A 55,365-nucleotide genomic window follows, 5' to 3' on the forward strand; every position below is an offset into this window, starting at 1 on the left:
CCCGGCCGCGATGGCCACTCGCAAGATCGGTCCGGCTCTGGCCGCCGGGTGCACCGTCGTGCTCAAGCCGGCCAGCGACACCCCGCTCACGGCGCTGGCGATGGCCGCGATCCTTGAGGAGGCCGGGGTGCCGGCGGGGGTGGTCAACGTGCTGCCCTCCCGCCGTTCGTCCGCGGTGGTGTCCGCCATGCTCCATGACCCCCGGGTGCGCAAGCTGTCCTTCACCGGCAGCACCGAGGTCGGGCGGGTTCTCCTCAAGGAGGCCGCCGACCAGGTGGTGAACTGCTCGATGGAGCTGGGTGGCAACGCGCCCTTCCTGGTGTTCGCCGACGCCGACCTCGACGCCGCGGTCGACGGCGCGATGCTGGCGAAGATGCGCAACGGCGGCGAGGCGTGCACCGCGGCCAACCGCTTCTACGTCGAGGCCTCCGTCGCCGAGGAATTCGGCCGCCGGCTGGCACAGCGGATGAGCGCGGTACGGATCGGGCCCGGCATCGACCCGCAGACCGAGGTCGGACCGCTGGTCAACGAGGACACCGTGGCGAAGGTGGACTCCCTGGTCCGTTCGGCAGTGGCAACCGGGGCCCGGGCGGTGGTCGGTGGCCGGCGCCCCGACCGCGAGGGCTTCTACTACGAGCCGACCGTGCTGCTGGACGTCCCGCCCGACGCCCCGATCCTCCGCGAGGAGATCTTCGGCCCGGTCGCCCCCCTCGTCACGTTCGAGGACGAGGACGAGGCGGTCCGGCTGGCCAACGACACCGAGTACGGGCTGGTTTCCTACGTGTACACCGGCGATCTGGCGCGCGGTCTGCGGATCGGCGAGGCGCTCGACTCCGGCATGGTCGGCCTGAACCGGGGACTCGTCAGCGATCCCGCCGCGCCTTTCGGCGGCACCAAGCAGAGCGGGATCGGCCGCGAGGGCGGCCACGAGGGCGTCCTGGACTACATGGAGTCGAAGTACATCGCGGTCGGGTGGTGAGTGCCGCCGCTCCGGATCGTGTCCCGCCACGTGGTGTAGCCGATCAAGCAAGCGGAACGCCCAGGTCATGGCGCTGATCGCCTTTGCCGGTGGCTCTGTTGGGGCTTACGGAACCGGGACCGGCGATGACTGCCTGGCGGTCCAGGACGAGAGGTGCTCGCCGGACCCGGACCGGAGGTGACAGGTCATGATCGGCTACACCACGGCAGGGGACGCGGCCCCGCTCCGCCGTGCCCCGGGCCGCCGGGCCCCGGGCCGCCGTGCTGTCTCACCGCGGGGTCTCCTCGAAGATCTCGGGGTGTCTGCCGAGTTCGATCCGGGTCCGGCGGATGTGGCCGCTCAGAAACCGCTCGGCGTCGACGGTGTCGCCCTGCTCCACCGCGTCGAGGATGAGCCGGTGCTCCGAGTTGACCACCCACATCCGGCCCGGGCCGCTGAGCGACACATACGCCCGGCGGTAGTGCTGGGTGGAGTTCCAGAGCCTGGTGACCGTCGCGGTGAGCTGGTGGACGCCGCACCCCGCGTAGGACCCCAGGTGGAACTCCCGGTCCAGGGTGAGGAATTCGCCGATGTCGGTGGTGGCCTCGATGCGCCGTTGGATCTCCGTCAGGCCCTCGATGGCATCCCGGTCCAGGGCCGGGATGCTCTGAGCGAGCGCGAGCGGTTCGAGCCGTTCGCGCATCCGGTAGACGACGTCGACCTCGTGCAGGGTCAGCCGGGGCACCCGGGCGCCCCGGTTGGCCTCGTGTTCGGTCAGGCCCTCGGCCTCCAGGATGCGCAGGGCCTCCCGCACCGGGAGCCGGCTCGCCCCCAGGCGTTCGGCGACCTCCTCCTGGCGGATCCGTGTCCCCGGGGCGATGGCGCCGCTGAGGATGGCATCCCGCAGGTGGGCCGCCACCCGCTGGCTCGCGGCGGCCGCGCGCGACGGGGACGGCCCGGTGTCCGGTGTGCTCCCGGTGTCCGGTGTGCTGATGGTCATGCGGCTGGTCCCTGCTGCCGGAGGCGGTCGAAGGCCTTGCCATGGGGATAGGAGACGAGCTCGAACTGCATCCCCCAGGGGGCGAGGAAGTAGATCCAGCGGTTCCCCTCGGCGGGGCCCCTGCTCGGTGTCGGACCGGCGAGGACCTGGACCCCACGGTCGCGCAGATAGGCGACAGCCTCGTCGAGGTCGTCCACGTACAGGGCGACATGGTGGCCGCCGACGTCACTGTTCCTCGGCGGTACGTCCCGCCGATCGGGAGCGGCGTAGTCGAACACCTCGAAGACCGCCTGGTCTCCGCAGCGGAAGAAGCGGTTCTCCCGTACCTCCGCCCGGGGATGGACGTTGAGGTGGTCGCGCATCCAGTCGTCGTCGCCGCGGAACGGCCCGAGGGAGTACAGGAACTCACACCCGAGGACGTCGACGAGGAAGCGGGTGGCCTCCTCCAGATCGGGCACCGTGAACCCGATGTGGTCCAGCCGCTTCAATCCCGGTATGGCCATATTGGATCCTTTCTGACTCTCAGCTTCTCTGAATACCGTGCATGATGCCAGGAAAATCCTGATCTGCCCCCTGCGCATCTCTAGATAATGGATCCAATCCTGTGGCAGTCTGCCACTGCAAACGATTGAGGAGGCTGCCCGTGACCCAACACCGCAAGCTCAAGGCCGCATCCCCGTGGGTCGAGGTTGTCGCCACCGACAGGGACTGGGATGCGGCATCCCCGGAACTGCTGCGGACGATGCTCGGCCAGCTCGTGCTGATCCGGTCCTTCGAGGAGTACGTCCTCGAACTGGCCGGCGCCGGGCTGGTCCACGGGCCGGCGCACTCAAGCATCGGGCAGGAAGGAGGCGCGGTCGGATCGGTCCTCGCGCTCACCTCCGCCGATGCCATCAACGGATCCCACCGCGGCCACCATCAGTTCCTCGCCAAGGCCCTCCACCACATCGCACCCAAGGGCCTGGACCCCACCGCCGAACTCTCCCCCGAGATACGCGAGGTTCTCCTGCGTACGCTGGCGGAGATCTGCGGTCTGGACCGGGGCTGGAGTCACGGGCGCGGCGGCTCGATGCATCTCCAGTGGCACGAGGCGGGTGCGGTGGGGACCAACGCCATCGTCGGCGGCGGCGTCCCGATGGCCGCCGGGTACGCCTGGGCCGCCCGCCAGGCGGGCACCGAGGACGTGGCCGTCACCTATTTCGGGGACGGCGCCGTCAACATCGGGTCCACGCTGGAGACCTTCAACCTCGCCTCCGCCTGGCGGCTGCCCGTCTGCTTCTTCATCGAGAACAATCTGTACGCGGTCTCCACCAACGTCGCCGAGGCGACGGGCGAACCGCGGCTCTCGGCCCGCGGGCTCGGATTCGCCATCCCGAGCTGGAAGGTCGACGGGATGGACCCCCTCGCGGTCCACCTCGCCATGCGGGAGGCCGTCGCCCATATGCGGTCCGGACACGGCCCCACGATGATCGAGGCGGACACCTACCGCTACTTCCACCAGAACGGCGGCTTCCCCGGCTCCTCCTTCGGCTACCGCTCCAAGGAGGAGGAACAGCACTGGCGCGCCCGCGACCCCATCGAGCAGGTCTCCGCCCATCTGGCCCGGCGCGGCATCATGACGCCGGAGGAGATCGCCGCGGTGTCCGCCCACGCCGCACAGGTCATGGCCGAGACCGGCGACGTACTGCTGGAGCCGCTCCCCGACGGCAAGCCCGGGCAGCGCAGGATCAGGCCCGCGGAGTGGCCCGACCCGGCGTTCGCGGACGTCGGGATCCGCGGGGATCTCAGCGAGTTCCACGACGCGCGCTTCGCCGACCTGGATTCCTTCCCCGGCGAGGTGGCCGAGCAGCGGCTCGTCGACGCCGTCGCGGCCGTCCTGGGCCGCCGGATGGAGACCGACGAGTCCGTGGTCGTCATGGGCGAGGATGTGCACCGCCTCAACGGCGGCACCAACGGCGCCACTCGCGGGCTGAAGGAGCGCTTCCCCGACCGGGTCCTGGGAACCCCGATCAGCGAGAACGCCTTCGCCGGGCTGGGCGGCGGGATCGCGCTGGACGGCCGGTTCCGGCCGGTTGTGGAGTTCATGTACGCCGACTTCATGTGGGTGGCCGCGGACCAGCTGTTCAACCAGATCGGCAAGGCGCGTCACATGTTCGGCGGCGGTGGCGACGTCCCGTTCGTCCTGCGCAGCAAGGTCGCCATGGGCACCGGGTACGGTTCGCAGCACTCGATGGACCCGGCCGGGGTGTTCGCCACCGCGCCCGGTTGGCGCATCGTCGCCCCGACCACCCCCTTCGACTACGTCGGGCTGATGAACAGCGCGCTGCGCTGCAACGATCCGGTGGTGGTCCTCGAACACGTCGACCTCTACGGCGCCACGGGACCCGGTCCTGTGGACGATCTGGACTACTGCCTTCCCGTCGGTAAGGCCGCGGTGCGGCGCTCCGGTTCGGAGGTCACGGTGATCTCGTACCTGGCGATGGTCGGATATGTGCTCGACGCGGTGGACCGGCTCGGTTCCGTCGACGCCGAGGTGATCGATCTGCGGTGGCTGGACCGGGCGAGCATCGACTGGGACACCATCGAGACGAGCGTACGGAAGACCGGCCGGGTCCTCATCGCCGAGCAGGGCGCCCTCGGCACGTCGTACGGCGGATGGCTCGCCGACGAGATCCAGCGGCGGCTCTTCGACTGGCTGGACCACCCGGTGGAGCGTGTCACGGGCGGAGAGGCCTCTCCCAGCATCAGCAAGGTGTTGGAGCGGGCCGCGATCGCCCAGAGCGACGAAGTCGCCGCCAAGCTGCGCGAGATGACGAGGTTCTGAGATGGCGAACGTGCTGCGGATGCCCGAAGTGGCGGCGAACGTGACCGAAGCGGTTCTGCACGAGTGGTTCGTCGCGGACGAGGCTCGCTTCGAGGCCGCCGACCCGATCGCCTCGGTCGAGACGGACAAGGCCGTCGTCGAGGTCGAGGCCGAAACTCCCGGAGTCGTCCTGCGCCTCCTGGTCCCGGCCGGAACCCAGGTCGACGTCGGCGCGCCGATCGCCCTGCTGGGCAGCCCCGGGGAGCAGGTCGGGGACATCGACGCGGTCCTGGCCGAGCTCGGAGTGGCGGCCGCGACGGCGCTGACGGTGCCGGAGCGCCGTGACGTTCCGGCGAATGGCTCCGGGGGTGTGGCGCCGGACAGCGGCTCCCCGGGCCCTGTACCCAAGGTCCCTGAGCCGGGCCCCGAGCCGGCCGAAGCACCGCCCGAGGCGCGCCCCGCCGCCCTCGCCCCGGAAGACGGTCGGCGGATCTTCTCCAGCCCGCTGGCCCGTCGGGTCGCCCGGGAAGCGGGTCTGCCGCTCGACGAGATCACCGGGACCGGGCCGCACGGGCGGATCACGCGACGCGATGTGGACGCGGCCGTGGCCGCCGGGAACGCCGCGCCTGCACTCGCGGCCGCCGGAAACGCCGTCCTGGCACGGCAGGAGGACAACCCGGTGGACGTTCCAGGGGCCGTCCCGGCCCCGGCGCGGTACCCCGGCAGCGCCCCGCTGCCGTCCGCGTACACGGACGCACCCCACGGGCGGATGCGTGCCGCCATCGCCACCCGTCTCACACAGAGCAAGCGGGACGTACCGCACTTCTATCTGCGCGCCACCGTCCGGGCCGACCGGCTGCTGGCGCTGCGCCGCAAGCTCAACGCCTCGGGCGACGTACGGATCTCGGTCAACGACCTGGTGGTCAAGGCGGCGGCGCGCGCTCACACCCTGGTGCCCGCGATGAACGTGGTCTGGCTGCCCGAAGCACTGCGGCAGTTCACCTCGGTCGACGTGTCGGTCGCCATCGCCGGCGAACGAGGCCTGGTGACGCCGGTGTTGCGCGGGGTCGACGGGATGACCGTCTCCGCTGTCGCCGCGGGCGTACGGGACTTCGTCGAACGGGCCAAGGCGGGCCGACTGCGTCAGGAGGAGCTGGAGGGCGGGTCGCTGACAGTGACCAACCTCGGCATGTACGGCACCGAGGAGTTCGCCGCGATCATCAACCCGCCCCAGTCGGCCATCCTCGCCGTCGGCGCGGCGCGTGAGGAGGTGGTGGTGGTGAAGGGCCGGCCGGCGGTACGCAGCGTGATGCGGGTGACCCTGTCGGTGGACCACCGGGCGGTGGACGGCGCGCTGGCAGCCGAGTGGATGCGCTCGTTCGTCGCCGTGGTGGAGGAGCCCGTACGGATCCTTGTCTGACCCACTCCTCGGTGCAGTCGTTTGCATCAATGCTCAAGGATCAATCGCTTCAAGATCTCGTCACGGGGTCATAAAGACCAGCCTGGGGATATTTCCGACCGAGTCCTTGACGTGACGAGCCTTTCTCATGAGACTGCGCGAAACCGCAATCGATTGCGGTCGGCAAGGAGGAACAATGCCAACAAGCCCACAACGTCGTCGGCTGATGGTCATGGCTGCTGCGAGTTTCCTGCTCCTGGGAACCGCCGCCTGCGGTGGCACTGCCGGAGGCGACACGAACGGCCCGATCAAGATCGGCGCCTCCCTCCCGCTGACCGGCGAGTTCTCGCAGCCGGGCCAGGCGGCGAAGCGGGGCTACCAGGTCTGGCAGGAAATGATCAACAAGAACGGCGGCCTGCTGGGACGCGACGTCAAGCTCGTGATCAAGGACGACGCGTCCAACCAGAACTCGATCGTCGCCGACTACAACGCCCTCATCAGCCAGGACCGGGTCGACCTGCTGCTCGGCACCTTCTCCTCCCTGCTGAACCTGCCCGCGTCCGCGGTCGCGGAGCGCAACCAGATGCTCTACGTCGAGCCGGCCGGCGGGTCCCCGGAGATGTTCAGCCGGGACTTCAAGTACCTGTTCTTCAGCCAGCAGGCCACGGCCGAGAAACAGGGCGCGACCTTCGCCAACTGGATCGCCGGCCTCCCGGCGGACCAGCGGCCGAAGACCGCGGCCTACCCGGAGCTCGACGACCCGTTCGCGGCGCCGAACGCCGAAGGCGTCAGAAAGACCCTGGAGAAGGCCGGTATCCGTACGGTGTACCGCCAGACGTACGCGATCGACACCAAGAACTTCGACTCGATCGCCGGCGCGATGAAGTCCGCCGCCCCGGACCTGGTCGTCAACGGAGCGCAGTTCGAGGACGGCGTCGGTCTGGTCCGCTCGATGGCCAAGGCCGACTTCACCCCGAAGTGGCTCTACCAGACGAGCGCCCCCTCGCTGGGCACCCAGTACGCCAAGGGGGTCGGCGCGGAGAACACCGAGGGTGTGATGTTCGCGATCAGCCACGCCGTCCAGGCCAAGACCCCGGGCAACGCGGAGTTCGTGGCCAAGTACCGCTCGATGTTCAAGGAGGACCCGCCCGAGGACGCGGCCGACGCCTACGCGGCGGCCCAGACCCTCCAGGCGGCCGTGGAGGCGGTCGGCAACGTCTCCGACCAGGACAAGATGGCGGACTGGCTGCGCGGGAACGACGTCGAGACGATCCTCGGCAAACTCGGCTGGAACGAGGACGGCAGCCCCACCGGCTCGTTCCTGATCGGTCAGTGGCAGAACGGCAAGGTGCAGGTCGTGCTGCCCGCGGACGTGGCGACCACCCCGCAGATCGTCCAGGGCTGGAAGCCGGGAGGCACGGGATGACCGAGCTCCTCCAGAACCTGATCCTGGGGCTGCTGCTCAGCGGGGTGTACGCCCTGGCCGCCGCGGGACTGACCCTGATCTTCGGCGTGATGCGCGTGATCAACATCGCGCACGGCGCCTTCCTGATCCTCTCGGCGTACATCACCTACGCCCTGTGGAACGGCCTGGGCATCGACCCGCTGCTCTCCATCCTCATCACCACACCGGTCGTCTTCGCCCTCGGCTGGCTCACCTACCGCACGGTGGTCTCGCCCCTCCGCAACGCGCCGATGGCCTCCACGGTGCTGCTCACCTTCGGGCTGGCCCTGGTGCTCGAAGCGGCCATGGGAACCATCTGGGGCAACGACTCCACCACCATCCGCCCCGCCTACGCCGACCAGTCCTTCCTCGTCGGCAGCCTCTTCCTCCCCAAGTCCCAGGTCTACGGCGGGGCCGTCGCGGTCCTGGTGCTGGTGTCCCTGTGGCTGGTGCTCACCAAGACCTGGCTCGGCCGCTCCATCCGGGCCGCGGCGGTCAACCCCTCGGGCGCGCAGCTCGTGGGCATCAAGGTCGCCTCGGTCGGCGCGCTCGTCTTCGCCCTCGGGATCGCGGCGGCCGGCGCGGGCGGTGCCATCGTCGGAGTCATGTATCCCTTCGTTCCTGGGGCGCACTACCAGTGGATCGCCCGGCTGCTGGCGATCGTCGTCCTCGGTGGCATGGGAAGCATGGGCGGCGCTGTCCTCGGAGCCCTGATGTTCGGCGTGGCCGAGACCCTCACCTCCGCGTACGTCTCCCCGTCCTGGGCGACGGCCGTCCCCTACCTCATCGTCTTCGCCGTCCTGCTCTTCCGGCCCCAGGGCCTCCTCGGCTCCCGACTGCGTGAGGATGCGGTGGCAGCGTGAACACGAATCTCCGTACCCTCGACCAGCCCTTGTGGATCGGGCGGATCCTCGCCGCGATCGGGGCCCTGGCCCTCCTGGGATATCCGCTGGTCTCCCAGGACGCCTACTACCAGAACATGATCATCCTGTCGCTGGTCTTCGCGGTCGGCGCCGGCGGGCTCAACATCATCACCGGTCTGGCCGGCTACGTCTCGCTCGGCCAGGGCGCCTTCGTCGGACTCGGCGGCTACACCATCGGGACGCTGGCGACCCACTTCGACAGCGTCTCGCCCTGGTTCTGGATCCCGGCGGCAGGTGTCGTCACCGCGCTGGTGGCCGTCCTCCTCGGACTGGTCTCGCTGCGCTCGCGCGGACCCTCCTTCGTCATCATCACCGTGGCCTTCCTCTTCCTCACCCAGGTCATCGCCATCAACTGGGTGGACCTCACCAACGGCACCGCCGGACTGACACTCCCGCTGCCGTCGTGGAGCCGCGACATCATCAACTGGCCCTTCTACTACTCCCTGGTGGCCATACTCGCCCTGCAACTGCTGATGACGTGGTGGATCAGACGGACGAAGTTCGGCATGGGTCTCGTCGCCATCCGTGAGGACGAGACCAAGGCGGCCACCATCGGGGTCGCGCTGCCCACCCACAAGGTCCTGGCGTTCGTGGCCAGCAGTGTCTTCGTCGGCATGGCAGGCGCGGTGTACGGCTACTACCTGACCTTCATCGACCCGCGGGGCATGTTCAGCATCCTGATCAGCGTGCAGATCGTCCTGTCGCTCCTCATCGGCGGCAAGGCGACCCTGTGGGGTCCGGTGATCGGCGCGTTCGCCATCGAGCCGCTGAACGAGTACGCGAACAACAGCCTCGGCGGAGGCAACACCCGGCTCTTCCTCTTCGGCGGACTGCTGATGGCCGTCGTGATCCTCCTCCCTGACGGCGTGCTCCCCGCGGTGGAGTCACTCCTGCGCAGGCGCCGCACCTCCGGCAAGGCCGGCCTGGTGGGAGCCCGGATCGGCACCGGCGGCTCCCTCGCCTCGCTGACCTCCTACGCGGAACGCGTCCGGCCCCCGGCGCACGGGACCACCCCGGCCCCCGCCCTGCTCGAAGTCTCCGGTCTGCGGAAGAGCTTCGGCGGGCTGAAGGCAGTCGACGGCTGCTCGTTCACCGTGCCCGAGGGCTCCATCACCGGGCTGATCGGACCCAACGGCTCCGGAAAAACCACCGTGTTCAACCTGATCGACAACACCATCGCGCCGGACGCGGGCCTGATCACGCTGGCCGGCCGGCGGATCGACACCCTCCCCTCCTGGGAACGGGCCCACCTCGGCCTCGGCCGTACCTTCCAGATCACCCGGCTGTTCGGTGAGATGACCGTCCTGGAGAACGTCGTCGCCTCGCAGCGGAGTTTTTCCTGGCGCCAGCTCGGCCGGATCGCGGTCAGTGGCCGGGAGGCGGCGGCCGCGGACGAGCTGCTGGAGTTCGTCGGCATGCGGGCGTTCCGCGACCAGAAGGCGCAGGCCCTCTCGTACGGTCAGCGCAAGCTCGTCGAGCTCGCGCAGATCCTCATGCTCGACCCCAAGATCATCCTGCTCGACGAGCCGGCCGGCGGCATCAACCCGGTCCTCATCGAGCGGATGGGCGAGATGATCCGCGAGCTGAACGCGTACGGCAAGACGTTCCTGATCGTCGAGCACAACATGCCGTTCCTCCTCGATCTGTGCGACCCGATCCGGGTGCTCGCCCGCGGATCGGTCATGGCCGCCGGCACCCCCGAGGAGATCAGGACCGATCCGCGTGTCATCGACGCCTATCTGGGCGACGACTTCGAACTGGAGCAGGAGGCGGTGAAGTGATGTTGGAGATCCGCGGCCTGGTCGCCGGCTACGGCGGGGGCGATGTCCTCCAAGGCGTCGACATCGACGTCGACAAGGGTGCCCTCGCGTGCATCGTGGGGCCGAACGGCGCCGGCAAGTCCACCGTGCTCAAGGTGGTCAGCGGCCTGCTCACGCCGCGCCTGGGAGAGATCCGGCTGGCCGGGCAGCGCATCGACCGGTGCTCGCCCTCGGAGATCCTGCACCGCGGGATCTCCCAGGTGCCCCAGACAGGCGCCCTGTTCCCCAACCTCACCGTCCGGGAGAACGTGCTGCTCGGCGCGTACATCATCCGCCGGGACCGCAAGCTGGTCCGCAAGCGGTACGACCAGGTCGCCGAACTCTTCCCCTTGGTCACGACGCGGGCCGACGACAGCGCGGGCAATCTCTCCGGCGGCCAGCGCCGCATGGTGGAGTTCGCCCGGTCCCTGATGCTGGACCCCGCCCTCCTGCTGCTCGACGAGCCCTCCGTCGGTCTCGATCCCAAGGCGCTGCACGTGCTGTACACCTCGGTGATGCTCCTGCGCGAACTCGGCAAGACGATCCTCATCGTCGAGCAGAACGTGCGCTTCGGCATGCGGATGGCCACCGACGGCGTGGTGATGGAGAGCGGCCGGGTGGTCGCGCAGCGCCCCGCGGCGGCCATCCTCTCCGACCCGGACCTCGCCCAGATGTACTTCGGCGGCACCACCGGCCACGCACCGTCGGCAGACCTCAGCGAACCCAGGTCCGCGAAAAGCTAGATGATCCCTTTCGCTCCTGCGTCGCAGAAACCACGTACTCACGGGCCTCGCGACCCGTTGTCCATCCTGTTGGAGCCCCCTGTCGGATTCGAACCGACGACCTACGCATGACAAGTCCTGACGGGATCTTGCTGGATGGTTACGGACACTTCCTCGGTGTCCGAAACCACCAGGTCAGAACAGGTTTGCTGTGAAGCACGGTCCACGTCAGGACAGCTCCTGGCACACCGTCCGCTCACGCATCGCTCACGCCTATCAGCGGTTGCGGAACTCGAAATTCCCTGTAATGTCAGGCGAATTTCGCAAGTGAGTTCGCAGATCGTCGCATGCTGCCTTTCGACGGGCGGTCGGGGAGTGGCGATGGATCTACAAGCATTCGGCAATATTGCCGCGCTCGTGAGGCAGAGTCAGCGACTTGTCCGCGGCGCTGTCGAGGAAAGCGCGCACCATCGGGATGTTCAACGGGAGGATCCTCGATTGGGGCAGCAAGGAGACCAGTTCACTCGGAGTGAACCAGGCGTGTCCGGTGGCCTCCGCCGTCTCCTGGGATTCCCCGGACATCTCGACGACGACACAGAGCCCGATGTGGTTCTGCGCGGAGTCGGTGACGCAGACGAGTGGATGCGATGTCATCAGGACAGACGTCTCGACACCCGAAGCAGAGCCACTCTCACCGCCGACGAGGAATCTTGTGACGGTGAGCCCCGTCTCTTCCCGGAGTTTCCGGTGGACTGCGGCGGTGAGCGTTTCGTTCTGGAGGACAGGGGGCCTGTCCGGGATGGTCGTCGCCTGCGATGGTGACGGTCCGGCCGAGGGCACGGCAGAGCCGATAGCCGACTCCGTCGCTCCGCGTCAGCACGCTCGGCCGTGGTCCGGTCACCCGTGTGCCGAACTGCTCCAGGCCCAGCCCGGTGAGCGAACCTATCGGCGGCGGATCCCCCTACCCGGCCAAGGAGGTGTCGCTGTCCTCACCTGCCGGACGGGATAATTGAGGCAATGGAGGCGCATTCAGGTGGATTTCCGTAGTGGTCCACCGGAATCGGCCGCGAGACTCTCCGTCGAGATCTGCTCGACCGTCTTTCCTTCTCGCTCCCTGCCGCAATTGCGGGATCCACAGCCAGGCTCCTCACGCAGCGAAACCAGTTCACCGTCCCCTCGGCGAATATGTGATCTGGCGACTGTGGCACGCCGGGCCTACGGGTGGCTAATAGGGATTTTCGGCGCCGCGGATAAGGAATCCCTATACGACTCACATAGACAGACGAGCCCTGCTCGCCAAGACTCTCGAGGCGATACCCGCTGAGCAGAAAGAGAGTCACGGTATGTCCTAGTCACGCACAATGCCCACTGCGGAGTTTGGCGAACTGCTGCCACGGCTCCGTCACATGAGGTGGTCGCTGCCGCCACGGTTCACGGCCTCCGGCGCCCGACTCCATCAAGACCGACCCGTAAGGCATCAACGCCTACCTGGGTGACGACTTCCCACCGGAGCAGCAGGCGGTGCAGCACCGCCGACCGACAGAGGAGTGTCCTTGTACAAGCGCCGTGTCACCCATCCACGCCCCGGCCGCGGTCGTCTGCGATGGGCGCTGGCCGGTCACGCCGTGCGCCTTCTTCCCGACGCGGTGCTGCGCAGCGCGGCGCGCCGCGGACCACAGGGCAGTACGGCCAAGGTGCCGCCATTCGCCGACTTCGTGCGCTTCCTGGAAGCAGCCGGGCCCGCTGCCGGCATCGTCATGGGCGAACTCGATCCCACCGCGCCGGTGAGCCGGTCTCCCGAACTGGATGCCGTAACCGTGCGTCCGCTGAAGCTGGGTCCCCAGCAGGTACGGGCCCGTCTCTACAGCGCCGCCGACCTCTCGGACCGCGCGGCGCTGGTCTGGATCTCCGGAGGCGCATTCGTCGCGGGCAGCCTCGACATGCCCGAGTCGGACTGGGTTGCCCGCACCCTCGCGGCCCGCGGCACGCCCGTCCTGGCCCTCGACTACCGCAAAGCACTCAACGGCCTGCGCCACCCCGCCCCCAGCGACGACGTCCTCACCGGCTGGCACTGGGCTGTGGAACACAGCGCCGAGAGTCTCGGCGTGCCACCCGAGCGTCTTCACCTCGGCGGTGCGAGTGCAGGCGGCAACCTCGCCGCCGCCGCCACTCGGCGGCTGCTCGACACCGACGGCCCGCTGCCTGCCTCACTGCTGCTGGCCTACCCCGTCGTGCACGGCCGACTGCCGGAATGGGACCCCCTCGCCCTCGCCGCTGTCCGCGAGGTCACGCACGGCGCCTGCCTCCCGCTCGACTGGATAGCAGACATGTGCGTCAACTACGCCGGCCCCGACCATCTCCTCGACCCACACGCCTTCCCCGGCGAAGCCACGCCTCCCGAAAACCACCCCCCGACACTCATCCTCGCCTGCGAGAACGACACCCTGCGCACATCCGCGGAGCGATTCGCCGGCCAACTCGAAGCAGCAGGCATCACCACCGTCCTGCACCAACTCGACGGTGCGGCCCACCGTTCCCTCGACCGGCCGACCGAGCCCGACGGCCAACAAGCCCTCAACCACCTGGCCACCTGGCTGGCGCGCGAATGAACCTCCTCAGATTCGGTGCGGCACGCCGAGGCGTGTGCATACGGAGGTCGTTCAGCGCCGACTGCTACCGGGCAGCCGGCACCCCCGCATCGCTCCTGATGCGGGCGTGACACCTGACGACAACGGCCTCGCGTCCCACTGCGGGCGATGCCTTCGCGACGACGCGTACTTCCCCGACATCGCCGCCGTCAGCAGTCTCATCAAACTGAGCTGGCCCGTCACGGCCGACACGCTCGCCCTGTTCGGCCCGCCGGCGGCCCTGATCGACGACCACGTCCATGCGCGCCAGGATGCCCGGGAAGACCCTCCTTAGACCGCACCCGGGGTGGCCTAGGTCTCCTGATCGGCCGTCAGGAAGTCGGTGATCCGGCGGTTGGTCTCCGCATGCGCGGCGGTGGGCAGCGCGAAGTGGGTGAGATGGGCGAGGGTCTCGATCCGGGCGTGCGGTACGGACTTGCGCGCGCGGGCTGCGACCTTCGCCGCGTCGTGGGCGCCACTGCGGCCAGCGAGAAGGACCAGGACCGGGACGCTCAGCGCCGTGGGGTCCGGGCGACGGCCGACGACTAGCTTCCGGTTCGCGAAGCCCGAGGCTGCCAGCGCGTAGAGCCGCTTCCACTCCGGGTCGGTGTCCGTGCCCGCCGTCTCACGGTCCAGGTAGGCGAGAGCACGGGTTACCGTCGGGCGGACCAGTACCGGCAGCGACCGCAGGAGGAAGGCGGGGCGGTAGCCGGCAAAGCACTGGGTCGGGTCGAGCAGCACCAGCCGGTCGACCCGCTGCGCGGCGTGCAGGGCATACGTCAGGGCGATCCAGGCGCCGTAGGAATGGCCCAGCAGGTGCACACGGGATGCACCGAGCCCGTTGAGCAGTGCGTTCAGCCAGTCCATCAGGTCGGCGGTGGTGCGCAGCGGGCGCCCCTCACGAATGCTGCGGCCGGCGTCGCCGAGAATGTCGACGGCGAGCACCCGATGATGGGTGCCGAGCGCCTGGGCGTTGGCGAACCAGACTGTCCCGGTGGAGCCGCCACCGTGCAGGAGGAGTAGCGGGGTGGCGTCGGCGGGCCCGTAGGCATGGATGCGGGTGGTGCCGTACGGGGTGGGAACGTCGATCTCGGTGGTGCCGGCGGGCCAGCGGGCCAGCATTGCGTCGTAGGCAGCGAAGAACTCCTGGGATTCGGACACAGTGAACTCCTCGGAGATTGTCTCGTTGACCAATTCTCTCGCTTGGCGAGATACTAGCCGAGTGAACGATGACACCTCCCCAGCGATGCAGCTGGTCCACCTCCTGCGCGCGGTAACAGTGGAATTCGATCTGCGCGGAGCTGAGTTCGCCGGGCAGAACGGCCTACACCCGACCGACCTGCGGGCTCTCATCTGCCTGCTCGACGCCGAGCGGGCGGGCGCCACCGTCACCCCGGGACGGCTCGGCGAGGCGCTGCGGCTCAACTCGGCGGGCACCACTGCCCTGCTCGACCGACTGGAGCGCCTGGGGCTGCTCCGTCGCAAGCGCGACGAACACGACCGGCGACGGGTCCTGTTGGCGGTAGACCAGAAGGCCGCCGAGCTGGGCTGGGCCTTCTTCGGCCCACTCATCGCCAACCTGGTCCAGGTGGCCGAGGACTTCACCCCTGGTGAGCTGGACACCATTCACCGCTACCTGACCGCCACCCTCCACGCCGCCGCTCCCGCCACCACCCCCAAGGGCCGCTGGTCGCAGACCCACACGTAGCAGGGCGCCATCTTCTTGCCGCACCTCGGCCTCACATCGCCGTCGGCAGGCTCGCCGAGCGCTCCAACCCTCGCCAGAGAAGGTCAGGAAAAAGCAAAAGCCCCAGGTCACGGCGAGTGAGTCCTGGGGCTTCTACAGAGCCCCCTATCGGATTCGAACCGATGACCTACGCATTACAAGTGCGTTGCTCTGGCCAGCTGAGCTAAGGAGGCCTGGACGCGTCTGTGCCCGGCGGAACGGGCAGGCGCGCCCGTGCAGTGTACCCACGTCACAGGCGGGGCCTGCCGGAAATTTCCTTGAACTTCATCGGCGCGCGAGTACTGACAGATCCGGTGAGCGCGGGGTAGCGTCCTGACCCAGTTCACTCATGTGGACTACACCACTATGGAACGTTCGACGCGCTCGGCACACTCGATGCGTTCGACGCGTTCACAGCGCCCCGTAGTGGTCCACCACCTTCCACAACGGATCGTCCGGCACGTTCCTGCCGGTAGAAGGGGGCCCTCACCATGGCCACTGTCTCGTTCAACAAAGCGACCCGCATCTACCCGGGTGGCGACAAGCCCGCCGTCGACCAGCTTGAGCTCGATGTCGCGGACGGCGAGTTCCTCGTCCTCGTCGGCCCCTCGGGCTGCGGAAAGTCCACCTCCCTGCGCATGCTCGCGGGTCTTGAGGACGTCAACGGCGGCTCGATCCACATCGGTGACCGCGATGTCACGCATCTGCCGCCCAAGGACCGGGACATCGCCATGGTGTTCCAGAACTACGCGCTCTACCCGCACATGACGGTCGCCGACAACATGGGCTTCGCGCTCAAGATCGCCGGCGTCAACAAGGCCGAGATCCGCCAGAAGGTGGAGGACGCGGCGAAGATCCTCGACCTCACGGACTACCTCGCGCGCAAGCCGAAGGCCCTCTCCGGCGGTCAGCGTCAGCGTGTGGCCATGGGTCGCGCCATCGTGCGTGAGCCCCAGGTGTTCCTCATGGACGAGCCGCTGTCGAACCTCGACGCCAAGCTCCGTGTCTCCACCCGTACGCAGATCGCGTCGCTCCAGCGCCGCCTCGGCATCACCACCGTGTACGTCACCCACGACCAGGTCGAGGCCATGACCATGGGCGACCGTGTGGCCGTACTCAAGGACGGTCTGCTCCAGCAGGTCGACTCGCCGCGCAACATGTACGACCGCCCGAAGAACCTCTTCGTCGCCGGCTTCATCGGCTCCCCCGCCATGAACCTCGTCGAGGTCCCGATCACCGACGGCGGCGTGAAGTTCGGCAACAGCGTGGTGCCGGTCAGCCGCGAGGCGCTGTCCGCCGCGGCCGACAAGGGCGACCGCACGGTCACCGTCGGCGTCCGCCCCGAGCACTTCGACATCGTCGAGCACGGCGGCGAGGCCGCCAAGTCGCTGTCGAAGGACACCGAGGACGCCCCGGCCGGCCTGGCCGTCTCCGTGAACGTCGTCGAGGAACTCGGCGCCGACGGCTACGTCTACGGCAGCGCGAAGGTCGACGACAACCTCACGGACCTGGTCGTCCGCGTCAGCGGCCGCGCGGTCCCGGACAAGGGCGCCACGCTGCACGTCGTGCCGCGCCCGGGCGAGCTCCACGTGTTCTCGACCTCCACCGGCGAGCGCCTCTCCGACTGAGGCAAGCCGCAGCCGTTCAACACCCCCGTACGGGGTGAATTCACCCAAGTTGACGAAGAGGGCCCCGCAGCAGGCTGCGGGGCCCTCTTCCGTGTCGACAAATACCCCGGCAGACCGGTCATTTCGATACGTGTACGTCAACGTGCCACCGCGAATTCGCCGTTTCCCCGTCCCCCGAACCGGTGACTAAATGTCGCCAAATCATCACCCCGCGCTACCCTCACTCGCGTGAAGCACTCCACCACTAACCAACGGACCCGGCGTGGCCGTGGCCCCGCCCGTCGGGTCGGCCGCACCCTCGCCCTCGTTCTGCCTGTCGTCCTGGTTCTCTCCGGGACCCTCGCGGTCACCCGAGTCAACTGGTCGGGGACCACCTCGAACTCGGTGCTCACCGCGGCCGAGGCGTCCTCCGCGGATGTCTCCACCCGCGCTGTGTCCCGCACCCCACAGGACATCCTGCGCGACAAGCTCCTGCTGGAGCTACAGGAGGAGGATCCCGGCGTCGCCCTCACCCACCTCCAGGAGGCGGTGAACGAACGCCCGTCGCTCGCCGAGCACTGCGTCTCCATCGCCCGCGCACTGGGCCGCGCAGCGGTCCGTGCGTACGGCCCGACGCGTGCCCAGTCGTTCGCGCGACCGGTCTGCGACACGTCCTTCGCCTCGGGGGTCGCGGCCACGCACTTCTGACCCGAGGACTACCCGAGGACTATCCGAGAACGACCTGGAAACGACCCGCGAACGACCCGAGGACGACTGTCCAAGTACGGCTGGTTACGGAACGGTTGCTGACCAAAGCCGCGAGCGGGGCGCCACGTACAGTTCGGGCATGACCGATCCGAACGCCGCGTCGCGCCCCGTTCAAGCTGTTGTCCTGGCCGGCGGCCAGGGCTCCCGGCTGCGTCCCTACACCGACGACCGGCCCAAGCCGATGGTCGAGATCCCCGGCACCGGGACTCCGATCATCGGCCATCAGCTGACCTGGCTCGCCGAAGAGGGCGTGACCGACGTGGTCATCAGCTGCGGCCACCTCGCGGATGTCCTACAGAAGTGGCTGGACTCCGCCGACCTCCCGGTCAACGTCACGACGGTCGTCGAGTCGGAGCCCCTCGGCCGCGGTGGCGGCCTCAAGTACGCCGCCGCACGCCTCCCTCACCCGGACCGGCCCTGGTTCGCGACGAACGGCGACATCTGGACCCGTTTCTCGCTGCGCGACATGGCGGACTTCCACACCGAGCGCGACGCCGTCGCGACCCTCGCGCTGGCCCGTCCGCGCATCCCGTGGGGCGCCGTCAAGACGGACGGCTTCGGGCGCGTCACGGACTTCATCGAGTCCCCGCCGACGCAGTACGAGATCAACGCGGGCGTGTACGTCTTCTCGGCCGAGTTCGCCGATCTGCTCCCGGAGCGCGGCGACCACGAGCGCACCACGTTCCCGCACCTGGCCCGCGAACGCCGCCTGGCCGGCTTCTCACTCCCCCAGGGCGCCTACTGGCGCGCCATCGACACCGCGAAGGACCTCACGGAGGCGGCGAAGGAGCTTGCCGCGCTGGGGCGCTGAGCCAGTCCTCGCCGAGCCGATCCTCCGGGTGTACGTCGATGGGGCCCCGCACATGACACGTGCGGGGCCCCATCCTCGTACCGTCCGGAGGGAATTACCCCAGGAGGCCGCCCACCAGGCCGGGCTGGCCGGTGGAGCCTCCGCTGTCGGAGCCGCCGCCCGTCGAGCCGGAGCCGCCCGTGGAGCCGCCCGACGTACCTCCGCTGGACGTCGGGCCCGCGCTGGTGGTCGGGGCCTGGTGGGCCGGTGAGGACTGCTGAGGCGGGGCCTGGCCGCCGCCGCTGCCCTGGGTCTGGCTGGGGCCGCTGCTGACGGTGCCCGTGCCGGTGTCGCGGGCGGCGCCCGGCGTGCCGGCCGCTGCCTCCGGCGGGGCCGAGGAGGCGCCCTGGGTGGGCGCCTCGGAGGCCGACGGGGAGGGCTTGTCGCTGCGCTTGCCGGGCGTCTCGGGGAGCGGGGAACCGGGCAGTTCGTTGCGCGGGGCCTCGCCGGGGCCCGGGACGATGATGCGGTCGGCGTCGCGGACGGCGCCGCCCAGGAGCGAGCCGACCAGCAGGGTGACGCCGACGGCGATGGCCGCGATGAGCGCGCCCCTGCGCAGCACCCGTCGGCGCAGCTCCCAGATCTCGGCGCGCGGCCCGAGCGTGCGCCAGGCCTCTCCGGCGAGACGTCCGTCGACGGAGTAGACCGGGGCGCCCGCGATGATCAGCGGGGACCAGGCGGCGAGGTAGATGATGTCGGGCGCGTCGTAGGCGGGCACCGTCTTCCAGCTGACGGTGAGCAGGAGCGCGGCCGACAGCAGCGCGCCGACGACTGCGGCGACCCGCTGCCACAGGCCGAGCACCGTGAGGACGCCCACGATGACCTGAAGGAAGGCGATCACGAGCCCGGCGCCGACGGGGTGCTGGAGCGCGAACTGGCGCAGTGGCTCGGCGACTTCCCAGGGGTGCAGGGTGTTGAGCCACTTGACCATGGAGCCGCGCTCGCCGCCGTCGAAGTAGACGGGGTCGCAGAGCTTGCCCATGCCGGCGTAGACGGAGATGAAGCCGAGGAAGACGCGCAGCGGGAGCAGGACGACGCCGAGGTTCATCCGGCGGCCGGGGTAGTACGCGTGCCGCACCGGGTCGGCGCCGTGCCGCCTGGTGGGGGCGTCGCCGTCGTCGAAGCGGGCGTCGTCCCGGAAGCGGGAGTCGTCCTCGAACTCGTCGTCCGCGTAGCCGGGTTCGTCGTACGCGCTGCCCACGGTGCGCATGTTCGGCAGCAGGCGGGTGCCGCCGGTGTCGTGACTGCGCTGGCTGCCGACGATGGGCGTCTCGACGGTCTCGACGGTCATGTTGCCGTCGTACTCATCGTGTTCATGGTGTTCGTCGATGCGCGGGATGACCTGAGTCGCTCCGGCGTCGGCCGCCGGGTCGGGGGCGCCGTGGCCCACGCTCGTGCTCCGTACGGCCTGAAGCAGGCGGTGCGCGCCGGTGTCGTCCGGCGCGGACTTCCCGCTCCAGACGACGGGCGCGCGGCGGCGGGCGCCGGCGGCGGTGACCCCACCGGCCGCGCCCGCTCTGCCCGCGGCACCGACGACGGGGATGCGCGCGGTGTCGTCGGTGGAACTCAAGTGCCGCGCGATGCGCGGGGATTGGGTCCGCGGCGGGGCGCCTAGCTGCACGCGGAAGCTCGCATGATTGACGATGACCTGCGCCGGATCGCTCGGCACCTTCACCATGCTCAGCGCGGGAGCGTCGTCGAATCCCGACGAGAGGTCCCCCGTGGGTGTGCGGGGTGTTCTGGTGTCCACACTCATCTAACCGAGTGACATGTGTTTAGGACACTGCTTTGACCTCGCCGATGTGTCCGGACCCCGTCAAGGGCATCCGGAGCATCGTGATTACCCCACGGGGGTGACTACCCGGACAGGTGTTCAGGCGCGTCGCCGTGCCCCCTCGTGGAGCACAACTCCCGCCGCGACACCGGCGTTCAGCGACCTGCGACCACCGGGCGTCGGAACCCGCACCCGGTGGTCACAGGACCCATCCCCGCTGCCGCACTCGCATGCTTCGCGGCTTCGAGCGCCTGCGCCGGACTCCGGCCGTCGGCGTCACGCCCGACGCCGAGCCGCCTCATACAGGACAACACCGGCCGCGACACCGGCGTTCAGCGACTCCGCGCCACCCGGCATCGGAATCCGCACCCGGAAGTCGCAGGTTTCCCCGACGAGCCGGGACAGTCCCTTGCCCTCGCTGCCGACGACGATGACGACGGGACCGCCCAGGGCCGCCAGCTCGCCGACCTCGACCTCACCGTCGGCGGCGAGACCGACGACGGCGATGCCCGCCTTCTTGTACGCCTCCAGGGCGCGCGTCAGGTTGGTGACGCGGGCGACGGGGGTACGGGCCGCGGTGCCGGCGGACGACTTCCAGGCGCCGGCGGTCATGCCGGCCGCGCGCCGCTCGGGCACGACCACGCCGTGGCCCCCGAAGGCGGTGACGGAGCGGACGATGGCGCCCAGGTTCCGGGGATCCGTCACACCGTCGAGGGCGACGATCAGCGGGTCCTGGCCGGCGTCGTACGCGGCGGACGAGAGGTCCTCGGCGTGCGCGTACTCGTACGGCGGGACCTGGAGGACGAGACCCTGGTGGTTGAGGCCGTTGGTCATCCGGTCCAGCTCGGGGCGCGGCGCCTCCATGAGGTGGACGCCACCGCGGTCCGCGACCAGCTGGAGCGCCTCGCGCACCCGCTCGTCGTTGTCGATGAACTGCTGCACGTACAGCGTCACCGCGGGGACGCCCTCGCGCAGCGCCTCCACGACGGGGTTGCGCCCGACGACCATCTCGGACGTGCCCTTGCCGCCACGGCCGCGCGCCGCGGGACGGCGTACGGCCTGCTTCGCCTTGGCGTTGACGACGCGGTTCTTCTTGTGACCCTTGCGCGCCTCGGCGGGCGGGGTCGGGCCCTTGCCTTCCAGACCCCGGCGTCGCTGGCCGCCACTGCCGACCTGCGCGCCCTTCTTGCCGGACATGCGGCGGTTGTTAGCGGCCATGACCTACCTGTCTCTGCTCATTGGAAAGCGTGAAGCGTGCGTACATACGTATATGCAGTGTGCCGCCCGGAGGCCCGAGCGGCACAATCGATCAAGGTCGACGGGGTCGGCCGGGGGCCCTCAGCGCGGCCCGAGCGTCCAGCGCGGCCCCTGCGGACCGTCCTCGATGACGAGCCCCGACTGGTTGAGCTGGTCGCGGATCGCGTCGGCGGTGGCCCAGTCCTTGCGGCCGCGCGCCGCCTCGCGCTGCTGGAGCACCAGGCGTACGAGGGTGTCGACGACGCCGTGCAGATCTTCGCCGCGCTCTCCCTCACCGGCCCAGTGCGGGTCGACCGGGTCGAGCCCGAGGACACCGAGCATGGCCCGCACCTCGGCGAGACGTGCGACGGCGGCTTCCTTGTCGTCGGCGGCCAGCGCGCTGTTGCCCTGCCGGACCGTCGTGTGCACGATGGCGAGCGCCTGGGGCACGCCCAGGTCGTCGTCCATCGCCTCGGCGAAGGCGGGCGGGACCTCGGCGGCGGGCTCGACCACGCCCCCCGCCTTCTCCACCACCCGCTGTACGAAGCCCTCGATGCGCGCGAACGCCGACTCGGCCTCGCGCAGGGCCTCTTCGCTGTACTCGATCATCGAGCGGTAGTGCGGGGTGCCGAGGTAGTAGCGCAGCACGATGGGCCGCCAGTTCTTCACCATCTCGCTCACGAGCACCGAGTTCCCGAGGGACTTCGACATCTTCTCGCCGCTCATGGTGACCCAGGCGTTGTGCACCCAGTACTTGGCGAACTCGTCGCCGAACGCCTTGGCCTGCGCGATCTCGTTCTCGTGGTGCGGGAAGATCAGGTCGAGTCCGCCACCGTGGATGTCGAAGGCGGGACCCAGGTACTTGTGGGCCATCGCGCTGCACTCCAGGTGCCAGCCGGGCCGGCCGCGCCCCCAGGGCGTCTCCCACGTCGGCTCACCGGGCTTTGCGGTCTTCCACATGGCGAAGTCACGCGGGTCCCGCTTGCCGGTCTCGCCGACGCCGGACGGCTGTTGGAGATTGTCCAGCTCCTGGTTGGACAGCTCCAGATACCCGTCGTACGACCGCACGTCGAAGTAGACGTTCCCGTCCGCCTCGTACGCGTGCCCTCGCTCGATGAGGCCGCGCATCATCTCGACCATCTCGGTGATGTGCCCGGTGGCGCGCGGCTCGTACGTGGGCGGCAGGCAGCCGAGTACGTCGTAACCGTCGTTGAAGGCGCGCTCGTTCTCGTAGCCGATCGACCACCAAGGGCGGCCCTGCTCGGCCGACTTCGTGATGATCTTGTCGTCGATGTCCGTGACGTTCCGGATGAACGTCACGTCATAGCCGCGGTACTCGAACCAGCGGCGCATGATGTCGAAGTTGAGGCCCGAGCGGATGTGCCCGATGTGCGGTGCGGCCTGCACGGTGGCACCACAGAGGTAGATCGAGACACAGCCCGCGACGAGCGGATTGAAGTCACGGATCTGCCGGGCGCTGGTGTCGTACAGGCGAATCGTCACCACTCCAGGGTAGTGGGCGGTGGGTAGTGCCCCGCGACCCTTCCTGGCCATGGAGCAGGTATTCGTGACATCTCAGCCCGTCCGGCGTTTGAGGACGAGGCCGTTGACGAGGCCGTTGACGAGGCCGTCCAGGCCGACAGCAGGGATCCGGGAGCGGCAGCCCCCAGGGAGAGGGGACGGGTAGGGGCGGAAGGGGCGAAACGAACCCGCCTTCAGCCGCCCCGCACCACCAACGCCGTAGCCACCGCCATCAGCCCCTCCCCCCGCCCCGGGAACCCGAGCCCGTCGGTCGTGGCTCCGGAGACCGACACCGGCGCCCCCACCGCGTCCGACAGAACCTTCTGCGCCTCGTCCCGCCGCTTGCCGATCTTCGGCCGGTCCCCGACCACCTGCACCGCGACGTTCCCGATGACGAACCCCGCCGCACGGACGATCCGGGCAGCCTCCGTAAGAAGCGTCACGCCCGACGCCCCGGACCACTCCGGCCGCCCGGTACCGAAGTGGGCACCGAGGTCCCCGAGCCCGGCGGCGGAGAACAGCGCGTTGCACGCGGCGTGCGCGACGACGTCCGCGTCGGAGTGCCCCGCGAGCCCGGTCCCCTCCCCCTCCCAGAGCAACCCGGCGCACCACAGCTCACGCCCGTCCTCGAAGGCGTGGATGTCGGTACCGATCCCGACCTGGGGCAACACGGGAGCCCTGAACTTCTCAGACCCCTCAGAACCCTCAGAACCCATCGTTCGCCCTCCGCCTCGCGAGAACCGCCTCCGCCAGCACCAGATCCAGCGGCCGCGTCACCTTGAACGCCTCCTCGTGCCCGGGCACGACCACCACCCGCAGCCCGAGCTGCTCGACCATGCTCGCGTCGTCGGTCACATCGTCGGTGACGGTGTCGTGGGCCCGTACCAGGGTGGCGCGGTCGAACCCCTGCGGAGTCTGCACGGCCCGCAACCGCGCCCGCTCGGGCGTGGCCACGACAGGCTCGGGCGCGCCCGGAACGGTCGCGGGCTCGACCTCCTTGACGGTGTCGGCGAGCGGCAGAGCCGGTACGACGGCGGGGGCGCCGTCCCGTACGGCCTCGATGACCGTGTCCACGGTGTCGACGGGCACGAGCGGGCGGGCCGCGTCGTGCACGAGGACGATGTCGATGCCGGGAGGCAGCGCGTCCAGGCCGTACTTCACGGACTCCTGACGGCTTTCCCCGCCGGGGACGACGAGGAAGTCGGTCCGCTCGGGCAGGGCGTGCGCATCGAGCAGGGTCTTCACCTCGGCGGCGCCGTCCGGCGGGGCCACGACGACGACCAGCGAGACGGCACGGGACGCGGCCATCGCACGGACCGCGTGGACGAGCATCGGTGTGCCGTTCAGCGCGCGGAGCGCCTTGGGGGCTCCCGGACCGAGGCGCACGCCCCGGCCGGCGGCGGGAATCACGGCGGCGGTACGTGCTCCCGGAGGCGAGAGACGCGAATCGTCAGACATCGGTTCCTGTCAGGTTTGTGTGCTCGGCCGAGGTGGGTATGGCCTGGTCGTACCCGCTGCTCGAGCGAAACCTTGACCGGACCCCTTCCGTGACATCCGGTCGAGGCAGCTGCCCGGGTTCGGAGCACGCAGGTAGGCAGGCACCAAGCAGGTGTGCGGGGCCGTCGCAATTCTGGCACCGGGCAGTACCGCTTCCCGAACTGGGTGCGGGTATGAACGCGACCAAGAGTAGGTGCGGGCATGAACATGCCGCAGCGCCCGGCGACAGCTAATGCGTCATCGGGCACCGCGGCATTCATTGCACGCATCTCAATTGCACTGCGCAGGCTTATGCGTACGTCAAGACGACTGCCGTCTCGGCGATTGCGTACGTCGGGGCGATTACCGTCGTCACAACGATTACCGTCTCGGCGACCGGCGTCAGGACGCGAGAACCTCGTCGAGCAGGGCCTCGGCCTTGTCCTCGTTCGTGTTCTCCGCGAGGGCGAGCTCGCTCACCAGGATCTGCCGGGCCTTGGCGAGCATGCGCTTCTCACCGGCGGAGAGTCCACGCTCGCGCTCACGACGCCACAGGTCACGTACGACTTCCGCGACCTTGATGACATCGCCGGAGGCGAGCTTCTCCAGATTTGCCTTGTAACGACGTGACCAGTTCGTGGGCTCCTCGGCGTACGGCGCGCGCAGCACCTCGAAGACCCGGTCCAGTCCGTCCTGACCGACCACATCACGCACGCCGACGAACTCCGCATTGTCCGCTGGCACACGCACCGTCAGGTCGCCCTGGGCGACCTTCAGCACCAAGTAGGTCTTGTCCACGCCTTTGATCTGGCGAGTTTCGATGGCCTCGATCAGCGCGGCCCCGTGATGGGGATAGACCACGGTGTCGCCAACCTTGAACGTCATGTGACAGGTACCCCTTCCGTGGCTATCCAGGGTAACACGGAAACGGCGTCTTCTGAATGGCGTTTTCGCAGGTCAGGGCATATCTCGGGGCTTGACAACCGCAACAGGAACGTGCTGCGAGGGGGGAGCGCAAGAGGGTATTCGCAGGTGGGAGCCGCTGTCCAGGGGAAGTGAAACCCGCACGTTACACACCCCCGAAGCACCTGACCAGGGTCTGAACGTCCCGTTTTGTCCGGACCCAAGAGCTCGACTTCCGCTACTCCGTTCGGTGACCGGAGTCGGGTGCGGGGCGAATCCGGAATTGATCACGACTGTCGATGAACATCAGCTGATCCAGTCGGTGAACTGCCGATGATCTACTGATGATCAATTTTTCTGGACAGCCGGACATTCCCTGTGTGAAATCCGCAAGCAGCAGTCAGTGGCAGTTATGTGAATGGCGGACGAGTACGCACTCAAAGGAGCAGAAGCGACGGAGGAACCGGGCGTGACGGGCGGGGCGCGCGCACGGCGCACGAGAGCCCGTCGGTGCGTAGGGGCGGGTCGGGTGCGGCGGCGTGGGAACGGCTCGGTAACCTAAGGCCGCTGACAGACCCTTAGGGCGGCTTTACAACTGAGCCGCCCTGTTTCTTCCCACGTTCAAGGAGTTGCCGCAGCCGTGAGCAGCAGCCTTCGACGCGGCGCTCTCGCCGCCGCCGCCCTAGCGTTCTCGATCGCCTCACTCGCCGCGTGCGCCGCAGGCAACAACGCACAGACCCTGGAAGTGAAGCCGGACAACGCCGCGACCTCGGTCGGCCACATCAAGATCCAGAACGCCGTCGTCATCACCCAGCCGGATCTGGAGGCGACGGGCCCGGCCGCGATCTCCGCGACCGTGTTCAACAACGGTGACACCGCGCAGACGCTGGACTCGATCACCGTCGCCGACAGCGGCAAGACCGCCAAGATCAAGCCCGCCAAGGGCACCGGCAAACTGACGATCCCGGCGGGCGGCTACGTCATCCTCGGCGGCAAGAACAACGCCGCGGCGGTGCTGGCCAGTGGCAACGACGCCATCACGGACGGCAACGCCCAGAAAATCACCTTCAGCTTCAGCCAGACGGGTGATGTGAGCCTGCGCGCGTTCGTCGTGCCGGCCGACAGCTACTTCGCCGGGTGGGGCCCGAGCGCGGTGCCCGCGACGCCGGACGCCACGGCCACCGCGAGCACCGAGCCGTCCGCCACCACGTCCGCCTCGCTCTCGGAGTCGCCGTCCGACACCTCGTCGGCCACCCCCACCGACTCGGCCTCGGCGAGCGTGACGGCCTCGCCCACGGAGTAGTCGGCCGCCGACCGAGCCACGCACGCACGAAGGGCGGGACCCCGAGGGGTACCGCCCTTCGTCGTGCCTTCGTCGTGCGCAAGCAGTCGACGCGAGAGAGCCGACGTATGGGAGTCGGCGGAAGAGACCCGACTCAGGAGACCCGACGTACGAGAGACGACCGCCGTACGACATCGCTTTTACGAGGTCGCTGTACGAGGTCCGTTTACGAGGTCGGTTTACGGCTCGAACTTGTATCCCAGGCCGCGCACCGTCACCAGGTAGCGCGGTGCCCCCGGGTCGGGCTCGATCTTCGCTCGCAGACGCTTGACGTGGACGTCGAGCGTCTTGGTGTCACCGACGTAGTCGGCGCCCCATACGCGGTCGATGAGCTGCATACGGGTCAGGACGCGGCCCGCGTTGCGCAGGAGCATCTCCAGGAGGTCGAACTCCTTCAGCGGGAGGTCGACCTTGGAGCCCGAGACGGTGACCACATGGCGGTCGACGTCCATCCGGACGGGCCCGGCCTCCAGAGCGGCCGGGCTGACCTCCTCCGGCTCCCCGCGGCGGCGGAGCACGGCGCGGATACGGGCGACCAGCTCGCGGGAGGAGAAGGGCTTGGTGACGTAGTCGTCAGCCCCTATTTCCAGTCCGACGACCTTGTCGATCTCGCTGTCCTTGGCGGTGACCATGATCACCGGAACGTTGGAGCGGTTGCGCAGCTGACGGCAGACCTCCGTACCGGGCAGGCCGGGCAGCATCAGGTCGAGGAGAACGAGGTCGGCGCCGTTGCGCTCGAACTCGTCCAGGCCGTCGGGCCCGGTGGTCGCGATGGCGACCTCGAAGCCCTCCTTGCGAAGCATGTACGACAGGGCGTCGGAGAAGGACTCCTCGTCCTCGACGACGAGCACACGGGTCACGGAAGGACCTCCGGGGCAGGGAGCGGGTCAAACGGGGATGTGACGGTGGTCGTCCCGTCGGTGGGCTGCTCGTCCTCTTCGTCGAGGCCGGGCATGTGGTGTGTGGTCACGCGGTCGCGGGCCGCACCCGCCTCCGGCAGCCGCAGGGTGAACGTGGAGCCCTGACCCTCGGCACTCCACACCGTGACCTCCCCGCCGTGCGAGGCGGCCACGTGTTTGACGATCGCGAGCCCCAGCCCCGTACCACCAGTGGCACGGGAACGAGCCGGGTCGACGCGGTAGAAGCGCTCGAAGACGCGCTCCCTGTCCTTCTCGGAGATGCCGATGCCCTGGTCGGTCACGGCGATCTCGATGAGGTCTCCGCCGGGCCCGGTCACCCGGCGCGCGGCTATGCCCACCCGGGTACGGGCGGGCGAGTAGTTGACGGCGTTCTCCACGAGGTTGCCCAGGGCGGCGGCCAGCTGACCCCTGTTGCCCCAGATTCTCAGGTCGGCGGTGCCACCCGCGGCCATGGTGATCTGCTTGGTGCCGGCCTGGTGGCGGCAGCGGTCGACCGCCTCGGCGACGAGGTCGTCGGCCCGTACCGGCTCGGCGTCCTCCAGAGGGTCGTCGTTCTGGACCCGGGAGAGGTCGATGAGCTCCTGTACGAGGTTGGTGAGCCGAGTGGCCTCTATCTGCATCCGCCCGGCGAATCGTTCCACCGCCTCCGGGTCGTCCGAAGCGTCCATGACAGCTTCGGAGAGCAGGCTGAGCGCGCCGACGGGGGTCTTGAGCTCGTGGCTGACATTCGCGACGAAGTCGCGCCGTACGGCCTCGATGCGCCGCGCCTCGGTGAGGTCCTCGACGAGGAGGAGTACGAGCCGGGAGCCGAGCGGCGCCACCCGGGCGGAGACCGCGAGGGCTTCTCCGCGTCCCGTCCCCCTCCGCGGCAGATCCAGCTCCACCTGCCGTATCTCCCCGTCACGGCGGGTGTCACGTGCCATCTGGAGCATCGGATCGACGGCGAGTTTGCCGCCGCGCACCAGCCCCAGGGCGTACGCGGCCGAGCTGGCCTTGACCACGGCGTCCGCCTCGTCGAGTACGACGGCGGAGGAGCGGAGCACGGACAGCACCGTGTCCACACCGGGCGGAAGCACTGGATCCGTATGCAGCGAGGTGCGGGTAGGGCGTTTCAGGTCGCGCTCGCTCCAGCGGAACGCCAGCATGGCGATGACACCGGTAAGCACTCCGGCGATCGCTGCCGCTGCGGCGACCGCCGCGTTCACGTCCATGCCTCCAGGTTAGGCATGTCGTCAGCCCGGGCCACAGCCATCCGGGTGCGACCTCGAACACTCGTCGCCCAGAGTTCACCCAGGAGCCAGTGATGGTTCATTTGGGGGGCCGGAAACGGACGCGTACAGGCCGGACCGTGGGAGCGTGGGGTTCACGGGGCCTGTTCGGTGGCCAATTCCGCTGGTCAGGATCCAGCCTCCGGAACCCCGAAGCTGACGTGAGAGAGGGACAACCTGATGCGGGACGCGTACCACGAGGAACTTGACTCGATCGGCGAGGGCCTGGTCGAGATGGCCCGGCTCGTCGGGTCGGCGATCGGACGCGCCACGACGGCCATCCTCGACTCCGACCTGAAGCTCGCGGAGAGCGTGATCGCCGCCGACGAGAAGGTCGACGATCTTCAGCACGAGCTGGAGGCCCGGGCGATCGCCCTGCTGGCCCGCCAGCAGCCGGTGGCGACGGATCTGCGGATCGTGGTCACCTCGCTCCGTATGTCGGCGGACCTGGAGCGCTCCGGCGACCTGGCCCAGCACGTCGCGAAGCTGGCCCGGCTGCGCTTCCCCGAGCGGGCGATCCCGCACGACCTGCACGCCACCATCCTGGAGATGGGCCAGCTCGCCCAGCGTCTGATGGCCAAGGCGGCCGAGGTCATCATCACCAAGGACGTCGACCTCGCGCTCCAGCTGGAGCAGGACGACGACGAGATGGACCTCCTGCACCGCACACTCTTCCAGCACCTGCTGGACGACAAGTGGAAGCACGGCATAGAGACCGCAGTGGACGTCACCCTCCTGGGCCGCTACTACGAGCGCTTCGCCGACCACGCGGTGTCCGTCGCCAAGCGCGTCGTGTTCCTCGTGACGGGCGAGCACGCGGACGAGATCCAGCCCGACATTCAGCCGGTGACGGGGGTCGAGGGGGCCTGATCCGGACCCGGTGCCTGGCTCGTCCCGCACTCCGGGCCGCACTCCGGGGGCGCGCGAAAGACTCGGTGCGCCGAGCATGCGCCGTTGATGCGCCCGCCGGAGTGGGCATGAAATGGGCGACAGGAGCGGTGCGGCGCAGCGTGCCTCGCACACCTCGTGCCTGAAGGAGGGACCCATGGCCGAATCCCCCAGCACGCCCGACCCCACACAGGACAGCGACACCCAGCAGCCCGCCGAGATCAAGAACCTTCCACTGTTCGGCGCCTGCGGCTGCGGCTCGGGGTGCGGATGCGGATGCCAGTCCGGCAATCCCTGCCAGTGCGGCTGATCGCGTAGACACGTACATATACGTACGTAGAAGAGGTCCCGTCGTCATGACGGGGCCTCTTTGCGTGTGCTCGCCTCGTGTGCCCTCGCCCTGGGGTGCCGGGAACCCCGGAAGGGGACGGTCCGTTGCGAATTAAAGGAACGGTAAAGCGAGTTACTGAGTTACTGCGTTGCTGAGTCCGCAGTTCGCAGTTCGCAGTTCGCAGTTCGCGGAGTCCCACCCCCACTCTTCACGGAGGCCTGGAACCATGACCCAGAACCACCGTCCCCAGCCGTCCCGGCGTGCCGTTCTCGGCGGCGCCACCGTCGCCGCACTCGCGGTGGCGGCCGGTACCGGCGCCGGCACGGCGAGCGCCGCCGCTGCCACCCCGGAGGCCTCGTGGCCGACCGAGTTCCCGCTCCCCGACGGCTTCCTCCCCGAGGGGATCACCATCGGCAGAAAGCCGTACGCGTACATGGGCTCGCGTGCGAACGGCGCCATCCTCCGCACGGACCTGCGCACCGGCGAGGGCGAGGTCATATTCGCGGGCGGCACCGGCCTGGTGTCCGTCGGCCTGAAGCTGGACGACGACGGCCTGCTCTACGTCGCCGGAAGCACGGGCATCGCGCGGATCCACGACTCCCGCACCGGCGAACTGGTGACCACGCACCAACTGACGGAGGCGACAGGCCACTTCATCAACGACGTCATCCTGCTCGGCGACCGCGCCTGGTTCACCGACTCGCGCGACGCGGTGCTGCACGGCGTACCGCGCGGCCGTGGCGGGGCGGTCCGCGCCCTGCCGCTCACCGGCGACTGGGTCCAGACACCGGACGTGAACAACGCCAACGGCATCGTCGGCACCCCGGACGGCCGCGGCCTGATCGTCGTCAAGAGCAGCCCGGGCGAGCTCTACAACGTGAACCTCAAGACCGGGTACGCCACCAGGATCACGCTGGTCGGCGCGGAGACCGTCGTCAACGGCGACGGCCTCGTCCGCATCGGCCGCACGCTGTACGTCGTACAGAACCGCCTCAACCTCGTCACCGTGTTCGACCTCGACGCCAAGGCCACCACCGCCACCCTGCGCCGCACGATCACCGACCCGCGCTTCGACGTACCCACCACGGCCGCCCGCTTCGGCAACCGCCTCTACCTCGTCAACGCCCGCTTCACGAGCCCGCAGTTGCCGGACACGACGTTCAACGGCGTGGCTGTTCCGCTCTGATCCTTCCCGGAGAGTGGAGTGGGTGCGGCCCGGCGGTGCCGGGCCGCGGCTGCCTTCTCTGCCGCCCCAGCTCTCTGCTGCCCCCGCTGCTGCTGAGGCTCCTGGGTCTGCTGTTACTCTCATGCCGCTGTGCATGGGGGGCAGCCGGGGGGCTGGACATTTTCGCAGCACCGTCGACGCGCGCCTGATCGGCCGCCACCATCCCGTCACGCCTTTTCTGTTCGGCATCCCAGGAGGCGACGATGGCCCGTCGTACTACCGCCCGTGGCGTCGTCGCCGCGTTGGCAGTCCTAGCCGTGACCGCCGGTCCCGGCCCGCTCGCCGTCACGGCCGACGCGGACAACGGTGTCGGGGACACCAACGCCGTGAGCGCCACCAACGGTGTCAGCGGCACCGCCCTCGCGGCGGAGAAGGTCTTCCAGGCGGACCGCTACATACCGCGCAAGGACCGGATCCACACCGCGGGACCCAGCGGTTATCTGCATGCCCAGGAGGGGCGTTCCGGCTACCTGTGGACGTCGTACGACACCGGTACGACGACCGAGTTGGGCGACCTGGCCCGACTCGAACTCCCCGCGTACCTCGGATCGTCGTCCGACGTCGTGGCCGATGTCGTCTCGCCCACGCAGAAGGTCGTCCTCAGGGACCTCTCCGCCGGTACGGCCACGGACGTCGCCCTCACCCACGGCACGTACGGGGCGACCTTCGGCACCCATGTGCTGACCCAGGCCCGGGACACCGCGGGCAACCGCGTGCTGTGGCTCTACGGCGACGGCGCCCCCGCCGACGGCACCCTGGTCGACGGATGGCCGACCGGAATCACGACCAACTTCACCGTCCTGGGCGGCGACAGCGGCAGCGCCGTCATCGGCTATGTGTCGGCGAACGGCGAGCGGCACCTGGCGCTGGTGGACCTGGCCGGCGCGAGGGTCACCGGCGATGTGGTCGTCCCTGCCGCCCCGACCGGCGTCGCGCTGAGCGCGGACCGGCTGGTCTGGTGGTCCGGCAGCACGTCGGCACACGTCCTGGACCGCGCCGACCTCTCCGCCGCAGAGACGACGGTGACGCTGCCCAGCACGGAGGGCGGCACGCCGTACGTGGGCATCGCCGGACGCTGGCTGGTGGTGGCCCGTTCCGTGCCGTCGGGCTCGCACGACCTGACCAACGACTCCGGCGAGCGGCTGATGGCCGTCCCCCTCACGGGCGGTGACCCGATCACCCTGCTCCGGCACGCGAACAGTTCCCTCGTCACGGCACCGGACGGCAGTCTGCTGGCCGTCGGCGGCGCCGACGCCGGGCACTGGGCGGTACGCCGGGTCACCGACACGGGGGCGGACACCCCGACGCTGACAGAGCTGACCGCCGTACCGTCGGTGCCCGCGAGGATCGACCGGCTGTCGTTGCAGAACGGGACCCTGGCCACCGACGAGGCCGACAGCAGCTTCCTGGGCGCCTACTACACGCGGCGGATCGCCGCCGACGGAACGCCGGGGGCGCCGACCTGGGGAGACTGGGACGGCTTCGACGTGGGCCCGTACACCACGGGGGACGGTCGCGCGGTGACGTTCACGGCCGACTCCGACCCCACCGTCGGCTCGTACGTCGGATCCCTCGACAAGACCGACGAGGCCGGCTTCTTCTATTTGCCCTCGGCCGCCGGAACCGTCCTCGACATCACCGGCCGCTACGCCATCGTCAACGGCTCGTCCCCCGCCAAGCAGTACGTCGGCGACCTCGGCGTCTACAGCGATCTGCAGCCCATCCTCACCCGCTCCGTCACGGCCGCCTCCGTCTGGGGGACCAGCCTGTGGACGCCGGGTTCCGGCACCGGTGTCGTCACGGCCAAGGACCTCAAGACCGGTAAGACCACCGAAACCGTCAGCACCGGCGCTCCGTGTGTCCCCAAGGAGCTCCAGGCGGTGGGCCGTTGGATCTACTGGTCCTGCGGCACGGCCGCGACGGCGGGCGTCTGGGACCGTACGGCGAAGAAGAACATCCCCGTCCCGTCGGGCGAGGCCCTGCTCGGTGACGGCTACCTCGTCCGGCACGACACGTCCGCAGGGGCGCTCCTGCTCACCGACTTCGCCGACGGCACCGCGGCCACCCGCAAGATCGGCGACCTCGCGGCGGGCACCTCCAGTCTGCGCGGGGTGACCTGGACCGTGGACAAGTTCGGCGGACCCGCGGCCTACGTCGACGCGGACCAGCGGATCCACCTGGTGCCCAGCGAGGTGGCCACCCAGCGGCTCGCGGTCACCGAGTCCGAGGTGACCGACAACGCGGAGGAGAGCGACTCGGCCGGCAGCCCGTGGTGGCAGTGGCGCGGGCTGCTCTCCAAGCCCGCCGCCTCCTGGACGGCCACGCTCACCAGCAAGACCACCGGCGCCGTGGTCCGTACGCTCTCCGGCGGGGAGGTCAGCGGCAACCTGACCGCGCGCTGGGACACGCGCGACACCAAGGGCGCGTTCGTCCCCAACGGCACGTACACCTTCAAGCTGACGGCCCCGCCCGCCGACGGTTCAGGAACGCCGCTGACCGTGTCCCAGACGGTGAAGGTGTCCAACGGAGCCGCCGTACGCCACGACTTCACCAACAGCGCCACCTGGGCACCCGACGGAACCGGCGACGCCCTGACCCTCAGCTCGTCCGGCGTCATCAGCTACCGGCCGGGCAACGGGACGGGCGCCCTCGGCGCCGGCGTGTCGGCCTCGGGCTGGCCCTCCTCCGTGACGCCGGTCCCGTTCGGCGACCTCAACGGCGACCGCCGCAACGACATCCTCGTACGGTTCAGCAGCGGCGAACTCCGGGTGTACCGGACCAGGCGCGGGCAGGCCTTCACCACGAGCACGCCGTACACCTCGCTCGGTAAGGGCTGGAACCAGTACGACGTGCTGACCTCGCCCGGCGACGTCAGCGGCGACGGCCGCCCCGACCTCATTGCCCGCAACTCCGCCACGGGAGCCGTCTACCTCTACAAGGGGACGAGTTCCGGAAAGCTCTCGGCGCGCGTGAAGCTCTACGACAACTGGAAGACGTACAAGAAGATCGTGGGCGTCGGCGACCTCAACGGCGACGGCATCGGCGACCTGATCGCCCAGGACAAGTCCAACAACCTGTACCGGTACTTCGGCACGGGCAACGGCACGTTCAAGGCGCGCGTCAAGCTGTTCTCGGCCTGGGGAGGTTCCTACAACGCCATCGTCGGCGTCGGCGACCTCACCGGCGACGGCAAGGCAGACATCATCTCCCGCGACACCTCCGGCAACGTGTGGCGCAACAACGGCAACGGCAAGGGCTCCTTCGGCGGCCGCACGAAGATCGCCACCGGCTGGCAGGCGTACAAGGGGGTGTTCTGACGTCGGCGGCGCAGCGCCGGGCCCACGGGCCCGGCTGCGGAATCGTGGGGCTGTTGGTTGCTGACCTGGTTGAGCGGCTGGGTTGCGGGCTCTTCTCGCTGGGCCGCTTTCACTTTGGTTCCCCGCTGTTCTCCGCTGTTCCCGCTCGATCTGGTGCGGTTGTGGTGCGAGCTCCCGAGCCCGGCTTTCTGGCAGCCGCCACCGATCCCAGCCCGACCACAATGACGACAGGCGCAAAGCTCAACACGTCGGACACGACCACGACCGGGAACGAGGCGTTCAGAGCTCGGGGAAGCCTGCCCAGTGCCGCGACACCGATGATGAGGGGAAACCACACGCGGTAGCAGCGGAAGCGAAAGGCATCCGCTCCGCGGCTTACCTGTTCTTGCTCCACGAGGCGCCAGTACGCGGCGGCCACGACGAAGAGGGCTCCCATGCCCACGATGCCCCAGGTCATTGCTGCCACCATTCCCCCACCACGCTGCGTGCGCCTGCGAACGCAACTGAACGGGACGGAAATTGAGGCGCACCTTCTCGTGCTGACCTGAAGCGGATACTTTCGGCTCTACAGGCCACGAAGCGCCTCGTGGAGATCGTCGTAGGCGCACCAGCAACCGATACTGCCGTCGTCGTTCAGACTGCCCATGTACCAGTCCTCGTCGTTGACGGGCTTCAACAGACACAGTCCATGGAACCCCAAGACGATCTCAGGACAGAGGCGTTCATCCTTTGCCGGCCATCCCAGCCACGTCACTACGCGATCGGTGTCAAGAGCCGTGGCCCCCCGATCGCCGGAGACCTTGCGGATCCCCTCCAGAGTCCACCCTGCCGGTAGCTGCCCGTCTGCCATCCCACCCATGATGACAGCCACCGCGGTAGCCGAACTACTGCCCGCAGTCTCGTTATCTTGATCTTGAGAAACGTGATCCAGCACGCCTCTCGCGCGCAGGTCAACCTCTGTTGTCCGAGGTGGTCGGGCCCCTTGTGCCCGACCAGAATTGAGACCACGACAACAGAGCGCCTCAGGCGTTTGTAGGGGGAAACAGAACATGCGCGTGAACAAGAAGATGGCCGCCGCTGCTTCCGCGGTGGCGATGATGTCCGGTCTGCTGACCATGGCCGGATCCACCACCGCCAGTGCCGCGGACGGCTGCACCACCAACAACGCCGGGACCGCCCGGTCGGCGACCGGCGGCCGCGGCCAGCTCTTCGAGCTGCGGGTGAACGGCTCCGGGGACAACACCTGTGCGTGGGGCCGCGTCACCAACGGCGCCGCCGGCATGCACGTCTGGGTGGACCGCAGCAGCGACGGCGGGCGCACCTGGGAGCCGCAGCTGGGCTGGCGCGAGGTCGACGCGGGAACCAGCGTCTACACCGAGGCCTGGCGTGACCGCAACGGCCAGCTGATGCGGGCCTGCGGCGACTCCGGCTACAACACGACGATCACCTGCACCGGCTGGTACTAGGCGGCGCCCGCACCCCGCTGGAGAGCCTCCGAGGGAGCGCTCACCAGCGGGGTGCACGCGTTCCCGGCGACCCAGAGCGCGCGACTCCCAACGGTGCTTTGCGGAAACGAGCTGCGCGACAGGCTTCACCGTGCGAAGCACTCGGCCAACCCTGCGGCACAGCTTCACGCGAGCTACGTGCTGTGGCTCCTTGACCGCCCTGACATACCGAACACCCGGCACGTCTGGCGCACGTGGCTTTGATCCCACGGTGAGAAGCGTGGCCGACCAGTTGGCCGTACTTGGGCCGGGCTCAATGAGCGCACCCCGCGGTGGTCGCTCACGCCGCTTGAGTAGGCGTACTCATGCGGAGTGCGGGATGAAGCCCGCAAGCTACGTTCCATGCGGTTCGGCGCAGGATTGGCGACAGCTGGAACGGTGGTGGAAATGAAGCGTCCGAGCAAGCCGTCGACCGGTCAGCAGGTGGGAGTCAGTCTGGCGCTGCTCCTGGTCGACCTGATGGTGATCGCCTGGTTGGTGTACGGCTACGGGATCACAGGGTGGGCCGACAGCTACGACGAGTCCAATCCACCGGACGCGCCTCGGTTTGCTCGGCAAGCGATGTGGTTCCTGACCGGGGGTGCGGTGCTCACCGGCGGTGGTCTGCTTGCTCTGGGATGGCGCATCTCCGGCACCGTGCAGCTACTGCTTCTCGGCGGCGGGGCGGGATTGTTCGCCCTCGCCACTGCGCAGTGACAACTCTGTAAGCGACCTTGGAACCCGTCGTGGCAGCGATGTCGCAGTGGGTCCAAAACCCACACCCACCGCGGTTGAACGGCCCCTGACCACGCGAATCGGTCGGGGTTGTTTTATACGCGCAGTCCGTCAGCAACCGTGGTTCCCCGTCGGTTCCCGGCCGAACGGCACGGGAAGGACACGGGTACCACCTCGGCGGCCGCGGGAGTCCTTAGGATGGCCGAGGGGGCGGAGCTGTAGCGCAGAGGTCGTCGCGCGCGGTCTCCAAAATCGCGAGGACGCCGGTTCGAATCCGGCCGGTTCCGCCTTCTCGCCGTATCCGGCGTCTCTGCCGTGCGCCAGCCAGTACTGGTGCTGGGTGGGCGTGGGGCCCTACAGCGCTTCGTCTCGAACCAGGATCAGGCTGACCGAGCCCTCTTCGATATTGATGCCACCCTCAAGATGCTCGTGGTACCCGTCCTTGAGTTCGGGATCTGCGAGCCCCATGAGTCGCTCAGCCAAGTCGCGCAACCCCGCAGCATTGGCCGCAACGGTGATTTCGGTTGCTGAGCCGTACACCTTGATCCTGGGTTCCTCCATGCGGTCACGCTACAGCGGGCCTTCACTACCCATCCCAACTCACCAGTCACTCCCAGCTCCCACGACGTTCACCACGGATCCGCCGACACTCGTGAACGGCGCCCCTCCCGCCCCGGGGTCTGAGCAGACCTGAGGCACCAGTACAGCAACAAGCCCCCTACCTACGAGAAACCCGCAGGTAGGGGGCTTCTTCAGCTCTGCTTACTTCTTCTTGCCCTGGGTGTTGTCGGAGATCTCGGTGACCTGCGTTTTCGCTGCTCAGGGGCGGTGGGCTCGTGCGCCTGGTGGTTGTCGTCGGTCGTCCTTGGCCAACGTTGAGCGACCTCGGACGGCCCAGGGACGGCCCAGCGGAAAATTGAGGTCGAGACACCCCACCGTTTCACTCCAAAGGCCCCGACCCTCCCGAGCCGGGCCCCGCGAGATCACGACTCCACACAGACCCTAGGGATGTGGGCCGCCGTCACCGTCCGCGTCAGGCGCCTTGCCAGCGCTCGTCGGGGCCCCTGTGAGGGACTGTAGGGCGCGGACCAAGCACGTGGCGTCCGTACTGGAGAGCGGGGCGAGGAACCGGCGTTCCATCTCCTGGCGGGCGAATTCGGCGTCGCGAAGGCGCTCCCGCCCGGTCGGCGTCAACCGCACGATGTTCTTGCGTCGGTCCTGGGGGCTGCGGCGGCGCTCGACGAGTTCCTTGCCCTCCAACGTGTCGACGAAGGCCACCATCGTCGTGCGGTCGATGCCCAGCTTGCCCGCCACTTCCAGTTGAGACAGCTCGTCATGCGCGTCGAGCACGGCGAGAACCGCCAGTTCACGGCCGTCGATTCCGTGCGACGCCAAGGCCCGCGCGGACTCCTCGGTCAACCGCAGGTACGCGTGCTTGAGCAGATAACCGAGGCGGGAGGAGAGGACCTCGGGCGGTGCGTCGCGAGTCATGGGCACAGCGTATCCAGGAGCTGATCGTCAGCATTGCTGACGATCAGCTACGCTGATGATGATTACGCCGTCGTCAACGGCGGCGCGTCAAATCGAAGGGCGCGTGGCAACCATGTCCGACCAGCACCTCCCCTCCGTGACATTCGGACTCAAGACCACCCCCATGCGGGTCCCCTACGAGGACATCCTCCGCGTGTGGCAGGAGGCCGACGACCTGCCCGAAATCGCGGACGCATGGTTGTGGGACCACCTCATGCCGATCGCCGGTCCCAAGGATGGGCAGATCCTCGAGGGGTGGACCCTGCTGAGCGCCCTGGCCGCCAGGACCCAGCGGCTGCGGCTGGGCCTGCTCGTGACGAGCAATCGGATCCGGCCGCCCGCCGTCCTCGGTAAAATCGCCACCACGGTCGACGTGATCTCCGGGGGCCGCCTGATCATGGGCCTCGGCGTCGGCGGCACCGTGCAGCCGCCCCACGCGGGTGGCATCGCCGGCGAGAATCCGGCCGTCGCGGAGTACGCGGCCTACGGCCTCACGCTCGTGCCGCCCGCCGAAGGCATCGCCCGCCTGGAGGAAACCGTCGCCATCCTGCGCGGCATGTGGACGCGGGACGTCTTCGACTTCCACGGGGACTACTACACCCTGACCGGCAACCGCAACGAGCCGAAACCTGTTCAGAGGTCAGGACCGCCCCTGCTGATCGGCGGCTGGGGAAACAGGACGCTCCGCCTGGTCGCCGAGCAGGCCGACATCTGGAACATTCCCGGACCGCCGCACAACACCCTGGACTACATCACCGAGCGCAGTGCCGTTCTCGACGACCACTGCGCCACCATCGGCCGTGACCCACGGACGATCACCCGCTCCGTGCAGTACATCGTCTCCTACGACGACCCGGCCACCGACCGCAAGGCCGTCACGGAGCTCATCGCCGCAGGCATGACACACATCGTGCTGAGCCTGCGGAGCCCCTATCCCTCACAAGCCGTGCGGTGGCTCGCCGACGAGATCATCACACCCGTACGCGATGCAATCGGAGAACTCTGATGACAGGGCTGTCCGCCACCCGTCAGAAGAGCCCTCCCTGCCCAGATCGCCCACGCTGACACACCTCAACTGATCCACACGTCTTGACGATTCGCCTTCCGGGGGTGCCGCGCTCGGGGCGAGACTCCGCGAGCCCGGTAGCCCGTGCCCTGACCGGCACAACGACGTTGCGCGTAGCCTCCGACATCTCCAGCTCCGTACGCCCACGTCATCTTCTCCGCGTTCGAGCTGAGCTCTCGGCCCCCATGGCGGACGGTTGCCTGCGCCGGAACCCCTGCGACTCGCGCAAAGTGGCCCTGCCCCCGCAATGGGCGCCCGACGCGTCGCCCATGGGAGCCCGAACGCGCTCCCGTGGTCCCAGGCCATGAAAATGCCTCCCATTCGCGCCGTTCGCGCAGGTGGGAGGCACGATCACGGAACCTACTTCTTCTTGCCCTGGTTCTTGACCGCCTCGATCGCGGCCGCTGCGGCGTCCGGGTCGAGGTAGGTGCCGCCGGGGTTGAGGGGCTTGAAGGAGGCGTCCAGTTCGTAGGCGAGGGGGATGCCCGTGGGGATGTTGAGGCCTGCGATGTCGGCGTCGGAGATGTCGTCGAGGTGCTTGACGAGGGCGCGGAGGGAGTTGCCGTGGGCCGCGACCAGGACCGTACGACCGGTGAGGAGGTCGGGGACGATGCCGTCGTACCAGTACGGGAGCATGCGGAGGACTACGTCCTTGAGGCACTCCGTGCGGGGGCGGAGCTCCGGTGGGATCGACGCGTAGCGCGGGTCGGCCGACTGGGAGAACTCCGTGCCGTCCTCAAGGGCGGGCGGCGGCGTGTCGTACGAGCGGCGCCAGAGCATGAACTGCTCCTCGCCGAACTCGGCGAGGGTCTGGGCCTTGTCCTTGCCCTGGAGGGCGCCGTAGTGGCGCTCGTTCAGGCGCCAGGAGCGGTGGACCGGGATCCAGTGACGGTCCGCGGACTCCAGTGAGAGCTGGGCGGTGCGGATCGCGCGCTTCTGGAGCGAGGTGTGGACCACGTCGGGCAGCAGGCCGGCGTCCTTGAGCAGCTCACCGCCGCGTACTGCCTCCTTCTCGCCCTTCTCGTTGAGGTTGACGTCCACCCAACCGGTGAACAGGTTCTTCGCGTTCCATTCGCTCTCGCCGTGGCGGAGGAGGATCAGCTTGTACGGTGCGTCGGCCATGGCTCCGAGCGTAATCCAACCCGTGGGGCCGTGAGCCCCGGGGCCGTAGAGCGGACGGCGGACAGACAGCGGAGCGGACAGTTGACTGCTTCTGTTAATTGAGTGGCCATGCGAGGGCCGTCATTTGTAAGTTGCGCCTACTGCCCGAGCCGCTTACATCCGTGGGGTCCCGATGCCAATCGCCGTCATGAGACGTGCCGTCCGCGAGAGCGTCTCCGGACTCCCCCGCGAGTTCTGGTGGCTCTGGACCAGCACCCTCGTCAACCGGCTCGGTGCTTTCGTCGCCACCTTCATGGCCCTGTACCTGACCATCGACCGCGGCTACTCCGCCTCGTACGCCGGTCTCGTCGCCGCCCTGCTCGGCCTCGGCAGTGTCGTCTCCTCGCTCGGCGCGGGTGTGATGACCGACCGGCTCGGGCGACGGCCCACCCTGTTGATCGCGCAGGTGTCCACGGCGGGCTCCGTCGCACTGCTCGGGTTCATGCACGGCCCGGTCGCCATCGCGAGCGTCGCCTTTCTGGTGGGGGCCACGTCGAACGCCTCGCGGCCCGCCGTGCAGGCGATGATCGCCGACATCGTGCGGCCCGAGGATCGCGTACGGGCCTTCTCGATCAACTACTGGGCCATCAACCTCGGCTTCGCCGTCTCCTCCGTGGCCGCCGGTTTCATCGCCGAGTTCAGCTACCTCGCGGGCTTCCTCATCGAGGCCGGAATGACCCTCGTCTGCGCGCTCGTCGTCTTCGCGAAGGTCCCGGAGTCCCGGCCGGTCCAGGTCGCCAAGGAGACCGAAGACGGGGATGGCGTCGGGCTCGGGACCGTGCTGCGCAACCGGCGTTTCATGACCGTCGTCGGCCTGTCCTTCCTCGTCGCCGTCGTCTTCCAGCAGGGGTCCGTCGGCCTCCCGGTCGCGATGGGCGAGGCCGGCTTCACCCCGGCCGACTACGGCATGGCGATCGCCGTCAACGGTGTGCTCATCGTCGTTCTGCAGATCCCGGTCACCCGTTTCATCGAGCACCGGGATCCCAAGCGGCTGCTCGTCATCTCGTCGATCCTCGCGGGGTACGGCTTCGGGCTCACCGCCTTCGCCGGGTCGGTCGGCGTCTTCGCGCTCACCGTGTGCGTGTGGACCCTGGCGGAGATCGTCAACGCGCCCACCCAGACGGGGCTCGTCGTCCGGCTCTCCCCGGTACACGGCCGCGGCCGTTATCAGGGCATGTACACCCTGTCCTGGGCCCTCGCCTCACTCGTCGCACCGCTGATGTCCGGCCTCGTCATCGACCGCTTCGGCGCGGAGTGGCTGTGGGGGCTGTGCGCGGTGGTTGGGACGGTGGCGGGGGTGGGGTACGGGGTGCTGATGCGAAAGCTTCCGGCGGAGGAGTCGTGGGCTACGGCTACGGCTACGGCTACGGCTACGGCTACGGCTACGGCTACGGCCACACCATCGCCCGTCACCGCGAAGGCGGAGGGGGCCGGCTCCCTCCGCAACCGTGCCGGCACGACTGCGGGAACCGACACAGTTACGGAAGCCCGCACGACGGCAGGAACCGACGCGACTGCGGAAGCCCGCACGACGGCACGAACCGACGCGACCGCAGGACCCTGCACGGCTTGAGCCAACGCACACCCCCCACCTGAGTCCCCCACCCACCCGGCATGAGTACGCATGCTCATGTCCCCCCGGCCCCCCGCCGCCACGCTGGACGCATGACGAATCGGGGAACGCTTCTGACCGCCGCCACCGTCCTGGTCGCGGCCGTGCCGGTGGCCGCATGGGGGCTGATGGGACAGCAGAACTCCACGGAGCTGCCTGCCTCTCAACTCGACTACGCCTTCGAGCCGTTGGGGATCTCGGACGGCCCGGCCGGCGTGCTGGGCGCAACGGCCCTGCTGCTGGCGGGAGTTGGCGCGGCGCTGCTCGTACGGGCCTCGCGGAGTGGCGGTCTGGACAAGCGTTGGTGGGGGGTACTGGCGCCGCTGGTCATGGCCGGACTGCTGGTCGGGACAGGCTGGCGAATCCTGACGGCGGGTGTCATCGGCGCCAATATCGGTGCCGGGCTGGTCGTCTTCTTCATGGTCCCGGCGGTGGCCGGGCTGCTCCTTTGGGCGCTGGGCCGCGGTGTGTGGCTGGCGACCCGTCGCCCCACAGGAGGCCAGTGGTCGGGTTTCGCCCCGCGCGGCGCATAGCTTCAGCGATGCTGAACCAGACGCGACACCAATCGCGTCCCCGGTGTAGGCGCCTCAACTCCCTTCCCGCAAAGACCACTTACCGGCCCGGGGCACAGCCCGCCCCCGTATGACCGCACCGCCCGCCGACCACGCCGAACACGCCGAACACGCCGACCCGAAAGGAACACAGCCATGGCCACACCTCTGACCGCTGCTGAAACCCTCGCCGCGTTGAAAGCCGAAGGCCTCGCCTTCCACGAACACAGCGGCTGGAAGACCCACAACCGCGATTCGGCGACGGGTAAGCAGTTCGGCCCTGTGATCGGCGTGCTCATCCACCACACCGCGGGGCACAACGACAAGGAACTCTGCTACAACGGCAGGTCCGACCTCCCCGGCCCGCTCTGCCACGCCTGGCTCGGCAAGACCGACGGTCTGTGGCTGATCGGCCACGGCCGCACCAACCACGCCGGGTCCGTCGACCTCGACGTACTCAACGCCCTGCGCGCCGAGAAGTCCCCGCTCCCCAAGGACGACCAGGCCAACGCCGACGGCAACGACGTCCTGTACGGCCTGGAGATCGAGAACCTCGGCAACGGCAAGGACCCCTACCCGGACGCGCAGTACCGCAAGGCCGTGCTGTGGGCCGCGGCCCTGTGCCGGGCCCACGGCTGGACCGAGAAGTCGGTCGCCGGGCACAAGGAGGTCCAGCCCGGCAAGATCGACCCCAGCTTCGACATGGACGACTTCCGGGCCGACGTGAAGAAGCAGCTCGCGGAGACGCCCGTCAAGAACACCCCGGCCAAGCCGGGCAGCCCCAAACCCACCAAGCCCAGCACCGGTACCGCGTCCAAGCCCCGCGTCGATCTGTCCCTGCTCATCAGCGCCGCGAAGAAGGACCCGGCCGCCAAGCAGGGCCACGTCAGCTACATGACGGGCACCAACCTCACCGAGGCCGCCCTGGTCAAGCTCGGCTACCTCGCCAAGACCTACTCGGGCGACGGCTCCTTCGGCTCGAAGACCGTCGCCGCGTACGCCAAGTGGCAGCGCCACCTCGGCTACACCGGCGACGACGCCAACGGCATCCCCGGCAAGATCACCCTCAGCAAACTCGGCTCCCAGACCGGGCTGTTCACCGTCGTGGCGTGAGGCGGGACGAGTACGTCCCCGGTGTGTGGTGACTTGACGCCCACGCACCGGGGTTCGTTGCGTCGACGGGTGCAGCCGATACACCCCCCTCGCCAGCCTGGGAGAACCGGAGCCCGCGAGCCCGCGAGCCCGCCCCGCGACAGCCACCCACCTCACGGACGCATTCGCGAGGCCCACCTCACGGATGCATCCGCGCCCCCTTCAGCACCTTGTCCACCGCGTTCCGCGGCCCGTACACCGCGAGCCCCACGAGGTCCAGCTCGCCGGTCGGCACGGCCCGTACCGCCGTGCGGTTATCCCGGTCGTTGCCGGTGGCGAACAGGTCCGAGGTGAAGACGGCTCGCGGCAGCACCCGCGCGAGCGCCCGGCCGTGCGCGGCGGTCAGGGTCTCCTTCGAACCCTCGAAGATCAGTACGGGCTGGCGGAACATCGGCAGATACGGGACGCCGTCCGCGTCGGCGTACGGCTCGCCGATCACCTCGGGAACCGCCGCCCCCAGGCCGCTGACCAGGAAAGCGGTCACATTAAGTCGTTGCCAGGGCTCCAGGTCGTCCCGCAACAGGACGGCGATCTTGGTGTCGAAGCGGATGGCTTCAAGAGGTTGGTCAAGGGGTTCAAGGGTCGAGGCGCTCATGCGTCGAGACTGCCGACCGCCGTACGACATCGTCTTGTACGTTCTTTGCATGGCCCCGCAGCACCGCGCCCCACGCTCCCCGCGCCCCCAACGGGAGATCTCCGCGTGGCGCCCGCCGGTCCCGGGCGTCGTGGAGGTCTTCCACGCCCACTACACCGAGTACGCGTACCCGATGCACGTACACGACGCGTGGACGCTGCTGATCGTCGACGACGGGGCCGTACGGTACGACCTCGCCCGGCACGAGCACGGCACCCCGCACGACACGGTGTCGCTGCTCCCGCCGCACGTCCCGCACAACGGTTCCCCGGTCACCGAGCACGGCTTCCGCAAGCGCGTCCTGTATCTGGACCTGAGCCGGCTCGACGAGAGCTTCATCGGGCCCGCGGTGGACGCGCCGGACCTGGTGGATCCCGTACTGCGGCGGCGTGTGGGGCAGTTGCACAGCGCGCTCGCGCATCCCGGGGACGAGCTGGAGGCCGAGAGCAGGCTGACGCTGGTGGGGGAACGGCTGCGCGGGCATCTGCGGCCCCGGCTGCCCGGAGAGCCGCGCCCCGACCGCACCCTCGCCGGCCGGCTGCGTGAACTCCTCGATGCCCGACTCGTCGAAGGCGTCTCCCTGGAGGAGGCCGCCCGGCTTCTCCAGGCCCATCCCGCGCACCTGGTACGGGCGTTCAGCGCGGCCTTCGGGATCGCCCCGCACCAGTACCTGATGTCCCGCCGCGTCGAACACGCCCGCCGTCTGCTGCTCGACGGCCGGCCGCCGGGCGAGGTGGCACCGGCGACCGGCTTCTTCGACCAGTCCCACCTCACCCGCCACTTCAGGAAGCTGGTGGGGGTACCGCCGGGGCGGTACGCCAGGGCGGGGCTCGGGGCTGCCTAGAGGTCCCGCTGAGCGTCGTACAGGTTCCTTGGGCGTACGACGTCTGTCGTGCCGTACAGCTCCACGCGCGCGTGGAGGTCGCCGGTGAAGTCGGGTACGTCGATCTGGCCGAACTCCGTCACTTCGTTGACGCCGACGGTGGCGCTGTAGGGGGCGAGGCCGTCGATCTTCATCAGGCCGGCGCGGGAGTTGGTGACGCGGATGTTCCAGTGGGTGAAGCGGGCACCGAAGAGGGGGCCTGCCGAGTAGTCGCCGCCGTGCTGGCCGGTGTTGTCGACCGTGATGTCGGTGCGGACGTTGGCGAAGGGAAGGCCGCGGTGGGAGTCGAAGGTGCCCATCTTCATGTCGCCGCGGGACCAGACGTTGTAGGAGGAGAGGCCTTCCACGTTGATGCCGTGGAGCTGGGTTCCGGCGGGCGCCGGGACCGTGCGCTGCTCGACCGTGAAGTCCTCGACGAGGTTGTCGTGCGAGCCCTCGCGGCAGAAGTACGGGTGGTGCGAGCCGCGGCCCGCCACGCGTGTGCGGCGCAGGGTGCAGGCGGAGGCGGCGACCAGCCCGAAGCCGTTGTCCACGTGGCGTACGACCACGTCATCGGCCCAGCAGTCGTACGCGCACTGGAAGGTGACGCCGTTGTAGCCCTTGTCGAGAAGGTGCAGACTCTGCGGGGTTTCCACCGCCTCCAGGGTGAGCCCCTCGACGCCGGAGCCGGTCAGCGGCTCCACGAGCGTGGTGAGCCGCGGGTCCCACTCCGGGCGTACGTCCAGCGGAAGTGGCCTCTCCAGGGTGACCTTTTCGCCCTGCACGCGCGTGATGCGTACGGGCCACTCGTACGGGACGTAGCTCGTCAGCTTCGTCTTGTCGTCCCAGACGTACGCCTCGGTGCCCGGGCCGCCGCCCGACATGTGCTCCAGGAGAGTGTGGTCGGCGTCGTCGGCGAGGCGGAGGAGGACGAGTTGGCCGGGCTTCAGCTTCCCGGCGTCCGCGACGCGCACCGACCGCGAGCCCTGGCGCGCCGGTTCGAGCGTCGTCAGCGTCTGCCACTCGTCGCGCTTGTTGCCGGTCCAGCCCTCGAACGGCCATGCCTTCGTCTTGATGGCGGTCGTCAGGGTCGTGAAGCGGTCCGTCGGGCAGAGCCAGACCAGGCCGCCCGCCCAGGACCAGGACGACTTGTCGCCGCCGTAACGGGAGCCGTAGGCGCCGATCAGCTCGGTGAGGTTCTTGGTCGCGTACAGCTTCGTCACGTCGCTGCCTGCGCCGCGCAGGACGACGTTCGAGTACCCGATACGGATCAGGTCGTCGATGCGGAAGGTGCCGGGCGGGATGAGAACCGTGCCACCGCCGGCCCTGCCAGCAGCAGCGATGGCACGGTTGATCGCGGGGGCGGAGTCGGTGACGCCGTCCGCCACGGCTCCATAGTCGCGTACGTCGGCCACCACGCGGCGCCGGGGGAAACGTTCCGTCCCCGCGCGGTAGCCAGCGCTGCCGACGTAGGGAATCTGCGGGTGGGTGAAGGGGGTGCGGGTGAACTCGCGCCAGAGGGCGGGGGTTTCGCCCCTCTGGATCGCGGGCGTGGCGGCCGTCGCCGTTCCGCCGGTCGCGGCTGCGGCCGCCACCGCTATGGCGCTGCCGAGCAGGCCGCGCCTGCTGACCCCCATGTGCTGGTTGCTCATACCCGCCCGCCCTCCGCTGATATTCATGGATGTGAACGACGTTCATATCTGCGTCTGCGGTGAGCATCCCATGGAGATCCCAGGCAGGGAAAGGGGTGTGCAGGGCCTGATTGGCGAGCAAAGTAGGTCAGTTGGCGGGGCGCTGGGTCAGGTGGCTGAACGCGTCCAGGTTGCGGGTCGATTCGCCGCGGGACATCCGCCAGGCGTACTCCTTGCGGATCGCGGAGGCGAAACCGAGCTCAAGGAGGGTGTTGAAAGAGCCGTCGGCGGCCTCCAGGACCGAGCCGAGCAGGCGGTCGATCTCGTCCGGCGTGACCGCGGCCAGCGGCAGTTTCCCGGCCACGTAGATGTCGCCGAGGGAGTCGACGGCGTAACTCACCCCGTACAGCTTGAGGTTGCGCTCCAGAAGCCAACGGTGCACACCGGGTTCGTTCTCGTCGGGGTGGCGGATCACGAAGGCGTTGAGTGACAGGGAGTGCCTGCCGGCGATCAGCGAGAGGGTCGTCGACAGCTTCCGGGTGCCGGGGAGCTTCACCACGTAGTTGCCGGGCCCGGGGCTTTCCCAGTCGAGTTCGGCGTCCTTGAGGACCCCCTCGATGACCTGTGCCGCCTGCCGTACGTCAGCCATGGTGGGAGGGTACGCGACGCCTGTGTTCCTGCATCGCGGCCGTGTACACGTCCGCCGTGGCCGCGGCCGAGGCGTCCCAGCCGAAGCCCCGCGCGTGCCGGGCGGCGGCGGCGCCCAGCCGGGCGGACAGCTCCTGGTCGTCCGCGAAATCGCGCAGCACGCGCGCGTAGGCGGCGGGATCGTGGCCCTTCACCAGGAAGCCGGTCTCCTGGTCGCGCACGGCGACGGGCAGCCCGCCGACCGCGGCCCCGAGCACCGGCGTACCGGTCGCCTGCGCCTCGATGGCCACCAGTCCGAACGACTCGCTGTACGAGGGCATGACCAGCACCGAAGCGGCACGGAACCAGTCCGCGAGCTGCTCCTGGCCGACGGGCGGCCGGAAACGGACGACGTCCGCGATGCCGAGCCGGGCAGCGAGCTTCTGCAGCCCCTCGGGCTTGGCGAGGCCGCTGCCGCTGGGGCCGCCCACTACGGGGACGACGATTTTCGAGCGCAGGTCGGGGCGCTCGTCCAGCAGCACGGCGACCGCGCGCAGGAGCACGTCGGGGGCCTTCAAGGGCTGTATGCGGCCCGCGAAGAGGGGGATCAGGGCGTCCTGCGGGAGCCCGAGGCGGGCGCGGGCGGCGGCGCGACCGTCGGCGGGGCGGAAGCGTTCGAGGTTGACGCCCGGGTGGACGACGGCGACCCTGTCACGCTCGGCCTCGTAGTGGCGTACGAGTTCGTCGGCCTCTTCGGCGGTGTTGGCGATGAGCCGGTCGGCGGCGCGCACGATCTGGGTCTCGCCGATGACGCGGGCGGCGGGCTCGGGGGTGTCGTCCTCGGCGAGCGCGGCGTTCTTGACCTTGGCCATGGTGTGCATCGCGTGCACCAGGGGGACGCCCCAGCGTTCGGCGGCGAGCCAGCCGACCTGGCCGGAGAGCCAGTAGTGGGAGTGCACGAGGTCGTAGTAGCCGGGGCGGTGGCCCGCCCAGGCCTGCATGACGCCGTGCGTAAAGGCGCACAACTGGGCCGGGAGGTCTTCCTTGGCGAGGCCTTCGTAGGGGCCCGCGTCGACATGGCGTACGAGGACGCCGGGGGCGAGTTCGACGGCCGGAGGAAGGGCGCCCGTGGTGGCGCGCGTGAAGATCTCGACCTCGATGTTGATCGCGGCGAGCCGCTGGGCGAGTTCCACGATGTATACGTTCATGCCGCCCGCGTCGCCCGTGCCGGGCTGGTGCAGGGGTGAGGTGTGCACGGAGAGCATCGCTACGCGACGGGGCTTGCGGTGCAGCCTGAGCCGTCCGGACGCCGCCGGGGAGAGCCGCCCGAGCCTGCTGATGTACTGGCTCACGTGGCGTTCCTCCTTGCTGCGGGCAGGCCTGCCGGAGGATGTGGGGCACCCTCCGGAGATGGAGAACGCCGAAGCGGTCTGCTCCATTTCCACTTTGCCGAATCATTACCGCTGATCGCTCAACCGTTCGAGGGTCGTCTGCGTACCAGGGGTGCGCGGGGAGGTTATCCACAGGCTCGCACGGGCTCCGCCGCGCCCGCATACCCTCGTACGCATGACAGCCCGCGCAGCGTCCCGCCCCGTGGGAACGGTGACGCGCGGGACCACGAACCCCAATCGCCTGCGTCGCATGGACCGCTGGATCGCGGCGACGCACGGAGCCGAACTGCGCCGCGCGACCGACCCCGTCGCGGTCGACCTCGGCTACGGCGCCGCGCCCTGGACCGCGGTCGAACTGCTCCAGCGCCTGCGCACCGCCGCTCCACGCACACGCGTGGTGGGCATCGAGATCGAGCCGGCGAGAGTGTCGGCCGCGCGGCCGTACGAGCGCGAGGGTCTCGCCTTCCGGCACGGCGGTTTCGAGGTCCCGGTGCAGGGCCACCCATGGCTCATCCGGGCGGCGAACGTACTGCGCCAGTACGACGAGGAGCAGGTCGCCGCGGTCTGGGAGCGCCTGTGCGCCCGCCTCGCACCGGCGGACCCGTCGGCGGGGTCGCGGGGCGGCCTGCTGGTCGAGGGCACGTGCGACGAGATCGGCCGCCGGCACGTCTGGGTGGCCCTCGGCCCTGAGGGGCCGCGCACGGTCACCTTCGCCACCCGCCTCGGCTCCCTGGACCGTCCTTCCGACCTCGCCGAGCGCCTCCCGAAGGCCCTCATCCACCGGAACATCCCGGGCGAGCCCGTACACGCCTTCCTACGCGACTTCGACCGCGCCTGGGCCGCCGCCGCGCCCTACGCCTCGTACGGCGCCCGGCAGCGCTGGATACGGACGGTCCGCACCCTGACGGCCGACTGGCCGGTGACGGACGACATATCCCGCTGGCGGCAGGGCGAAGTGACGTTGCGGTGGGGGGCGTTGGCTCCGGAGGTGAAGTGAGGCTGCGCTGGGAGGCGTCGGCTTCGCGGGCGAAATGAGGCTGCTCGCTGCGAGGCGTCGGCTCCGCGGGTGAAGTGCGGGTGCGCCAGGAGGTGTTGGCTCCGGGGGCGAGCTGACCAGGTGGGGAACGTCGGGCGTGAGCCGTTCGTCACACACGTGGGGAGATCGTCTTGCGGGGGTGGAGAGGGGGAAAGGAGTCCTTGCCCTCCTCTGTCGTGTTGCGCGCCGACATGGCACGATCCCCCAGGCGTCCGTAAGTTACTGACGGTCAATCAGTTGGGGGCGGAGAAATGGGATCCGGCAAGCGGAGTCTGATCACGACGACGATGGCCCTGGCCTGCGCATGCGCCTGTGCCTGCGCGATACTGGCAGCGGCACCCGGCGTGGCGTACGCGAGTCCGGCTCCGGCTCCGACACCGACTCCGTCCTCAGCCCCGACCTCGGATCCGGATCTGACGCTGCCCCCCGGCGCGACGCCACCATCCGTGAGCAACGAGGAACTTGAAGCCGTACGCACGAAGCTGGACGCCCTCTACCACTCGGCGGCGGTAGCCACGGACGCGTACAACGCGGCGGAGGAGCAGACCCAGCAGCAGTCCGCCGAGATCGTCGGCCTGGCCCGCGAGATCGTCAAGGGCCAGCAGAAACTGGACGACTTGAGAGACCTGGCGGGCGCCGCCGCCCGCGAGCAGTACCGGAGCGGCGGGCTGCCGCCCGAGGCCCGGCTGTGGCTGAGTGAGGACCCGCAGGAGTTCCTGGACGGCGCGGGCCGCGTACGCCAGGGCGAACACGCGACCGAGGGTCTGCTCGCCGAGTTGACGCGCACCCAGCAGGACTTGGAGCAGTACGCGAAGGACGCCTCGACGCAGTGGACGAAGCTGGAGTCCAACCGCAAGGCCAAGGCCGAGGCCAAGAAGAAGGTCGAGCAGCAGATCTCCGCCGCGAAGAAGCTGGAGTCCCAGCTGGAGAAGGACGAGAAGGAGCGGCTGGCGAAGCTGGAGGAGGAGGCCGCGTACCAGGCGCAGACGGCCTGGCTGAACTCCGGTCTCGTCCCGCAGAGCGACGGCACGGCGTCCGAGCACGGCAAGAAGGCCGTGGCGTACGCGACCGCGCAGACGGGCAAGCCGTACGAGTGGGGGGCCGAGGGCCCCAAGTCGTACGACTGCTCAGGGCTGACCTCGCAGGCCTGGGCGTCCGCCGGAGACGCGATTCCGCGCACCTCGCAGGAGCAGTGGAAGCAGCTCACCCACGTCGACGTCCAGGACATGCGCCCCGGCGACCTGATCATCTACTTCGCCGACGCCAGCCACGTCGCGATGTACATAGGGGACGGCGCCATGGTGCACGCGCCCCGACCCGGGCGGACCGTGACGGTCGCGGGAGCGGGTTCGATGCCGATTCTGGGGGTCGTACGGCCGGACGCGTGAGGCGGGGCGGGGCGCACGCGGGGTGGGTGAGGTGCCCCGGGCGTAGGCGATCGGGCGTAGGCGCTCGGGCTTACGTGACTGGGCTTACGTGACCGGACGTACGTGGCCGGACGTACGTGACCGGACGTACGTGACCGGACGTGCCCGACCAGGCGTCCGGGTCCGGGCCGACGGCGGCCTACCGCACGTCGCCGGGTCTACACGCCCGGGCCGAGGCGGCCGACCGCACGCCCCCGGGCCTACACGCCCGGGCCTGCTTCGACCAGTCCGAAGCGGCCTGCCGCCCCACGCCCGGGCCCACGCGAGGCAACGCGAGGCGACTTGCCCGAATTGCCCCGCCCGGCGTGACCTGCCCCACGTGACTCAGCGCACGGTTGCCCTCCCCGCGCAACCGCGGGGACGTGACCTTCGTCATCCCTCGCGGAGCCCCGTCGTGTCCAACTGCGTTACAGGATGCGGCATATGACGGTGGCTGTTTGCCGGACCCCGCGCGGCACACCATTCCGTTTCGGCACCCGCTGACGCTATGGTCCCGGTCGGTGGTGCGAGCATTTCGCCGCGCCACGCCCTCGGGGGAGGGAAGGAACCCAGACGATGCCCGTACCCGTACCGCGGCAGAGAGCCATCCCGGCCGCGGAGAGTGGTCCGGCTCCGGACGCGTTCTCACCCGGCGGCCCACCCGGACTCGAACCCGGCGGCCCCGCCGGCTCGGGACCGGCGACCGGCGCCACGGCCCCTGCCGACACGGCCGCCACGACTCACCTGACCCTGCTGGTCATCGAGAACGACCCGGCGGGTTCACTCAGCGTGCCCGAAATGCTCGACGCCACGGGCAAGGCGATCCGGATCCGCAGCGCCCGCAACCTCACCGAGGCCGAGCGGCTGCTCACCGACGACGTCCACTGCATTCTCCTCGACCTCGCACTGCCGCCCGCGGGCCGGACAGCCGAGGCCGACGACGAGCTGGCCACGCTCAAGCACGTACTGCGGCTCGCGCCCCAGCACGCCGTCCTCGCGCTCACCGCGTCCGGTGACGCCGAGCGCGGCGCGGAGGCGGTGCGTGTCGGCGCCCAGGACTACCTGTTCCGCGACGAGCTGGACGCCCGGCTGCTGAGCCGCGCGATCCGGTACGCGGTGGAGCGCAAGCGCTCCGACAAGGCCGAGCGACGCCTCACCGAGTCCCGGCTGCGCGCACAGGAGAACGCCCGCCTGGAGCGGGGGCTGCTGCCCACACCACTCCTGGAGGGCTCCTCGCTCCGCTTCGCCGCGCGCTACCGCCCCGGCCGCTCCCGCGCCCTGCTCGGCGGCGACTTCTACGACACGGTCCGTACGCCCGACGGCACCGTGCACGCGATGATCGGCGACGTCTGCGGGCACGGGCCCGACGAGGCGGCGCTGGGCGTGGAGCTGCGCATCGCCTGGCGCGCGCTGACGCTCGCGGGGCTGTGCGGTGACGAACTGCTCTCGACCCTCCAGCAGGTCCTGGAGCACGAGCGCGACAGCGAGGAGATCTTCGCGACGCTCTGCACGGTGGACATCTCGCCGGACGGCCGCCATGCCGGGCTCTGCCTGGCCGGTCACCCGTCCCCGCTGATCGCCCGCCCGGGCCGGCCCGCCCAACTGCTGCCGTACGAGAACGGCGGCCCGGCGCTCGGCCTGCTGCCCGGCGCCCGCTGGCCGCGCCGGCAGGTGGAGCTGGGCGGTGCCTGGAGTCTGATGCTCTACACCGACGGCCTGATCGAGGGCCGCATCGGCGAGGGCAAGGAGCGGCTCGGCCAGGACGGCATGGTGGAGATGGTCCGCCGCCAGCTCGCCCAGGGACTCCAGGGCGAGGAACTCCTGCGCGCGGCGGTGAACGAGGTGCGCGAACTCAACGGCGGGGAGCTGACGGACGACGTGGCGGTGCTGTTGCTGGACCGTACGGCGTAAGCGTCGTACCGGATCCGGCTCCTGTAGTGGCCGTCCGTGGTGCCTACCGGCCGCCGTTGTAGGGGCCGTACGGCCCGTCGCTGCTGTTTCCACCGCGGCGACCGCCACCGCCGGAGACCTGGCGGATCGCGGGGCGTACGTCCACGAAGAAGACGATCGTGGCGACCAGGCCCGCGATCTGCAGGAAAATCATCGGGACCAGCAGGTTCACGGCCACCGTGATGCCCAGGATGATCATCCAGAACATCTTGTTCTGCTTGTCGGCGGCGCGGTACGCGTCGTCGCGGGCCAGTGCGGCCATCACGAGTGCCACCACGGCGAGCGCCAGGATGGCAAGGAAGATCACCGACATGAAGCCGCTGAATGCCGTCAACAGCACAATGCCCACCGCCCGATTCGAGTCGTCTCTACGCCACCGTACCCGGAGAACGGGCCGGGAACTCTGAGAGTGCCCGGCCCGTTGTCGTCGGCTTGATGCGGCCGCTTACTGCCGCTGCCCACTCCCGCTGACTTGGCGGGCTTCCGCTTACCTCGCGGAGCTCCCGCGTACGTCGCGGGGTTCCGCCTACTTCGCCGGCGGGGTGGTCTTCTTCGCGGCGGTCGTCTTCTTGGCGGCCGGAGCCTTCTTCGGCGCGGCCTTCTTGGCCGGGGCGGGCTCGGTCACGACAGCGACCGGCTGCGGCGCGGCCTTGGCCTCGACCGGCTCGGCGTTCGGCTCGACCGCGATGGCCAGCTCCTCGATCTCCTCGGCGGCCTCGCCACGCCAGGTCTTCACGACCTGCTCGCCCTGCTCGGCGACCTTCTCGTACGTCTCCCGCGCCTTCACGGCGTACTCGGCGGCGACGCCGATGCTGCGCAGGGCGAGGTCCTGAGCGGACTCACCGATCTTCTTCAGGTCGGTGTCGAGGGTGCTGACGAACTCCGTCACCTTGGACTGGAGCGTCTCCTGCGCCTCCTTGGCGCGGGAGGCCGCCTTCTCCTGGGCGGCGTTCGGGTCGAAGCTACGAACCGTCTCGATCCGCGCCGGGGCCTCGGTACGGATCTGCTCCACGATGCCGGGCACCTTCTTGGCCTGCTGAACGGCCAGGTCGGCGGTGCCGGCGAGGAAGTAGAGCGGCGTCGGGTCCGTGGCGGCCTTGCGGATGTCGTCGGTGATGGCCATGCGATGGTCCTCCCGGATTCGCGTTCAGCTGAGGGTTTGGGTGGTCCGCGGCGAGACCGGCCTGTCGGCGGTGCTGCGTGCGGTGTTCATGCTGCTGATCGTGTTGCTGTCGCACTACGAGTCGCACTACAAGTCGTAGTACGGGTCGTGCTACTGATCATGCTGCTGGTCGTGCTCGTCAACTGGCGGTCTGCTGCGGATCGGCATCACTGCCGTCGGTCGTACGGGAGCCACGGACGCCGGTGTCCGCTGCGCTCCGTGGATGCTCGGCATCCGATATATCCAGATCACTGTCCTGAATATCCAGATCACTGTCCTGATCGATGTGCACGTCGGCGTACTGCACGTCAGCGTGCCGCACATCGGCGCCAACACCTTGATCGCCCTCGTCCACCTGGGTGATCTCGAACCCGTTCTCCTTGCGGAAGGACTCGTAGATCTGGAGCAGCACCTGCTTCTGCCGCTCGTTCAGCGTGGGATCGGCGAGGATGGCCGCACGCGTCTCCACCTCGTCCCGATCCCGCTCGGCGTCGAGGATCCCGGCCCGCACGTACAGCGTCTCGGCGGAGATCCGCAGCGCCTTGGCG

The 55,365-nt window shown here is 69.2% G+C and carries 53 protein-coding genes and 2 tRNA genes (2 of these 55 cut by a window edge); 30 read left to right on the top strand and 25 right to left on the bottom strand.

The annotated features are described in order from the left end of the window. Positions 1-979, top strand: partial view of an NAD-dependent succinate-semialdehyde dehydrogenase gene (locus ACIPC1_RS35705; protein ID WP_402524851.1) — the 3' portion only. The gene continues 476 nt to the left of window position 1, outside the view; the window shows 979 of its 1,455 coding nt (coding positions 477-1,455); its start codon lies off the left edge, out of view; the stop codon is at positions 977-979. A gap of 268 nt (positions 980-1,247) precedes the next feature. Here ACIPC1_RS35705 and ACIPC1_RS35710 read toward each other — a convergent pair whose 3' ends face one another. Further along, positions 1,248-1,958 (bottom strand): GntR family transcriptional regulator, encoded by a 711-nt coding sequence (locus ACIPC1_RS35710; RefSeq protein WP_402524853.1) that lies wholly within the window; start codon positions 1,956-1,958, stop codon positions 1,248-1,250. Then, positions 1,955-2,461, bottom strand: coding sequence for a VOC family protein (locus ACIPC1_RS35715; RefSeq protein ID WP_402524855.1), 507 nt, complete (start codon positions 2,459-2,461; stop codon positions 1,955-1,957). Before ACIPC1_RS35715 ends, ACIPC1_RS35710 begins: the two co-directional genes overlap by 4 nt. Before the next feature lie 140 nt (positions 2,462-2,601). Between ACIPC1_RS35715 and ACIPC1_RS35720 the strand changes: the two genes are divergently transcribed. The 6 genes from ACIPC1_RS35720 (at position 2,602) to ACIPC1_RS35745 (ending at position 11,069) form a co-directional block, all read left to right on the top strand. After that, the gene (locus ACIPC1_RS35720) at positions 2,602-4,782 is read left to right on the top strand and encodes a thiamine pyrophosphate-dependent enzyme (RefSeq protein ID WP_402524858.1); all 2,181 of its coding nucleotides are present in this window, start codon (positions 2,602-2,604) and stop codon (positions 4,780-4,782) included. Between the two features lies 1 nt (position 4,783). Further along, positions 4,784-6,181 carry a 2-oxo acid dehydrogenase subunit E2 gene (locus ACIPC1_RS35725; RefSeq protein WP_402524861.1) on the top strand — a complete coding sequence of 466 codons (1,398 nt, stop codon included), beginning with the start codon at positions 4,784-4,786 and terminating at the stop codon, positions 6,179-6,181. Between the two features lie 211 nt (positions 6,182-6,392). Beyond that, positions 6,393-7,586 carry an amino acid ABC transporter substrate-binding protein gene (locus ACIPC1_RS35730; protein WP_402524864.1) on the top strand — a complete coding sequence of 398 codons (1,194 nt, stop codon included), beginning with the start codon at positions 6,393-6,395 and terminating at the stop codon, positions 7,584-7,586. Further along, positions 7,583-8,467: a branched-chain amino acid ABC transporter permease gene (locus ACIPC1_RS35735; protein ID WP_402524867.1), complete on the top strand. Its 885-nt coding sequence runs from the start codon at positions 7,583-7,585 to the stop codon at positions 8,465-8,467. The genes ACIPC1_RS35730 and ACIPC1_RS35735 overlap by 4 nt, the downstream gene beginning before the upstream one ends. After that, positions 8,464-10,308, top strand: a complete 1,845-nt coding sequence (locus tag ACIPC1_RS35740; protein WP_402524870.1) for an ATP-binding cassette domain-containing protein — start codon at positions 8,464-8,466, stop codon at positions 10,306-10,308. The genes ACIPC1_RS35735 and ACIPC1_RS35740 overlap by 4 nt, the downstream gene beginning before the upstream one ends. Next, positions 10,308-11,069 (top strand): ABC transporter ATP-binding protein, encoded by a 762-nt coding sequence (locus tag ACIPC1_RS35745; RefSeq protein WP_402524872.1) that lies wholly within the window; start codon positions 10,308-10,310, stop codon positions 11,067-11,069. Before ACIPC1_RS35740 ends, ACIPC1_RS35745 begins: the two co-directional genes overlap by 1 nt. Positions 11,070-11,435: 366 nt before the next feature. Here ACIPC1_RS35745 and ACIPC1_RS35750 read toward each other — a convergent pair whose 3' ends face one another. Further along, a complete protein-coding gene (locus tag ACIPC1_RS35750; RefSeq protein ID WP_402524874.1) occupies positions 11,436-11,888 on the bottom strand; it encodes an NUDIX hydrolase in 453 nt (150 codons plus the stop codon). A 713-nt stretch (positions 11,889-12,601) separates the two neighbouring features. Here ACIPC1_RS35750 and ACIPC1_RS35755 point away from each other — a divergent pair. Together ACIPC1_RS35755 and ACIPC1_RS35760 are read left to right on the top strand one after the other, a co-directional pair. Then, positions 12,602-13,657 carry an alpha/beta hydrolase fold domain-containing protein gene (locus tag ACIPC1_RS35755; protein WP_402524876.1) on the top strand — a complete coding sequence of 352 codons (1,056 nt, stop codon included), beginning with the start codon at positions 12,602-12,604 and terminating at the stop codon, positions 13,655-13,657. 106 nt (positions 13,658-13,763) lie between these two features. Then, positions 13,764-13,970: a hypothetical protein gene (locus ACIPC1_RS35760; RefSeq protein WP_402524878.1), complete on the top strand. Its 207-nt coding sequence runs from the start codon at positions 13,764-13,766 to the stop codon at positions 13,968-13,970. A gap of 17 nt (positions 13,971-13,987) precedes the next feature. On the opposite strand, the gene ACIPC1_RS35765 is transcribed toward ACIPC1_RS35760, so the two are convergent. Beyond that, the gene (locus ACIPC1_RS35765; RefSeq protein ID WP_402525171.1) at positions 13,988-14,797 is read right to left on the bottom strand and encodes an alpha/beta fold hydrolase; all 810 of its coding nucleotides are present in this window, start codon (positions 14,795-14,797) and stop codon (positions 13,988-13,990) included. 124 nt (positions 14,798-14,921) lie between these two features. Between ACIPC1_RS35765 and ACIPC1_RS35770 the strand changes: the two genes are divergently transcribed. Continuing rightward, positions 14,922-15,383, top strand: a complete 462-nt coding sequence (locus ACIPC1_RS35770) for a MarR family transcriptional regulator (protein WP_402525174.1) — start codon at positions 14,922-14,924, stop codon at positions 15,381-15,383. A gap of 138 nt (positions 15,384-15,521) precedes the next feature. Here ACIPC1_RS35770 and ACIPC1_RS35775 read toward each other — a convergent pair. After that, a tRNA-Thr gene (locus ACIPC1_RS35775) sits at positions 15,522-15,595 on the bottom strand. 297 nt (positions 15,596-15,892) lie between these two features. Between ACIPC1_RS35775 and ACIPC1_RS35780 the strand changes: the two genes are divergently transcribed. The 3 genes from ACIPC1_RS35780 to ACIPC1_RS35790 all read left to right on the top strand — a co-directional run bounded on the left by ACIPC1_RS35780 (position 15,893) and on the right by ACIPC1_RS35790 (position 18,587). Continuing rightward, positions 15,893-17,029, top strand: a complete 1,137-nt coding sequence (locus ACIPC1_RS35780; RefSeq protein ID WP_402524881.1) for an ABC transporter ATP-binding protein — start codon at positions 15,893-15,895, stop codon at positions 17,027-17,029. Positions 17,030-17,257: 228 nt separating this feature from the next. After that, on the top strand, positions 17,258-17,716 hold the full coding sequence (locus tag ACIPC1_RS35785; protein ID WP_402524883.1) for a hypothetical protein: 459 nt from the start codon (positions 17,258-17,260) through the stop codon (positions 17,714-17,716). 139 nt (positions 17,717-17,855) lie between these two features. Beyond that, positions 17,856-18,587 carry an NDP-sugar synthase gene (locus ACIPC1_RS35790; RefSeq protein ID WP_402524886.1) on the top strand — a complete coding sequence of 244 codons (732 nt, stop codon included), beginning with the start codon at positions 17,856-17,858 and terminating at the stop codon, positions 18,585-18,587. Positions 18,588-18,681: 94 nt separating this feature from the next. Here the strand turns inward: ACIPC1_RS35790 and ACIPC1_RS35795 are convergent, their stop codons facing one another. The 6 genes from ACIPC1_RS35795 to ACIPC1_RS35820 form a co-directional block, all read right to left on the bottom strand. Further along, positions 18,682-20,382, bottom strand: coding sequence for a DoxX family protein (locus ACIPC1_RS35795; RefSeq protein ID WP_402524888.1), 1,701 nt, complete (start codon positions 20,380-20,382; stop codon positions 18,682-18,684). Positions 20,383-20,676: 294 nt separating this feature from the next. Further along, positions 20,677-21,618: a 23S rRNA (guanosine(2251)-2'-O)-methyltransferase RlmB gene (rlmB, locus tag ACIPC1_RS35800; protein WP_402524891.1), complete on the bottom strand. Its 942-nt coding sequence runs from the start codon at positions 21,616-21,618 to the stop codon at positions 20,677-20,679. Between the two features lie 120 nt (positions 21,619-21,738). Further along, a complete protein-coding gene (cysS, locus tag ACIPC1_RS35805; protein WP_402524893.1) occupies positions 21,739-23,139 on the bottom strand; it encodes a cysteine--tRNA ligase in 1,401 nt (466 codons plus the stop codon). Between the two features lie 212 nt (positions 23,140-23,351). Continuing rightward, a complete protein-coding gene (gene ispF / locus ACIPC1_RS35810) occupies positions 23,352-23,873 on the bottom strand; it encodes a 2-C-methyl-D-erythritol 2,4-cyclodiphosphate synthase (RefSeq protein WP_402524896.1) in 522 nt (173 codons plus the stop codon). After that, the gene (gene ispD / locus ACIPC1_RS35815) at positions 23,863-24,615 is read right to left on the bottom strand and encodes a 2-C-methyl-D-erythritol 4-phosphate cytidylyltransferase (RefSeq protein ID WP_384380681.1); all 753 of its coding nucleotides are present in this window, start codon (positions 24,613-24,615) and stop codon (positions 23,863-23,865) included. Before ispD ends, ispF begins: the two co-directional genes overlap by 11 nt. 420 nt (positions 24,616-25,035) lie before the next feature. Beyond that, positions 25,036-25,518, bottom strand: coding sequence for a CarD family transcriptional regulator (locus ACIPC1_RS35820; RefSeq protein WP_003953493.1), 483 nt, complete (start codon positions 25,516-25,518; stop codon positions 25,036-25,038). Between the two features lie 658 nt (positions 25,519-26,176). On the opposite strand from ACIPC1_RS35820, the gene ACIPC1_RS35825 reads away from it, so the two are divergent. Beyond that, positions 26,177-26,839 (top strand): DUF461 domain-containing protein, encoded by a 663-nt coding sequence (locus ACIPC1_RS35825; protein WP_402524898.1) that lies wholly within the window; start codon positions 26,177-26,179, stop codon positions 26,837-26,839. Positions 26,840-27,057: 218 nt separating this feature from the next. Here ACIPC1_RS35825 and ACIPC1_RS35830 read toward each other — a convergent pair whose 3' ends face one another. Both ACIPC1_RS35830 and ACIPC1_RS35835 read right to left on the bottom strand, forming a co-directional pair. Then, positions 27,058-27,738 (bottom strand): response regulator, encoded by a 681-nt coding sequence (locus tag ACIPC1_RS35830; protein ID WP_402524900.1) that lies wholly within the window; start codon positions 27,736-27,738, stop codon positions 27,058-27,060. Continuing rightward, complete coding sequence (locus ACIPC1_RS35835; protein WP_402524902.1) at positions 27,735-29,009, bottom strand: sensor histidine kinase; 1,275 nt, start codon at positions 29,007-29,009, stop codon at positions 27,735-27,737. The genes ACIPC1_RS35830 and ACIPC1_RS35835 overlap by 4 nt, the downstream gene beginning before the upstream one ends. Positions 29,010-29,246: 237 nt before the next feature. Between ACIPC1_RS35835 and phoU the strand changes: the two genes are divergently transcribed. The 4 genes from phoU (at position 29,247) to ACIPC1_RS35855 (ending at position 34,827) form a co-directional block, all read left to right on the top strand. Further along, the gene (gene phoU / locus ACIPC1_RS35840; RefSeq protein WP_402524904.1) at positions 29,247-29,936 is read left to right on the top strand and encodes a phosphate signaling complex protein PhoU; all 690 of its coding nucleotides are present in this window, start codon (positions 29,247-29,249) and stop codon (positions 29,934-29,936) included. Between the two features lie 175 nt (positions 29,937-30,111). Further along, a complete protein-coding gene (locus ACIPC1_RS35845) occupies positions 30,112-30,264 on the top strand; it encodes a hypothetical protein (RefSeq protein WP_365445923.1) in 153 nt (50 codons plus the stop codon). Positions 30,265-30,511: 247 nt separating this feature from the next. Next, complete coding sequence (locus ACIPC1_RS35850; RefSeq protein WP_402524906.1) at positions 30,512-31,471, top strand: SMP-30/gluconolactonase/LRE family protein; 960 nt, start codon at positions 30,512-30,514, stop codon at positions 31,469-31,471. 242 nt (positions 31,472-31,713) lie between these two features. Continuing rightward, positions 31,714-34,827, top strand: a complete 3,114-nt coding sequence (locus ACIPC1_RS35855; RefSeq protein WP_402524908.1) for an FG-GAP-like repeat-containing protein — start codon at positions 31,714-31,716, stop codon at positions 34,825-34,827. 109 nt (positions 34,828-34,936) lie between these two features. Here ACIPC1_RS35855 and ACIPC1_RS35860 read toward each other — a convergent pair whose 3' ends face one another. Further along, positions 34,937-35,284, bottom strand: coding sequence for a hypothetical protein (locus ACIPC1_RS35860; protein WP_402524910.1), 348 nt, complete (start codon positions 35,282-35,284; stop codon positions 34,937-34,939). 108 nt (positions 35,285-35,392) lie between these two features. Next, positions 35,393-35,677: a hypothetical protein gene (locus tag ACIPC1_RS35865; RefSeq protein ID WP_402524912.1), complete on the bottom strand. Its 285-nt coding sequence runs from the start codon at positions 35,675-35,677 to the stop codon at positions 35,393-35,395. Positions 35,678-35,876: 199 nt separating this feature from the next. Between ACIPC1_RS35865 and ACIPC1_RS35870 the strand changes: the two genes are divergently transcribed. The 3 genes from ACIPC1_RS35870 (at position 35,877) to ACIPC1_RS35880 (ending at position 37,333) form a co-directional block, all read left to right on the top strand. Then, on the top strand, positions 35,877-36,293 hold the full coding sequence (locus ACIPC1_RS35870; RefSeq protein WP_402524914.1) for a glycosyl hydrolase: 417 nt from the start codon (positions 35,877-35,879) through the stop codon (positions 36,291-36,293). A 381-nt stretch (positions 36,294-36,674) separates the two neighbouring features. Beyond that, positions 36,675-37,028, top strand: a complete 354-nt coding sequence (locus ACIPC1_RS35875) for a hypothetical protein (protein WP_402524916.1) — start codon at positions 36,675-36,677, stop codon at positions 37,026-37,028. A 230-nt stretch (positions 37,029-37,258) separates the two neighbouring features. Beyond that, positions 37,259-37,333, top strand: a tRNA-Trp gene (locus tag ACIPC1_RS35880). Between the two features lie 67 nt (positions 37,334-37,400). Here the strand turns inward: ACIPC1_RS35880 and ACIPC1_RS35885 are convergent. Together ACIPC1_RS35885 and ACIPC1_RS35890 are read right to left on the bottom strand one after the other, a co-directional pair. Next, positions 37,401-37,607, bottom strand: a complete 207-nt coding sequence (locus tag ACIPC1_RS35885; protein WP_402524918.1) for a hypothetical protein — start codon at positions 37,605-37,607, stop codon at positions 37,401-37,403. Positions 37,608-38,048: 441 nt separating this feature from the next. Further along, positions 38,049-38,537, bottom strand: coding sequence for a MarR family winged helix-turn-helix transcriptional regulator (locus tag ACIPC1_RS35890; RefSeq protein WP_402524921.1), 489 nt, complete (start codon positions 38,535-38,537; stop codon positions 38,049-38,051). Between the two features lie 112 nt (positions 38,538-38,649). Between ACIPC1_RS35890 and ACIPC1_RS35895 the strand changes: the two genes are divergently transcribed. Then, positions 38,650-39,582 carry an LLM class flavin-dependent oxidoreductase gene (locus tag ACIPC1_RS35895; protein WP_402524924.1) on the top strand — a complete coding sequence of 311 codons (933 nt, stop codon included), beginning with the start codon at positions 38,650-38,652 and terminating at the stop codon, positions 39,580-39,582. A 420-nt stretch (positions 39,583-40,002) separates the two neighbouring features. Here the strand turns inward: ACIPC1_RS35895 and ACIPC1_RS35900 are convergent, their stop codons facing one another. Then, the gene (locus ACIPC1_RS35900; protein WP_402524926.1) at positions 40,003-40,764 is read right to left on the bottom strand and encodes a phosphoglyceromutase; all 762 of its coding nucleotides are present in this window, start codon (positions 40,762-40,764) and stop codon (positions 40,003-40,005) included. Between the two features lie 172 nt (positions 40,765-40,936). On the opposite strand from ACIPC1_RS35900, the gene ACIPC1_RS35905 reads away from it, so the two are divergent. The 3 genes from ACIPC1_RS35905 to ACIPC1_RS35915 all read left to right on the top strand — a co-directional run bounded on the left by ACIPC1_RS35905 (position 40,937) and on the right by ACIPC1_RS35915 (position 44,079). Next, on the top strand, positions 40,937-42,376 hold the full coding sequence (locus ACIPC1_RS35905; protein ID WP_402524928.1) for an MDR family MFS transporter: 1,440 nt from the start codon (positions 40,937-40,939) through the stop codon (positions 42,374-42,376). A gap of 92 nt (positions 42,377-42,468) precedes the next feature. Beyond that, positions 42,469-42,948 (top strand): hypothetical protein, encoded by a 480-nt coding sequence (locus tag ACIPC1_RS35910; protein ID WP_402524930.1) that lies wholly within the window; start codon positions 42,469-42,471, stop codon positions 42,946-42,948. 174 nt (positions 42,949-43,122) lie between these two features. Then, on the top strand, positions 43,123-44,079 hold the full coding sequence (locus ACIPC1_RS35915; protein ID WP_402524933.1) for an N-acetylmuramoyl-L-alanine amidase: 957 nt from the start codon (positions 43,123-43,125) through the stop codon (positions 44,077-44,079). A gap of 178 nt (positions 44,080-44,257) precedes the next feature. On the opposite strand, the gene ACIPC1_RS35920 is transcribed toward ACIPC1_RS35915, so the two are convergent. After that, positions 44,258-44,713, bottom strand: a complete 456-nt coding sequence (locus ACIPC1_RS35920; RefSeq protein WP_402524935.1) for a DUF2000 family protein — start codon at positions 44,711-44,713, stop codon at positions 44,258-44,260. A gap of 49 nt (positions 44,714-44,762) precedes the next feature. On the opposite strand from ACIPC1_RS35920, the gene ACIPC1_RS35925 reads away from it, so the two are divergent. After that, entirely contained in the window at positions 44,763-45,596 is an 834-nt protein-coding gene (locus ACIPC1_RS35925) for an AraC family transcriptional regulator (protein WP_402524938.1), read from the top strand. Here the strand turns inward: ACIPC1_RS35925 and ACIPC1_RS35930 are convergent. From ACIPC1_RS35930 to mshA, 3 genes are all read right to left on the bottom strand, one after another. After that, entirely contained in the window at positions 45,593-47,266 is a 1,674-nt protein-coding gene (locus tag ACIPC1_RS35930; RefSeq protein ID WP_402524940.1) for a glycosyl hydrolase family 28-related protein, read from the bottom strand. The genes ACIPC1_RS35925 and ACIPC1_RS35930 overlap by 4 nt on opposite strands. A gap of 127 nt (positions 47,267-47,393) precedes the next feature. Further along, complete coding sequence (locus ACIPC1_RS35935; protein ID WP_402524942.1) at positions 47,394-47,894, bottom strand: YbjN domain-containing protein; 501 nt, start codon at positions 47,892-47,894, stop codon at positions 47,394-47,396. Continuing rightward, positions 47,887-49,224, bottom strand: a complete 1,338-nt coding sequence (gene mshA, locus ACIPC1_RS35940) for a D-inositol-3-phosphate glycosyltransferase (RefSeq protein ID WP_402524945.1) — start codon at positions 49,222-49,224, stop codon at positions 47,887-47,889. Before mshA ends, ACIPC1_RS35935 begins: the two co-directional genes overlap by 8 nt. 214 nt (positions 49,225-49,438) lie before the next feature. Here mshA and ACIPC1_RS35945 point away from each other — a divergent pair, with 214 nt between their 5' ends. From ACIPC1_RS35945 to ACIPC1_RS35955, 3 genes are all read left to right on the top strand, one after another. Beyond that, the gene (locus ACIPC1_RS35945) at positions 49,439-50,260 is read left to right on the top strand and encodes a class I SAM-dependent methyltransferase (RefSeq protein WP_402524947.1); all 822 of its coding nucleotides are present in this window, start codon (positions 49,439-49,441) and stop codon (positions 50,258-50,260) included. A 290-nt stretch (positions 50,261-50,550) separates the two neighbouring features. Beyond that, complete coding sequence (locus ACIPC1_RS35950) at positions 50,551-51,687, top strand: NlpC/P60 family protein (RefSeq protein ID WP_402524950.1); 1,137 nt, start codon at positions 50,551-50,553, stop codon at positions 51,685-51,687. A gap of 594 nt (positions 51,688-52,281) precedes the next feature. Beyond that, positions 52,282-53,616 (top strand): PP2C family protein-serine/threonine phosphatase, encoded by a 1,335-nt coding sequence (locus tag ACIPC1_RS35955; RefSeq protein WP_402524952.1) that lies wholly within the window; start codon positions 52,282-52,284, stop codon positions 53,614-53,616. A gap of 43 nt (positions 53,617-53,659) precedes the next feature. On the opposite strand, the gene ACIPC1_RS35960 is transcribed toward ACIPC1_RS35955, so the two are convergent. Continuing rightward, complete coding sequence (locus ACIPC1_RS35960; protein WP_402525177.1) at positions 53,660-53,968, bottom strand: DUF2516 family protein; 309 nt, start codon at positions 53,966-53,968, stop codon at positions 53,660-53,662. A gap of 213 nt (positions 53,969-54,181) precedes the next feature. Further along, on the bottom strand, positions 54,182-54,778 hold the full coding sequence (locus ACIPC1_RS35965; RefSeq protein ID WP_402524954.1) for a hypothetical protein: 597 nt from the start codon (positions 54,776-54,778) through the stop codon (positions 54,182-54,184). On the opposite strand from ACIPC1_RS35965, the gene ACIPC1_RS35970 reads away from it, so the two are divergent. Next, positions 54,777-54,917 (top strand): hypothetical protein, encoded by a 141-nt coding sequence (locus ACIPC1_RS35970; RefSeq protein WP_402524956.1) that lies wholly within the window; start codon positions 54,777-54,779, stop codon positions 54,915-54,917. The genes ACIPC1_RS35965 and ACIPC1_RS35970 overlap by 2 nt on opposite strands. A 39-nt stretch (positions 54,918-54,956) precedes the next feature. On the opposite strand, the gene ACIPC1_RS35975 is transcribed toward ACIPC1_RS35970, so the two are convergent. After that, a protein-coding gene (locus tag ACIPC1_RS35975) for a helix-turn-helix domain-containing protein (RefSeq protein WP_402524959.1) crosses the window boundary here: on the bottom strand, positions 54,957-55,365 show its 3' portion. Its footprint extends 167 nt past the window's final position; 409 of the gene's 576 nt are visible here — the last part of the coding sequence; the start codon falls outside the window, past its right edge — the gene reads right to left on this strand; its stop codon occupies positions 54,957-54,959.

The organism is Streptomyces sp. NPDC087263, from assembly GCF_044744645.1.
In the GTDB taxonomy this organism is placed as follows: domain Bacteria; phylum Actinomycetota; class Actinomycetes; order Streptomycetales; family Streptomycetaceae; genus Streptomyces.

Coding starts and splice junctions, on each gene's coding strand:
- ACIPC1_RS35930 (WP_402524940.1), bottom strand. CDS start 47,266: ATGAGCAACCAGCACATGGGGGTCAGCAGGCGCGGCCTGCTCGGCAGC.
- ACIPC1_RS35960 (WP_402525177.1), bottom strand. CDS start 53,968: ATGTCGGTGATCTTCCTTGCCATCCTGGCGCTCGCCGTGGTGGCACTC.
- ACIPC1_RS35850 (WP_402524906.1), top strand. CDS start 30,512: ATGACCCAGAACCACCGTCCCCAGCCGTCCCGGCGTGCCGTTCTCGGC.
- ACIPC1_RS35875 (WP_402524916.1), top strand. CDS start 36,675: ATGCGGTTCGGCGCAGGATTGGCGACAGCTGGAACGGTGGTGGAAATG.
- ACIPC1_RS35845 (WP_365445923.1), top strand. CDS start 30,112: ATGGCCGAATCCCCCAGCACGCCCGACCCCACACAGGACAGCGACACC.
- ACIPC1_RS35950 (WP_402524950.1), top strand. CDS start 50,551: ATGGGATCCGGCAAGCGGAGTCTGATCACGACGACGATGGCCCTGGCC.
- ACIPC1_RS35905 (WP_402524928.1), top strand. CDS start 40,937: ATGCCAATCGCCGTCATGAGACGTGCCGTCCGCGAGAGCGTCTCCGGA.
- ACIPC1_RS35910 (WP_402524930.1), top strand. CDS start 42,469: ATGACGAATCGGGGAACGCTTCTGACCGCCGCCACCGTCCTGGTCGCG.
- ACIPC1_RS35820 (WP_003953493.1), bottom strand. CDS start 25,518: ATGACGTTCAAGGTTGGCGACACCGTGGTCTATCCCCATCACGGGGCC.
- ACIPC1_RS35730 (WP_402524864.1), top strand. CDS start 6,393: ATGGCTGCTGCGAGTTTCCTGCTCCTGGGAACCGCCGCCTGCGGTGGC.
- ACIPC1_RS35855 (WP_402524908.1), top strand. CDS start 31,714: ATGGCCCGTCGTACTACCGCCCGTGGCGTCGTCGCCGCGTTGGCAGTC.
- ACIPC1_RS35970 (WP_402524956.1), top strand. CDS start 54,777: ATGCGATGGTCCTCCCGGATTCGCGTTCAGCTGAGGGTTTGGGTGGTC.
- ACIPC1_RS35780 (WP_402524881.1), top strand. CDS start 15,893: ATGGCCACTGTCTCGTTCAACAAAGCGACCCGCATCTACCCGGGTGGC.
- ACIPC1_RS35795 (WP_402524888.1), bottom strand. CDS start 20,382: ATGAGTGTGGACACCAGAACACCCCGCACACCCACGGGGGACCTCTCG.
- ACIPC1_RS35885 (WP_402524918.1), bottom strand. CDS start 37,607: ATGGAGGAACCCAGGATCAAGGTGTACGGCTCAGCAACCGAAATCACC.
- ACIPC1_RS35900 (WP_402524926.1), bottom strand. CDS start 40,764: ATGGCCGACGCACCGTACAAGCTGATCCTCCTCCGCCACGGCGAGAGC.
- ACIPC1_RS35870 (WP_402524914.1), top strand. CDS start 35,877: ATGCGCGTGAACAAGAAGATGGCCGCCGCTGCTTCCGCGGTGGCGATG.
- rlmB (WP_402524891.1), bottom strand. CDS start 21,618: ATGGCCGCTAACAACCGCCGCATGTCCGGCAAGAAGGGCGCGCAGGTC.
- ACIPC1_RS35945 (WP_402524947.1), top strand. CDS start 49,439: ATGACAGCCCGCGCAGCGTCCCGCCCCGTGGGAACGGTGACGCGCGGG.
- ACIPC1_RS35835 (WP_402524902.1), bottom strand. CDS start 29,009: ATGGACGTGAACGCGGCGGTCGCCGCAGCGGCAGCGATCGCCGGAGTG.
- ispD (WP_384380681.1), bottom strand. CDS start 24,615: ATGTCTGACGATTCGCGTCTCTCGCCTCCGGGAGCACGTACCGCCGCC.
- ACIPC1_RS35765 (WP_402525171.1), bottom strand. CDS start 14,797: ATGCTGGCCCGCTGGCCCGCCGGCACCACCGAGATCGACGTTCCCACC.
- ispF (WP_402524896.1), bottom strand. CDS start 23,873: ATGGGTTCTGAGGGTTCTGAGGGGTCTGAGAAGTTCAGGGCTCCCGTG.
- ACIPC1_RS35935 (WP_402524942.1), bottom strand. CDS start 47,894: ATGGCTGACGTACGGCAGGCGGCACAGGTCATCGAGGGGGTCCTCAAG.
- ACIPC1_RS35865 (WP_402524912.1), bottom strand. CDS start 35,677: ATGGCAGACGGGCAGCTACCGGCAGGGTGGACTCTGGAGGGGATCCGC.
- ACIPC1_RS35925 (WP_402524938.1), top strand. CDS start 44,763: ATGGCCCCGCAGCACCGCGCCCCACGCTCCCCGCGCCCCCAACGGGAG.
- ACIPC1_RS35770 (WP_402525174.1), top strand. CDS start 14,922: ATGCAGCTGGTCCACCTCCTGCGCGCGGTAACAGTGGAATTCGATCTG.
- ACIPC1_RS35715 (WP_402524855.1), bottom strand. CDS start 2,461: ATGGCCATACCGGGATTGAAGCGGCTGGACCACATCGGGTTCACGGTG.
- ACIPC1_RS35920 (WP_402524935.1), bottom strand. CDS start 44,713: ATGAGCGCCTCGACCCTTGAACCCCTTGACCAACCTCTTGAAGCCATC.
- ACIPC1_RS35735 (WP_402524867.1), top strand. CDS start 7,583: ATGACCGAGCTCCTCCAGAACCTGATCCTGGGGCTGCTGCTCAGCGGG.
- ACIPC1_RS35895 (WP_402524924.1), top strand. CDS start 38,650: ATGTCCGACCAGCACCTCCCCTCCGTGACATTCGGACTCAAGACCACC.
- ACIPC1_RS35725 (WP_402524861.1), top strand. CDS start 4,784: ATGGCGAACGTGCTGCGGATGCCCGAAGTGGCGGCGAACGTGACCGAA.
- ACIPC1_RS35965 (WP_402524954.1), bottom strand. CDS start 54,778: ATGGCCATCACCGACGACATCCGCAAGGCCGCCACGGACCCGACGCCG.
- phoU (WP_402524904.1), top strand. CDS start 29,247: ATGCGGGACGCGTACCACGAGGAACTTGACTCGATCGGCGAGGGCCTG.
- ACIPC1_RS35890 (WP_402524921.1), bottom strand. CDS start 38,537: ATGACTCGCGACGCACCGCCCGAGGTCCTCTCCTCCCGCCTCGGTTAT.
- ACIPC1_RS35860 (WP_402524910.1), bottom strand. CDS start 35,284: ATGACCTGGGGCATCGTGGGCATGGGAGCCCTCTTCGTCGTGGCCGCC.
- ACIPC1_RS35790 (WP_402524886.1), top strand. CDS start 17,856: ATGACCGATCCGAACGCCGCGTCGCGCCCCGTTCAAGCTGTTGTCCTG.
- ACIPC1_RS35915 (WP_402524933.1), top strand. CDS start 43,123: ATGGCCACACCTCTGACCGCTGCTGAAACCCTCGCCGCGTTGAAAGCC.
- ACIPC1_RS35955 (WP_402524952.1), top strand. CDS start 52,282: ATGCCCGTACCCGTACCGCGGCAGAGAGCCATCCCGGCCGCGGAGAGT.
- ACIPC1_RS35745 (WP_402524872.1), top strand. CDS start 10,308: ATGTTGGAGATCCGCGGCCTGGTCGCCGGCTACGGCGGGGGCGATGTC.
- ACIPC1_RS35710 (WP_402524853.1), bottom strand. CDS start 1,958: ATGACCATCAGCACACCGGACACCGGGAGCACACCGGACACCGGGCCG.